Here is a 57,479-nt window from a genome sequence, read left to right as displayed (position 1 = left end):
CGGTGTCCGAGCTGAGCGAGCACCTGTGGCCGGGCGAGCGGCACGACCGGGCCGGTCAGCGCCTGCACCTGCACGTGCACCGGCTGCGCCAGGTGCTCGGGCACCCGGACCGGCTGTCGCGCGTGGACGACGGCTACCGCCTGCGGGTGCTGCCCGGCGAGCTGGACGCCGAACGGTTCGACTCGCTGATCCGGGAGGCGGAGGAATCGCCCGAGCGGTGCGTCGACCTGGTGGACGCCGCGCTGGCGCTGTGGCGGGGAGCGCCGTTCGGCGGCCTGGACCGCCCGGCCCTCACCGACGACGTCGCCCGCCTGGCCGAACGGAAGCTGTACGCGGTGGAGCTGCGCTACGCGGCGGAACTGCGCCGTGGCCGGCACGCTGCCGTCGTCGCCGGCCTGACCGACCTCGTCGCCCGGCACCCGCTCCGCGAGCGCCCGGCCGAGCTGCTGATGACCGCCCTGTACCGCAGCGGCAGGCAGGCGGACGCCCTGGCGGTGTTCCGTGGTACCCGGCGCGTCCTGATCGACGAGCTCGGCGTGGAGCCCGGGACGCCGCTGCGCGACCTGGAACGGCGGGTCCTGGCCGGCGAGCCGATCGAGTCCGACGGCCCGGCGCCGGCGCCGGTCCCGCCGGACCTCCCCCCGCCGGCGCAGCTCCCGCCCGACGTGGGCGCGTTCACCGGGCGCGCCCGGGAGCTGTCCGAGCTGGACGCCCTGGAACCGCCCGCCGTCGTCGTGATCAGCGGCACCGCGGGCGTCGGGAAGACCTCGCTGGCAGTGCGCTGGGGGCACCGGGCCCAGGACCGGTTCCCCGACGGCCAGCTGCACGTCGACCTCCGCGGGTACGGGCCCGACGACGCCGTGGCACCCCACGACGCGCTGGCCGGCTTCCTGCGGTCGCTGGGCGTCGAGGGCTCTGCCGTACCGACGGCCGGCGCCGAGCGGGCCGCGCTGTTCCGCACCATGGTGGCCGGCCGGCGCATGCTGGTCGTGATCGACAACGCCCGCTCCGCCGACCAGGTGCGGCCCCTGCTGCCGGGCGGCCGGTCCAGCCTGGCCCTCGTCACCAGCCGGGACGCGCTGACCGGGCTGGTGGTGCGGGAGGGCGCACGCCGCCTGCGCCTGGACCGGATGCCCGCGCCGGAGGCGGTGGCGCTGTTCCGGGAGATGGCCGGCGCGGCCGGGGACACCGACCCGGACGCGGTCACGACGGTCGTGGAGAGATGCGCGCGGCTGCCGCTGGCCCTGCGCGTCGCGGCCGAGCAGATGTCCTGCCGCCCGGGGATGGACGTCGCCGGGCTCGCGGCCGAGCTCTCCGAGGAGGACCGGCTGGACACCCTGGACCTGGACGACCCGCACACCGCCGTGCGCTCGGTGTTCTCCTGGTCCTACACGAACGCCGACCCGGCGGCGGCCCGCCTGTTCCGGCTGTACGGCCTGCACCCCGGGCACAACCTGAGCCCGCCCGCGATGGCCGCCATGGCCGGCGCGGACGTCCCCGCGACCCGCCGCGTGATCGGGGCGCTGGTCCGTGCCGGCATGGTCGAGCAGGACTCGGACGACCGCCTGTCCCCGCACGACCTGATGCGCGAGTACGCGCGGGAACGCGCGCTCGCCGACGAGCCGCCGCACGAGCGGGAAGCGGCCCTCCACCGGCTGGACACCTGGTACCTGCACACGGCCGCCGCAGCCCGCGGCGTCGTGGACCCGCGCCTCTGGCCCGTCGACCTGCCGGGCCCGCCGCCGCCCCAGGTGCCGTCGTTCGCGGACCGGGGCGCGGCGCTGCGGTGGTTCGAGGTGGAGCGGCCGAACCTGGTCGCGGTGGTCCGGCACGCGACCGGCGCCGAACCGGACCTCGCCTGGCGGCTCGCGGGAGCGCTGCTGGCCTACTTCTACCTGAGCAAGCACTGGGACGACTGGCTGGCGACCCACCGGCTCGGCCTGGCGGCGGCCCGCGCCTGCGACGACCCGCTCGGCAGCGCCCGCATGCTCAACGGGCTCGGCGTCGCCTACAGCGACCTCGGCCGGTTCGACGACGCCGTCGCCGCGCACGAGGAGGCGGACGCCCTGCACCGCGTGGCCGACGACTCGCCCGGCATGGCCTGGAACCTGAACAACCTGGGCGTCGTCTACGACCAGATGGGCCGGTTCGCCGAGGCGCTGGATCGCTACGAGCGGGCGCTCGGGCTGTTCGCCGCGCAGGGCGACGACCGGGGACGGGGCCTCGCCCTGTACAACATCGGCGACCTCCACCTCTCCGCCGGGGATCCCGGCCGCGCGGCGGGCCTGATCCGCCAGGCCCTGCTCATCCAGGAGCGGGCCGGCGACCTGGAGGGTCAGCGGTTCGCGCTCCGCGGCCTGGGCGACCTCGCCAGTCGCGCCGGCCGCCATGCCGAGGCCCGCGCCAGCTATCGCCGCGCCCTGGGCATCAGCCGCGAGCTGGGTGACCGGCTCCGCACGGCCGAGCTGCTCGACCGGCTCGCGCGGGCCGAGGACGCCCTCGGCAACCACCACGCCGCGGCCGCCCACGCCGACGAGGCGGACGGGGTCGCAGCCGCGCTCGCCCTCCCGTCCCGCAGGCCGGAGGAGGGCAGCCCGAGGCCGGAGTACGGCGGCCCGACGCCGCAGGACGGCAGCCCGGGGCCGGACGGCAGCCCGAGCAGCCGGACACCGGAGGAGGGCAGCCGGGCGCCGGAGGGTGACAGCCCGACGCCGGACGGCGGGAGCGCCGGGCGGTTCGCCCCGAGACTGCGGCTCGTCGCCGGGGCGGCGCCCGACGAACGCAACGGCTCGCGCCCGCGCCGCCACGACCGCCGTCGTCGGCCGGGATAGCATCGCGGGGTGACCGACCTCTCCCTCTCCAGCAAGAATCCGATCGCCGTGCGTGCGGACGCCCTCGTCGTCGCCACGGCCAAGACGTCCGACGGCGTCGCGATCGTCGCCGACCACCTCCCGGCGGAACTCGTGACCGAGATCGAGGCCATCGCCCCGCAGCTCGGCATCACCGGCGCGCGCGACGAGGTCCGCAAGGTCCCGGCCGGGCCGCGGCTCAAGGCCGACGTGCTCGTGCTGACAGGCCTCGGCGAGCGCACCGACGACGGCACCTTCGACCCCGAGATCCTGCGCCGTGCCGCGGGCGCCGCCACGCGCGAGCTGTCGGGTGTCGCCTCGGCCGCCATGTCGCTCCCGGCGACGGACGACGCCGAGCTGGCCGCCGTCGTCGAGGGCGCGCTGCTGGGCGCCTACCGCTTCGACAGGTACCGGTCGAACGGCGACGACGGGTCCCAGGAACCGGTCGGCTCCGTCGAGGTCCTCACCACCCTGGCGCGCGGGGCGAAGGCGAAGCTCGCGGTCGAGCGCGCCGCGGTCGTGGCCGACGCCGTGCACGCCGCGCGCGACCTGGTCAACGCCGCGCCGAACGAGCTGTACCCGGCCACGTTCGCCGACGCCGCGAAGGCCGCCGCCAAGGACGTGAAGGGCCTCAAGGTCACCGTCCTGGACGACAAGCAGCTCAGCGCGGGCGGGTACGGCGGCCTGACCGCGGTGGGGCAGGGCTCCGCGCGCGGGCCGCGCCTGGTGAAGATCGCCTACGCGCCCGCCAAGGCGAAGAGCGCGGAGAAGATCGCCCTCGTGGGCAAGGGCATCACGTTCGACACCGGCGGCATCTCGCTCAAGCCGTCGGCCAGCATGGAGACGATGAAGTCGGACATGGCGGGCGCGGCGGCGGTGCTCGGGACGATGGTCGCCGTCGCGCAGCTGGGCCTGCCGGTCGCCGTGACCGCCTACCTCTGCCTCGCGGAGAACATGCCGAGCGGCACGGCGCAGCGGCCGTCGGACGTCATCACGATCTACGGCGGCAAGACCGTCGAGGTGCTCAACACGGACGCCGAGGGCCGGGTCGTCATGGCCGACGGGCTCGCCTCGGCGGTCGAGGACGGGCACGACGTCATCGTCGACATCGCGACCCTGACGGGCGCCCAGATGGTCGCGCTCGGCCCGTACACGGCCGGCGTGATGGGCACCGAGTCGGTGCGTGACGAGGTCAAGGCCGCCGCCGACGCGGCGGGCGAGCTGTTCTGGCCGATGCCGCTGCCGGAGGAGCTGCGCCCCAACATCAAGTCCAAGGTCGCCGACGTCGCGAACTCCGGCCCGCGCTGGGGCGGGATGCTCAACGCCGGGCTGTTCCTGCGCACGTTCGTGGGCGACACGCCGTGGGCGCACCTGGACATCGCCGGGCCGTCGTTCAACGAGAAGGGCGCGCACGGCTACACGGCGCCCGGTGGTACGGGCGTGGGCGTGCGGACCCTGCTGACCTTCCTGGAAGGCCGGGCCGCTAGGTAGGGGCCGGGGACAGCTGGTCGGGGGTTCGGCGTGTGGTCGTTCAAGTGATTGACCGACCACACGCCGAACCCCCGACCACGCAGGCGGCTCCGGCCGCCGGCGCGGGCGTTCTACTTGCGGCGCTGCGCCGACGTCCAGTCGCGCATGCGCTGGGGGTAGCCGATGAAGCGCACGTTGTAGACCGGGACGCCGAGCTCGCCGGCCAGGTCGAAGGCGGTCTTCTCGTCGGGGACGCGGCGCCGGGTCCACTCCCCCGTCGTGGCCACGAGCAGGATCGTCGCGGGGATCTGGGCGGTGGGCGGTTCCACGTAGGCCTCGACGCCCTGCCGGGAGTCGATGAAGTCGCGCAGGTGTCTCATGGTCTGTCGGCGGGCGTCGCCGCCGGACGGCGCACCGCCCGCGTCCGGACCGCCACGGGTGCGGCGACGAAACAGGCTCGCGAGCGAGAAGCGTGGGGATCTGGACATGCGGGGAAGACTACCGGTCCCGCCTGGGGAGTTACCTGAGAAAAGTCCAGGTCCCACCTGAACGAGCGCGGGAGGCCGCACGAGGGGACCCGCGACCGTCCGGAAGGGACCTGGACGGTCGCGAGAGGCCGCCCGACCTACCCGCGACCGACCCGCGTGGCCTCCGGACGTGCCGGGAATGTCTCCAGCGTCACACCACGAATCGACCCCACAAATTGGGGGGTAGCGTTCAAGGTGACAAGATGTCAGGCGGTGCGTCCGGCGCCCACAAGGCACCCGCGCACGCGATGACCGCTGGAGCGAGGAGCAACGCAGTGCCATCCACGGCAACGACCGCCGGCAACCCCGGCATCTTCGACCTCGTCGTGCTCGGCGGCGGCAGCGGTGGGTACTCCACCGCGCTGCGCGCGGCACAGCTCGGACTGAGCGTCGCCCTGATCGAGGAGAGCAAGCTCGGGGGCACGTGCCTGCACAACGGGTGCATCCCGACCAAGGCCTTCCTGCACGCCGCGGAGGTGGCCGACGTCGCCCGCGAGGGACACCGTTTCGGAGTCCGGACGTCGTGGGACGGAATCGACATCGCCGATGTCCACGTCTACAAGGACTCCGTCGTGGCGGGCCTCTACAAGGGGCTGCAGGGCCTGATCGCCTCGCGCGAGGTCACCTTCGTGTCCGGGCACGGGACGCTCGTGGCGCCGGGGGCGGTCGATGTCGACGGCGTCCGGTACGCCGGGCGGCACGTCGTGCTCGCCACCGGCTCGTACGCGCACACGCTGCCCGGCCTGGAGATCGGCGGCCGCGTCATCACCTCCGACCAGGCCCTGTCCCTCGACCACGTGCCGAGTTCGGTCGTGGTGCTCGGCGGCGGCGTGATCGGCGTCGAGTTCGCCAGCGTGTGGCGGTCCTTCGGCGCCGAGGTGCAGATCGTCGAGGCTCTCGACCATCTCGTCCCGTCCGAGGACGTCGCCCTGTCCACGGCGCTCGAGCGGGCGTTCCGCAAGCGCGGCATCGGGTTCACGCTCGGCGACCGCTTCGCGGAGGTCAAGCGGTCCGACGACGGCGTGCAGGTGACCCTCGAGTCCGGCACGACTCTCGACGCCGACCTGCTGCTCGTCGCCGTCGGGCGCGGACCGCGCACCGCGGACCTCGGGTTCGAGGCGGCCGGCGTGCGACTCCAGCGGGGCTTCGTGGTCACCGACGAGCGCCTGCGCACCGGCGTGACGACGCCCGACGGCGGCCACGTCTGGGCGGTGGGCGACATCGTGCCCGGGCTGCAACTCGCGCACCGCGGGTTCGCGCAGGGCATCTTCGTCGCCGAGTCGATCGCGGCGGCGAGCGGTGTGTCGCCGGGCGGCACCGCGTCCGCCACGGGCCTGGGAGAGCCGATGCCCGTGGACGAGGCCACGATCCCCCGGATCACCTACTGCGAGCCGGAGGTCGCGTCGGTCGGCGTGACGCAGGCTCGCGCCGAGGAGCTGTACGGCGCCGACGCCGTCGAGATCCTCGAGTACAACCTGGCCGGCAACGGCAAGAGCCGCATCCTGGGCACCACCGGCTTCGCGAAGCTGGTGCGCCGCAAGGACGGCCCTGTCGTCGGCATGCACCTGATCGGCTCGCGCGTGGGCGAACTGATCGGGGAAGGCCAGCTCATCGTGGGCTGGGAGGCGTTCCCCGAGGACGTCGCCTCTCTCGTCCACGCACATCCCACCCAGAACGAGGCACTCGGAGAGGCACACTTGGCTCTGGCCGGCAAGCCTCTGCACGCCCACAACTGACCCAGTTAACGACGAAGGAGACCACACCGGTCATGTCTGAGAACGTGCAGCTGCCGGCCCTCGGCGAGTCCGTCACCGAGGGCACTGTCACCCGCTGGCTCAAGAGCGTCGGCGACACCGTCGCCGTCGACGAGCCTCTGCTCGAGGTGTCGACCGACAAGGTCGACACCGAGATTCCCTCGCCCGTCGCGGGAACCCTGGAGCAGATCCTCGTGGAGGAGGACGAGACCGTCGAGGTCGGCGCCACCCTGGCCGTGATCGGCGACGGGTCCGGCGCCGGGGCGGCTCCCGCCGCGCCCGCGGAGGCCGAGCAGGCGGCGGAGGCTCCGGCGGAGGCCGCTCCGGCACCGGCGGAGTCCACCGAGGCACCCGCGGCAGAGGCACCGGCGGCCGAGGCGTCCGCCGAGGCTCCGGCGGCGCCTGCCGCCGCTCCGGCCGGCGAGGGCACCGAGGTGAAGCTCCCGGCGCTGGGCGAGTCGGTCACCGAGGGCACCGTCACCCGCTGGCTCAAGGAGGTCGGTGACGAGGTTGCCGTCGACGAGCCGCTGCTCGAGGTCTCCACCGACAAGGTCGACACCGAGATCCCGTCCCCGGTCGCCGGGACGGTCCAGCAGATCCTGGCGGAGGAGGACGACACCGTCGAGGTCGGCGCCACCCTGGCGATCGTCGGCAGCGGCGCCGCCGCTCCGGCCGCGCCCGCGGAGGCTCCCGCCGCCGAGGCGCCCGCGCCCGAGCCGGCACCTGAGCCCGCTCCGGCTCCCGCGCCCGAGCCTGCTCCGGCGCCCGAGCCCGCAGCTGCGGCCCCCGCCCCGGCACCCGCTGCACCGGCTCCGGCCGCCGCGGCTCCTGCCCCCGCCAAGCCTGCCGCCCCCGCGACGTCGCCCGCCACGCGGTCGACCGGCTCCTACCTGACGCCGCTCGTGCGCAAGCTCGCGGCCGAGAAGGGTGTGGACGTCGCGACGATCACCGGCACCGGCGTCGGCGGCCGTATCCGCAAGGAGGACGTCCTCGCGGCGGCCGAGGCGAGGTCCGCGGCCGGTGCGCCCGCCGCGGCAGCGCCGTCGTCCCCGGCGGCTCCGTCGACCGTGCTCGAGGTGTCGCCGCTGCGCGGTACCACCGAGAAGATGTCGCGGCTGCGCAAGGTCGTCGCCCAGCGGATGCTCGAGGCGGTACAGACCCAGGCGCAGCTCACGACGGTCATGGAGGTGGACGTCACGCGGGTGGCGCGCCTGCGGGCCCGCGCGAAGGAGGCGTTCCTCGCGCGTGAGGGCGCCAAGCTGACGTTCCTGCCGTTCTTCACGCTCGCCGCGGTCGAGGCGCTGAAGGCGTACCCGAAGGTCAACGCCACCATCGACACCGAGGCCGGCACGATCACCTACCACCCGGCCGAGAACGTCGGCATCGCGGTGGACACCGACCGCGGCCTGGTGGTCCCGGTGATCAAGAACGCGGGCGACCTGAACCTGGCCGGCATCGCCCGCCAGATCCAGGACCTGGGCGCGCGCACCCGGGAGAACAAGGTCACGCCGGACGAGCTGTCGGGCGGCACGTTCAACATCACGAACACGGGCTCGGGCGGGTCGCTGATCGACACGCCGATCGTGCCGGGAGGCCACGCCGCGATCCTCGGCACCGGCACGATCACGAAGAAGCCCGTCGTCGTCACGGACGCGGACGGCAACGACGCGATCGCCGTGCGCCAGATGTCGTACATCTTCCTCTCGTACGACCACCGCCTGGTCGACGGCGCCGACGCGGCCCGCTTCCTGACGGCGGTCAAGAACCGCATCGAGGAGGGCGCGTTCGAGTCGGAGCTGGGTCTCTGACGGAACCGACTCCCTCACCCTGAAGGGGCCGGACAGCCAACCGCGGCTGTCCGGCCCCTTCGCCGTCCCCGAAGGCGGCGCGAGCGGGGGGGTGGTCGCTCCGATGTCGTGTGGCCGGTCGCCCGGGGGGGCCGACCGTCCGACGTCGGGCCGACCACCCGGCAACAGGCCGGTCAGCGTGACCTGTCAGGAGACCCGGGAGACCCGCCAGCCCTCGTCCGTCCAGGTCATCTGGAGCATGGCCGAGCGGGGCTCGGACTCCGGGACCTGGACCGGGCCCGCGTCGCCGACCTGAATGTGCGCGCTGATCCGGTACTCGACACGGACGACGACGGAGTCCAGCGGGTCGCCCTTCGCCAGGTGACCCCCGCCGCTGTCCTCGCTCCCGACGACCTCCGCCGCGGTGACGTAGACCTCGGCTCCCGAGACCTGCTTGCTCCAGAAGAAGATGCGGTTCAGCAGGGCGATGTCGGCGGCGTGCGCGGGTGACCCCGCCTGGTCGATGTCGGACACCTCGACCGGCATGCCGGTCAGCAGCAGCATCCGCAGGCGCGTGAGCTCGACCGCGGCCTTCGCCGGGTTGCCCCGGTCGGAGATCGCCGCGAGGTCGGCGCCCAGCTCCTCGGCGCTCCGGGGCTTCTTGACGCTCTCCTTCTCGTCCGCGGAGGTGTCCGACGCGGAGGCGGCCCCGCCGCCCGGGAGCAGGCCCGGCACCGAGACCAGTGCCCCCGCCCCGACGCCGAACGCGATCCCCGCCACCGCCACCGCGAGCACGGCGCCGCGGCGCCCGCGCAGGCGATTCCGGCCCGTGCGCGGCGTCGTCCCCGAGTGCGGTCTGGTGACGTCGTCGCGGCGGACCACCCGTCCTCCGGCCGCCGGTCCGATGATCGAGATGGGCCCGGTGCGCGCCGCCTCGACGAGTTCGTCCGGCGGTGGCATGTGCACTCGCACCGGGGGTACGACGTCGTACACGCGGGCGGCGAACGTGCCGGCCTCGGGGCGCTCCCGGGGGTCGGCGGCGCACGCCCCGGCGAGCTCGGCCCGCAGGGCCAGGTCCGCTCCGCTGAGGGGCGCGGGCCTGCCGTCCGGGTCCACGAGCCCGGTCCGCAGCACCGACTGCGCGAGCCGGGCCAGCGACGGGACGTCCGCGACCGGCTCCTCGCCCGTGGCCGCGGCGGGCAGGGCGAGACGCGGCCGGAGCAGGGCCATCCCCTCGGGCGTGAACAGCACGTCGGTGGGCTCCACGGGTCCGTGCACGAGCCCCTCGCTGTGCAGCGCCGCGAGCGCCTGCGCGATGGTGACCACCATGCCCGACGCCTCGGCGGCCGTGAAGGGTCCCCGGGAGGCGAGGACCGTGGGGAGGTCCGCGGCGTCGGGCCGGTCGAGTCGCACGTCGATGCGGTCGCCGCCCGACGGCGAGATGGTCACCAGCCGTACGAGGCTCGGGTGATCGATGTCCGCCAGCGTGTCGAGCCGCCGGACCAGCAGGTCCCGGGCTAGTCCTGCGGCCGGTACCGTGACAGGAACGAGTTCCGTGGCGTCGATGAGATGCACGTATTCATACCTACGCCCGCTGCGTGACGCTCGCCCGCTGTCCACTGATATGCGCGACCCGCGCCGGGGTGGTAAAAGATCGCGGTGCCGATGTCCCGGCGGTCACACGTCGACGATGCGCCCCTCCCGGGCGGCGACGCGTGCGGCGTCGAGCACCTCGGCGGTGCGCACGGCGTCGGCGGGGTCGACGGGGGCGACGGCGTCGTCGTCGCCGGTCAGCCAGGCGTCGACGGCGCGGTAGAAGTCGGCGTGGCCGCCGGCCGCGGCGGGTACGGGCGTGCGTTCCCGGCCGTGGGTGAGCCAGCCGATGGTGCCTTCGGGGGCGCCGTCGTCGAGGACCTCGAACGGTGACGCGTCCTGCTCGAACGTGGTGACCACGAACGCGCCGCCGGTGCCGAGCACCCGTGTGCGCGGTCCGGGCGCCCCGACGAGGGATCCCGCCCACAGGCGTGAGACGACGTGGTCGGCGTGGTGCAGCACGAGGAACACGTCGTCCTCGACGGGTGTGGTCAGGGCGCGCATCTCCGCGTACACGGCCTCGACGCGGCCGAACAGCTGTGTGGCGGAGTCCACCAGGTGCGGCCCGAGGTCGAGCAGGAGTCCCCCGCCCTTGGGGTCGCGTTCCTTCCACCGCTGCCGCGGCACGGGCCGCCAGCGCTCCCACCGGCGTTCGAAGGTGTGCACGTCGCCGAGATCGCCGCGCCGGATGAGGGCCTGGATGGTGAGCTGCTCGGGGTCCCAGCGCCGGTTGTGGAACACGGTGAAGGGGGTGCCGGCGGAGGTGGCGGCGTCGACGACGCGGCGTGCCTCGTCCGCGTCGATGCCGATCGGCTTGTCCAGCACGAACGGGACGCCGGCGCCTGCGACGGCGGCGGCGTGCTCGGCGTGCATGGCGGTCGGGCTCGCGATGACGACCGCGTCGTACGCGCCGCGGTCGTCGAGCATGCTCGCGAGGTCGTCGTGCAGCTTGGCGCCGGGCCAGTCGCCCGCGGCCTGCACGCGCCGTCCTGGATCACGGGTGAGGACGGCGGTCACCGTCAGCCCTGCCTCGCGTGCGAGTTTCGCGTGGATCTGTCGTCCTGCTCCGCCGTATCCGACGATTGCGAGCCGTAGTGCCATACGCCCATCGTGCCTGAGCGGCCCGGCCGGTGCGCGGGCTGTCCGGCCTGCGGCGAAAGTTGTCCTGCCGTTCCACGGCCGGCGACGGCGGACGCCAGGCGGGGCGGTGATCCTCGCGTTGGTGTTCGGCTGGTATATATACGTAGTAGGACTTTATATCGCGCTAACACGCACTAACACGGTATTGGAGCAACGTGGCCGCCGCATCCGATTCGAAGAAGTCGCTGCTCGAGCGCCTGAGCAAGCGCAAGACCCTCCAGGTGACGCTGGTCGTGATCGCGGCACTCGTGCTCGCGGGCAACTTCCTCTTCAAGTCGCTCGGCGACGGCGCGACGCCCGCCGAGGGCGCCGAGGGGTCCGCCCTGGAGGCGCTGGACAGCCTGGAGATCGCCGAGTGGGAGGACGAGGACGGGTACGACCGTGACGCGTTCGGCAGCGCGTGGAAGGACGTCGACGGGAACTCGTGCGACACCCGCAACGACATCCTCGCCCGTGACCTGGAGGATCTGGAGTACAGCGAGGGTGAGTCGTGCGAGATCGCGTCCGGCACGCTGGACGACCCGTACACGGGCGAGGAGATCGACTTCGAGCGTGGCCCGAACTCCGCTGACGTGCAGATCGACCACATCGTCGCGCTGAAGAACGCCTGGATGACGGGCGCGTACGCGTGGGACAAGGAGCAGCGCGAGCAGATCGCGAACGACCCGCTGAACCTCGTGGCGTCCGACGGCCCCGCCAACATGGGCAAGGGCGCGGACGACACCGCCGAGTGGCTTCCCGACAACGGCTCCTACCGGTGCGAGTACGTCGCCGCGCAGGTCGCGGTCAAGGTCAAGTACGAGCTGTGGGTCACCCCGGACGAGCACGACGCCATGGCGGACGTGCTGACGTCGTGCCCGTCGGAACCGCTCCCGACCGGCGGCCTCTGACCGGATGGGCGAATGTCGGATGATCGGTCGCTTGTCGGGTCGTCGGTCGCTTGTCGGATGGTCGGTCGCTCGGGAGACCGATCATCCGACATTCAGCCGACCACGCGGGCTCTGAGCGGCGCGCCGTCACGTTGGCCGCGTCGCGGTGGCGATCTCGCGGGTGCGGCGGACCAGGAAGGCCGTGCGGGCCACCGCCTCCGGGGTGAGCGCCGACAGGCCGGCGTCGGGGGCGACGGCGCTGCGCAGGGCGGCGACGGCGCTGCGCAGGCCGCCGTCGTCGGGCGCGAGGTCCGTGACCGCGCGTTCGAGGGTGCTCAGCCCCAGGTCACGCGCCAGCGTCCGGGCGAGGTCGAGGTCGGAGCGCTGACGCGGCGTGAGCCGGTAGCGGCCCGTGGCGGCCACGGCGACGAGGACGTCCCAGGCGAGGCCGCACGCACGGACCGCCGGAGGATCGGGCTCTGCGGCCTCGGTCACCGCTCGCGCCCGCGAGCGCAGACCGGCCACCCGCGACAGCCGCTTGCGCCACGTCTCCCACTGGTGCCGGCTCCAGCGCGACTCACGGCCGATCCGGTACTGGTCCGTGAGGGACGGGCTGACCAGCCGGACGACGCCGTCGGCCCCGCGCAGGAAGATCCCGACGGGCTCGGTCCGGTCCGCGTGCCGCTCGACCGTCACCCCGATCACCGTCCACCGACCCGCCAGGACGTGCAGGATCACGTCGGCGGTGCGCCGGTCCTCGACGGGGACGCGCAGCAGGTGTTCCTGCCCGGTGGAGTCGGTGACGGTCCACGTCAGGTCCTGGCGGACCTCGTCGACGCCGACGTCGCCCGTGTCGCGCACGAACAGCAGGCGCAGGTGTGACGGGCGCCGCCCGAATCCGACGGTGTCCCGGGCGGGGCTCGTCGCGCCGGTGCGCTCGGCGGCGTCGCGCAGCTCGTCCAGGTCGAAGGCACCTTGCGGCTCGAGCCTCGGGCTGCCGCCGGCTCCGAGCGTGCCGTCGGGGCGGGCGCGAACGGCCGACAGGGCGAACGGCCCGTCGCTGAGCCGCGCGGGCGACGCGCCCCACAGCAGGGACGCCTCCCAGTCCCGCCGGAACGACGGGTCCGACCCGGCGGGCCGTCCCGTCACCGCCGTCCGGACGCGGCCCTCGCCGGGATCCCACGCCGCGAACACCAGCCCGCGGGACCCGCTCGGCGCGGTCCACCACCGGACCCCGAGCGGCACCAGCCGTGCGACGTCGATCTCGTCCTCCTCCCGCCCGGAGCGGTTCCCGGCGGCCTTCTTCCGGCCCCGCGCCGGAGCGGGTCCCTCGGGCCCCTTTTCTGGTCCGGGCTGTCCGCCCGGGCCAGCGTGCTCGTGGGCCTCGCACAGCGCCCAGATCTCCGTGAGCGTCGACAGGACGTCGGACTCGTCGGTGCCGTCGGCATGGGCGGCCAGGTCGGCGGCCTGCCCGGCGGCCGTGCGCAGCAGCGCGTCGAGACGCAGCCCGTGCACGGGCTCGAACCCGGCGACGCGGGCGCGTCCCGCGAGCTCGCGGAGCGACTCCGGCACGTCGTCGCGCAGGTGCGCCAGCCCGCCGTCGAGCAGGTGGACGACGGCGTCCCGCACCTCGGCGACCGCCACGGCCCGCCGCTTCGCCTCCGCGGACTCCCTCGCGGAGGCCCGCCTCGTCGCGGCAGCGGACCGTCCTGCCGTGGTACGGCGCCCCGGCTTCGCCGGGCCGGAGCTCTCCGGGGCCGGTTCGGCACCGCACCCGGTGCCCGGCGCCGCGTCCCCGGACCACGCCGGGGCGGGCGGCCGCACGCCGAGTTCGGCGGCCCGGTCCCGGGCCCAGCGCCAGGCCACGACCACGTGCACGCAGACGCCGCCGGTCGGGCACTCGCAGGTCGCGGCGCCGGGACCGCGCCCGTCGACGCGGACCGCGTGCCCGCCGATCGACAGGTCCGCGCCCTTGGCGTCCGAGCCCGCCTCGGCGACGTCGTCGGACAGCTTCCGCGCGCGGCGCAGCAGTCCGGTGCTCGCGAGGCCGGTGAGCTCCTCGTCCGTCAGTGCGGCATACGCTTCCAGGTACGTCATGTCAGGACCTCCCCCAGCCACTCGGCGAATCTTTCCGGCGTCAGCGCCGCGATCTCCATGCCTGCCTCGGCGAGGTGCCGGGCCGTGCCCTGGTCGTAGACGGGCTCGGCGGACTCGTCGAGCGCGGCCAGCCCGAGCAGCGTCGCGCCCGACGACCGCAGCCGCCGCACGGCGGCCAGCAGCTCGGAGAGGGAGCCGCCCTCGTAGAAGTCGCTGACCAGCGCCACCACCGTCCGGGACGGGTCACGCAGCTGCCCCTCCGCGAACCGCACGGCGCGCGCGATGTCGGTGCCGCCCCCCAGTTGCGCCGTGAGCAGCACGGACACCGGGTCGTGCGCGAGGTGCGACATGTCGACCACGCTCGTGTCGAACAGCACCAGCCGTACATCGATCCCGGGCAGCCCCGACAGGATCCCCGCGCACACCGCCGAGTACAGCAGCGAGGACGCCATCGACCCGGACTGGTCCACCAGCACGACGACGTCCCAAGTGAGCGCCCGCTTCTGCCGCGCGTTGAACCGCACGTCCTGCACCAGCATCCGGCCGTCGCCGTCGACCCGCCCCAGGTTCGCGCGCAGCGTCCGCCTCCAGTCGAAGTTGCGCGCCACCCGGTGCATCGAGCGCCGCGACCGGTCCACGCGACCGCCCACCGCCGTGAGGAACCGCGGCCGCAGGCGTCGCACCACGTCCTCCACCACGCGCTCGATCACCCGCCGCACGCCGTCGGCCACGGAGGGGTCGAGCTTGCCCCGCACCTGCAGCAGTGCGGTGGCGAGCTCGCGCGACGGTTCCATCGCCTCGACCGTCTCGCGGTCGCCGAGCAGCTCGGTCAGCCCGTAGCGCCCCACGGCCTCGACCTGCATGCGCTCGAAGGTCTCGCGCGGGAACAGCGAGCGCGCCTCGCCGAGCCAGCCGAGCGCCGAGAAGTCGACACCGTGCGGCGCCGAGCCGTCGAGCGTCCCCGCGCCACCGCCGGTACCGCGCCTTCCGGCCGCGTGTCCGCGGGCCGTGTACTCGCGGTCGTAGAGGTAGCCGAGCGTGTTCTCCAGCCCCTGGTCGCCGGCCGGCACGTCGAGGCGTTCGGCGGCGTACCGGCCGAGCACGAGCCGCCAGCGCCGCGCCGCCTCCCGATCGGAGACCGTGTCCGACGGCGGTGCCGCGGTTCCCGAGTCCGGCTCGCTACGGCCCGCGCCCTGGTCCGTCCCGGTCATGAGTGTCCTCCGCTCCAGTGCGCCAGCCCGTCGCGGGCCAGCAGGGCGGCGAGCTCGCGTTCGACCGCGAGGCCCGCCGCCAGGTCGTTCTCGTCGATGCGCACCCGCACGTCGACGTCGGCCGCGCGCGAGCCCGTGCGCTCCGCGACGCGCTCGGCCAGCCGATGGGTCTCGGTGGGGCGCAGCCAGGTGAAGCCGCGACGCAGGTCGGGCAGGACCGCCAGGAAGGCGTCCGGCGTGAGGTCGCGGATCGCCCCGTCGACCGCGTCGAACAGCTCCGGCGTGTGCAGCAGCAGGTCGGGCGCGGCACGCAGGACACCGCCGAGGAACCGCACGGCGAGCGCGGGGTCCGCGCCCGGCCGGAGCGCACCGCGCACGCGGGCCACCAGCACGTCGTCGGGCACGTCGCCGTCCACCGAACCGACCGCCAGCAGCGCGCCGCGCACGGCGGGCGCGGCATCCTCGTCGTCGCGCAGCCGCGCGAGCTCGCGCGCCACGGCCGACGCCGGTTCCTCTCCGGCGGCGGCACCGAGCGTGCCGTTCCGGACGGAGACGCGTGTGCCGGGTGACGCCCCAGCGACGGGTTCCGGCGGACCGTCTCCGTCACCGGAAACGGCCGCGACCTGGCGGACCCCGGAGTCCGCACGGTCCGCGTCGGCCTCGGCCCAGGCCCGGCGTGTGTCCCGCACCAGCGCGCGCAGTTCGAGGACGGAGGCGACGGCGGCCTCCTCGTCGTCCGGGCCGGCGCGGCCGGCGTCGGGCACGAGGTACGCCGCCGTGGCGAGCGCCTGCGCGACCAGCGCCAGCAGCTCGTCGGCCGCGCTGCGGCCCTCGCCGGCGTCCCCTCCTCGCGCGGCGTCGCCGGGATCGGCGGGCCGCGGGACGAGGTCCAGCTCCACCCGCGAGCGCCACAACCCGAGCAGCCGCCGCGCGCCCGCCACGACCGACCCCAGGTCCCGGTCCGTGTCGAGGGTGCGTGCGAGCAGGCCGACGAGCCGCGGCAGGTGCTCGGTCAGGCCGACCACCGCCGCGCGCGCCACGAGCGTGGCCACCCCGTCGGCGGCGGCCGGCGCGCCGTCCGCCCGCAGCCGCTCCTCCGCCTGCCGCAGCAGCGTCACGGCGGCGGCGTCGACGGTCGCACCGAGGTGCGACAGCTCCACCAGCCGCGCCTCGACGACCGGTGTCCAGCAGTACTCCCACTCCTCGCCGATCAGCCCGAGTCCCCGCCCGGCGACGTGGTCCGGGCCCGACATCTGCCGGCCGAACCCGCAGTCGAGCAGGTCCAGCAGCGCGAACACCTGGCGGCGCGCGCGGTGTGCGGGCGTGCGCCGGGCGTCGAGGCGGGCGGTGCGCGGGACGGTCGTCTCGATGTCGAGCCCGACGGCGCGCACCCGCTCCCGGGCGTCCCGCACGAGCGGCGGGACGGCCGCGCCGGGCGGGACGCTCCCGACCTCGCGGCCTCCGAAGACCTCGGCGACGGCGAGGCCGAGGGGGCGTTCCGGACCGATCCCGCCGTCGTCGGTCACGAAGCAGGAGGTGATCGCGTCCAGGACGTCTGTCCGGCCGGGAAACGGCCGCATCCGCAGGTCGGCGAGCCGCGCGGCGGCGACGGCGGCCGCGGCGACCTGGGGCGTGGAGACCTGGTGCCCGCGCTCGGCCGCGGCCCGCGCGACGTCCACCAGCACCTGGGTCGCGATGCCGGGCACGTTCCTCGCGGCGCCGGCCCGCTCCTCGTCGCGCGAGCCGTCGTGCTGGTGGGCGACGTGCTGGTGGGCGACGTGCTGGTGGGCGGCGTGGAGTCGCTCGTAGAAGCCCGGGGAGGGCATGCCGGCGCCGTAGCCGCGCAGTCCGTCGAGCCGCTCGTGGTCGTAGCGGATCAGCCAGGCGTCGCCCGTCGCCTGCGGGCCGTATCCGCCGTCGGGCCAGCGCTCGCGCACCGGTGCGCCCTCGGGCAGTCCGGCGAGCGCCTCGGCGATGGCGAGTGTGTGAAACGCGCCGGTGACGACGAGGACGGGGCCGTCGGGTGCCGGGCCGACGGCGGGGGCGGTTCCCCCTGGAAGGCCCGCGGCCTCCGCCGTGCGGCCTGACATGCGGGCTTCCCGGTCCAGCGAGCCGTCGGCGGCGAGCACCTCGTCCTCGTAGTCGAGGCGGGACAGCGCGGCCCAGGCGAAGACGTCGTCGAACGTGGTGCGCCAGTCCGTGAGGGCGACGGGCGGCCGCGCCTCGAACAGGTGGTCCCACAGCTCGTCGTGGTCCCGGCAGCCAAGCCGCCGGGCGAGCGCGGCGACCGACGTCGAGTGGGCGAGGTACCGCTCCGACATGAGGGTCCGCGCGAACGGATCCTGCTCCGTGGGAGTCGCCGGTCCGACGGCGGTCGCCGGGTTCCGCGCATCGTCCGGCCCGACGGCGGCTGCCGGGTCCTGTGCGTCATTCGGCCCGGCCGCACCCGCCGGATCCCCCTCGCCGGGCGCGGTACCAGGAGCCAGCTCCTCGTCCGGCCCGGCGGCTTGCGCGGGGGTGGCGGGATCCGACGGGCGGGCGGCACTCACGGGTGCTTCGGGCCGGTCGCGTTCCGCGGCGGGACGGTCGCAGAATCGGGTCTCCGCACCGATCTCACATGCCGCGCGCAGCGCGGCCCACTCCGGGGAGAACGACGCGAGCGGGTAGAACGAGGCGCCGCCGGAGGTGTCGTGGCCGTCGGGCAGGCTGAGCAGCGCGACCGGTGGCCGGGTCTCCTCGTGCAGGAGTTCCGGCAGGAGGCGGGTGTACTCCTCCGGCCCCTCGATCAGCACGACCGCGGGCCGCAGCTCCTCGACGGCCCGGCGCACCGCTACCGCACAGGCGGGCGAGTGGTGCCGCACCGGGGCGAGGTACACGCCGTGCTCGCGCAGCCCCTCGATCGCGGTGGCGGCGCGGCGCAGCCGGTCGGGGGCGAGCTCCCACACCTCGCGCAGGCCGTGCGTCGGATGGGTATCGGTGCTCACCGCCACAGCACCTCGGCCGCGTCGAAGAACGCCTTCCACCCCTTGTCCTTGCGGGCGCGCTCGCGCACGACGTTGTCGACGTAGTGCCGCAGCCGGCGCGCGTCCTCCTCGTCGCCCTTCAGTGCGACGCCCGCCACCTGGCGTGCGACCTCCGCCGCGGTGACGCGCCCGTCTCCGAGGTAGCGGGCCTCCAGGGACGCCGCCACCGCCACGTTCACGGCCTCGGCCGTCGACATGACCGTCTCGGGCCGCTTGACCGGGGCGCCGTCCCGCGTGGTCCCGGACCGCAGCTCCTGGAACACCGTGACCAGGACCTCCAGCACGTCCCGGGGCACGGCGGGCCGGTCGCCGGGGGCGCCGAGCTCGGCCGCGAGCTGCCGCTCGACGAGCTCGATCTCGAAGCCGCGGTCCCGGACCGGCGCCACCGTCTCGAACGAGAAGCGGCGCTTGAGCGCCGCCGACATCTCGTGCACGCCCCGGTCCTTGAGGTTCGCCGTCGCGACGACGTTGAACCCGGGCCGGGCGGCCTCCCGCGCGTCCGGCCCGAGCTCCGGGACCATGAGCTGCTTCTCGGACAGGACCGAGACCAGCGTGTCCTGGATCTCCGGCGCGCAGCGCGTGATCTCCTCGAAGCGCACGAGCGATCCGGCGCGCATCCCCGTCATCACGGGCGACGGCACGAGGGATCGCTCGGTCGGGCCCTCGGACACGAGCAGCGCGTAGTTCCACGAGTACCGCACGTGGTCCTCGGTGGTGGCCGCCGTGCCCTGGACGGTCAGCGTGGACGTCCCGCTCACCGCCGCCGACAGCAGCTCCGACAGCATCGACTTCGCCGTGCCCGGCTCGCCCACGAGCATCAGCCCCTGCCGCCCCATGAGCGCGACGACGGCACGGTCGACCAGCGGGTCGTCGCCGTAGAATTTGCGGCTCACCCCGAGCTGCTGGTCCCCCACCACGAAGGCGCGCACCGCACGGGGACTCAGCCGCCAGCCGGGCGGCAGCTCCGCGCCGCGCTCCGCGTCCCAGGCGGCGAGCGCCGCCAGCTCGTCCGCGTAGCGCACCTCGGCGGGCGGACGCTGCTCGCTCGCCGCATCCGTGCGGGTGTCGGTCGTCTCGGTCGTCATCCTCGGTCTTTCCTCTCAGGTACAGGTGGATTCCGGGGCCGCGGGTTCACGCGGCCGGCGCGCGCGGGTCAGTACTCCGACTTCCGCTCCCAGTCCGGGTCGTACGTCCCGGCCGACGCCACGTCGAGGTAGTCGGCGTAGGTCTCCGCCAGCACCACGGGCGGGACCTCGGCGAGCGGCACGACGCCGCGGTCTCCCCACGTCCCGAGCTTGCGGAAGAGCAGGTCCTTGATCGCCGCCGGGATGTTCTCGTTCCCCATGAACGCGCCGGTGAACTCGATCTCGGCGACCAGCCCCATCGACGGGTACTCCTTCGTGTACTCGTAGAACCAGCCGGCGTCCTGCACGTCACCGTTCTTGTATCCCTGGGCGAGCAGCTTGCCCCGCACCGTGTACGAGTCGGTGAGCCAGCCGCGGCGGTCTGTCACGCGCAGCGCGCCGTCGGACAGGTCGGGCATCGCCGTCCTGAACTGCTCGAACAGGGGCTCCACCTCGTAGTCGGCCAGGTGCTCGCGCCAGGCCTCGGGGGTGTCGGCGCCGCCGTTCCCACCGGCGAGGGTCACCGTGTGCGCGATGCCGACAGTGCCGCCGCTCCCGAGCGTCACGTCCTCGTCGTCGACGGCGACGAATGCGCCGTCGTCGGGCCGGAACGCCCGCTGTTCCGGCGTGCCCGGGTCGGCGAGCCACACCACGCGCGCGGCCAGGCGTGACATCACCGGGTGCTCCGCGATGAACTCGCGCCACTCGGCTGCGCTCCAGGTACGGCCCTGGATCATCGCATCGCGCAGCCTCCGGGTCTGCAGCTCCACGACGGCCTTGAGCTCCTTCTTGCCGGCCGTGAGCTGCGCGCGGGCCTCCTTGTAGGCGGCGCGGGTGTCGTCGTCGGCGCCCTGCGGGGTGCTGGGCGGTGTCCTGACGACCTTGCCCTTGTCATTGCGCAGCTCGATCGTGAAGGCATCGGTGATGCGGCCGGTGTACTCGCGCTCGCCGAAGGACAGGCGGAGCACGCCGTCGGCGTCGAACCCGGCGGTCTGCACCGTGCGATCGGCGAGCTGGTCCGCGCTCCAGCCGCGCGCCTCGGCGAGCTGCCCGGCGAGCTCCTGCGCCAGCTCGCGCACCGTGCGGAGCTTGAACTGGCGGGACACCGCGAGCAGGAGCTGCACGGCCGGGCGGTCGCCGTTGGCCGCCAGCGCCCGCACGAGCGAGTCGGCCTGGGAGCGGCGCTGCGGGTGGGCCTTGAAGTAGTGCTGCGCCGCCTCGGCCAGCTGGCTGCCCGGCATCCCGATGGTGAGCGCCAGGAGGCCCTTGTCCTTGGTGGCGGAGCCCAGGTAGCTGGCCTGGTGCGCCTTGAAGGCGCGACGGTAGTGCTCCTCGAGCGGAACGGCGGCGTTCTCCTGCGCCCAGGAGGAGCCCGGGTCCCGGGACAGCCACTGCTGCGCCCACATGTGCTGCTGCTGGGCCGCCTGCTCGGCGTGCTCGCGGGACTCGGCGGCGGACGGACCCCGGGTGTCCTGGGCGATCCAGGCGCGCAGCACGTACGAACCCAGCGCCGCGCGCGACGACTCGTCGAGCAGCGAGACGTAGCGGGCCGGCAGTCCCTCCCCGCTCGGCTCCTTGAGCCGCACCGCGAGCACGACCCACCAGCGCACGATCTCGCGCGGCACCGCGGTGCCGTCCGTCCAGCGCAGGTCCGGGAGCGCGTCGAGCGGGAACCACGCCATGCTGACGGGTGCCTTCTTTTTCAGCCCCCTGGCGGCCTCGGCGGCCAGCTTCGCCGGCGACAGGTGCTCGGCGATGTCGTCGCCCAGCGCCTCCAGTGCCGTGAGGAGCGCCGCCCGCACGTCCTCGCGGCGTTCGCTGCCCAGCGCCGCGCGCAAGGCCGGCAGTGCCTCCTTGTCGCCGAGGTTCGCCAGCCATCCAGCGGCCGACGCTCGCACCGCCGACTTGCCGTCCGTCAGCCCCTGCTCGGCGAGCGCGCGCACGCGCGGGTGCCGGGCGAGGACCCTCTGGGCCTCCAGCCGGTGCATCTTGCCGGAGCTCATCGCGAACGCGGTGAGCCGGGGCAGCAGCGCGGCGGGCACCACCGGGAAGTGATCGAGGATGTCCAGCACCACGGCCGGTGCCCGGTGCGCGTCGTAGCCGTCCCGTGGGGTCAGGTGATGCTCCAGCACGTCGACGTGCTCCGCGAAGTACGGCCACATGCGCTCGGCGGGGAGCGCCTCACTATCCCACCAGCGGTGGAACACCAGGTCGATGATCGCCTCGTCCGGGTCCGGGTATCCGGCTCGGACGAGGGCATCGTGCAGCATGCGCAGGTCCGGGACCTGGTCGAGGCGGCCCCGCATCGACCACCATATCTGGCTGCCTGCATTGGGCAGGACATGGGTGGCGCGCGCGACATGCAGTGGCGACGCCTCGGGGATCACGGTGCTCAGGTTGTCGATGAGCCACGATGCGGTGGCCACGAAGCCGTTCCCGTCCCGCGGGGACGACGACGCCGACTTCCGGCCGGACATGATGTCGACCAGCCGCGTCAGGCGGCCGGTCGTGAACTGCTCCAGCGTCGCGACACCTTGCTCGGCCCCCTGGATGTGCCAGTCGGTCTGGCCCTTCGACCCGGCAGCAGCCTTGTGCTCCTTCAGTACCAGCCGCAGGTTCTCGCGCGCCGCTACCAGTTGCTCGTCCCGGTAGGCCACGACGGCCGTGACGGTCTCCTGCCCGAACTCGATCTCGGGCAGTGGCTCGAAGGGCGGGATCCGGATCTCCGGCTCCGCGGCGGAGTCCAGCGTCCGCGTGCGCTCCACCGCCTTGGTCAGCACCCCGATCCGCGCATCCCGTGCTCGGCCCGGCTGCCTGCGCGTTCTCGTGTTCGATCCCAGTGCGCCGGCGGCTTCCAGCACCCCTTCGATCGCGGCCACTCCGCCCTCGGCGCCGACAATCCTCGTCACGACGTCCTCGATCGCGCTCATGGGTGCTGACTCCAGCAGTGGAGCGAGGAGGCGCACCTGCTCGGCGTCGGACAGCGTGACGATGACGTCGTCGGCTGCCCGCCGCACACCCTTGGCGGTGTCGGCGCACAGCGCCGCGAGCACGGCGCGTAGCGGCTCCGGAACCTGACGCGCCGCCATGAAGTCGCAGAACGCCTCCTTCCCCGGGACCGTGAGCCGCCGCACCCCTGCTTCGACGGCCTCCGTCCTGGCGGCGAGATACCGGGCGGCCTCCGGCGACTGGAGGAGGCGGGCCAGATCGCCTCGGGCCGAGTAGTAGGGCCGGCGCGGCCGCGCCAGGAGGATCTGGACGACCGCCGCGGTGGCCCCGTCGGCCAGACCGCCCGCTCGCGCGACGGCCTCCATCTGCTCCGGCGTCCAGACCGCCCCGTTCCTCTCCTGGCCGCCCACCTGCGTGAGCACGACGTCCTGCGCGAGCACGCCGAACCAGTCCGGGACCTCGGCGTACACCTCGGTGTCGATCGTGATCGCAGCGAGTAGACGGCCCATCCGTGACAGCTGCTCGGGTGTGACCCCGCCGTGCGTGTAGACCCTGCCGCGCGCCCGAGCAGCTTTCTCGATCGTGAGGCCCGACGTCGCGCTCTTGACGCGTCCCTCGACGGCGTCCGTCATCCACGCCCAGCTGAGACGTCCGGGGCTGCTCAGCGCGGCGTCGAGGTCCCTCGTGTCCCGGTCCTGCAGCTCCAGGACGAGTCCGGGCGACGCCCCCTCCAGCACGTAGCGGACCGCACGCTCGTACAACAACTCGCCCTCGATCAGCAGCACCTGCAACGCGACCGACACGACGCCCGCTTCGTCCTTGCGCCGGACCTTCTCCCGCACAGCCTGAAACATCTGAACCCTGTCCCCTCGTCACCGTCGTGAAAGTTGTCTCCACAGCTCAGGGCGCACGTCTCCCAGGGAGACCCAGCGCCGTGCCGGGATGACGCACAACGTAGCGGGGGTCACTGACACGGGGATGCCGACCGCCGTACCCGGGTGTCGTGGCTCAAGGGGCGGGCGAGGTGATCGGCCCGGTCAGGTCAGGTGTCCCCGTCCGACGGCGGTCGCGGGGTGCCTCGACGCGGGGTGCCCCGGCACCGTCGTCGGACGGACCGTCAGAACGGATACGTCGCGACCTGCGACCGGACGGTGACCCACTGGGTCTCGGTGAAGGCCTCGATGTTGGCCTCGTGTCCGCCGAAGCGGGCGCCCGTGCCGGAGGCGCCGACCCCGCCGAACGGTGCCTGCGCCTCGTCGTCGACCGTCTGGTCGTTGACGTGCACGATCCCGCTGGGGATGCGGTCGGCGAGCTCGTAGCCGGCGAACGGGTCGCGGGTGAGCACGCCCGCCGACAGGCCGTACTCGGAGGCCGAGACGAGTTCGATCGCCTCGTCGAGCGTCTCGAACCGGACGACGGGCGCGACCGGCCCGAAGATCTCCTCGGTGAACACCGGGTTGTCCGCCGTCACGCCGGACAGCACCGTGGGCTCGTAGAACAGCCCCTCGTGCTTGCCGCCCGTCTCGATCGTGGCGCCCGCCTCGACCGCGGCCAGGACGAGCGCGTGAACCTTGCCGCACTGTGCGGCGTCGATGATCGGCCCGAGCGGCACGCCCGTGGCCGGGTCCCCCACGGGGATGATCCGCGCCTTGTCGGCCAGCGCGGCGACGTACCGGTCGTAGATCTCCGCGTGCACGAGGTGGCGGCCGGTCGTCATGCATATCTGCCCCTGGTGCAGGAACGAACCCCAGGCACCGGCGGACGCGGCGGCGACCGGGTCGACGTCGGGCAGCACGATCAGCGCGTTGTTCCCGCCCAGCTCCAGGTGGGCGCGCTTGAGCAGGGCGCCGGCCCGCGCGCCGATGGTGCGCCCGGCCGCCGTCGATCCCGTGAACGAGATCACCGGCACCCCGGGGTGCTCGACGACGGCCGCTCCCGCCTGCGCGCCACCCGGCACCACGGAGAACAACCCGGCGGGCAGGCCCGCCTCCTCCAGCAGCGCCGCGAGGAAGAGCCCGCCCGCCACGGACGTGCGCGGGTCCGGCTTGAGCACGACGGCGTTGCCGACCGCGAGCGCCGGGAACACCGAGCGGGCTGCGAGGATCGCGGGGAAGTTGAACGGCGAGATCACGCCGACCACGCCCACGGGGCGGCGCCGGGCCAGGCTGAGTCGTGGCTGTCCGGTCTGCAGCAACTGCCCGTACGGCATCATCGCGGTGGCGGCGGCCTGGTGGAGTTCGGCGGAGACGAGCCCGGTCTCGAACGCCGCCTTGCCCTGGCCGGATCCGGCTTCGCGGACGAGCCAGTCGGCCAGGACGTGGCCGTGCTCGTCCAGCAGCGCGGCCGCGCGGCGCATGATCCCGGCGCGTTCCTCCGCGGGCCGTGCGGCCCAGTCGGCCTGGGAGGCCAGGCCGAGGAAGACGGCCTGGTCGACGTCGGCCGCGGTTCCGGAGGCCACGGCCGCTATGCGTGTGCCGGTGGCCGGTGCCGTGACCGCGGCGACGGCGTCGAGCGACACCCAGCCGCCCACGTAGGCCTTGCCTTCCCAGAGTTCCTGCGCGAAGAACGTCATCGTCCTGCCTCTCGTCGTCGGGTCCTGCCCCGCCGCGGGACCGGTCGGGCGGCCCCCGCGGCGGGCGCACCCGCCAGGGGTGCCTGGCAGCGAACGTAGGGGGCGGGCGGGGCGGATGAACCGACGATCCGTGCACGATGCGCCCGCATGTTCGCTGGGCGTTGCTCATGGCGCGGCCGGGGGCCTAGCATTCGCGGTGCACCACGTCGCAGAAGGCCGCGCGTGAGGAGCGAGCACATGGGGAACTCCGGAGTTCTCGAAGCAGGCAGCGCCGACGCCTGGGCGTCGATCGTCAGCAACTGCTTCGTGCCGCTGTCCTGCATCGGGTTCGAGGACAGCTTCGCCGGGCGCATGGAGCACACCGCTCTCGGCGCCGGCCTGTCCGTCTCCCTGGTCACGACCTCGGGGACGAGCGCCGAGCACACCGAGCGGCTCGCTCGCGGCGCCGCGAGCGACGACCTGCACCTGTCGCTGCAGCGTTCCTCACGCGGGGTGGTGTCCTCGGGCGGGCACGCGGTGGCGGTGCGGGCCGGGTCGGTGTCGGTGTACCCGGTGCACGAGCCCTACTACCTCGACTACTCCCCGCCGGACCAGCAGCAGCTCATCGTGCAGGTGTCGCGGGCGTCGCTGGGACTGCCCGCCGGGATGCTCGACGCGGCATCCCTCCGGATCGCGCTGCCGGGCGGTGCCCGGCGGCCGGCCGCGGCGAACCTCTTCTCGTACGTGGCGGGCCCGGGCAGAGGCGGGACGTCCGACGACGACGACGACGGCGAGCCGGACGAGCTCGCCGCGGTGACGCGCGACCTGGCGGCGGTGATGATCCAGTCGTCGTTCACGAGCGCACCCGTCACGCCGCACACCGCGGGCGGGCTGCGGCACTCGGCGCAGGAACACCTGCGCCGCCACGCCGCCGACCGGCACCTGAGCCTGGACGACGTCGCCCACCGCCACGGCGTCTCGCGCCGCAAGCTCTACCAGGTCTTCGAGCCCAGCGGGACGACGCCGGCGGCGTTCCTGCGCCGGACGCGGCTGCGCACGGCGGCGGTGCTGCTGTCGACGACGGCCCGGTCGGTGACGGAGATCGCCTACGCCTCCGGCTTCGACACCCCGGAGACGTTCACCCGCGCCTTCCGCCGCGAGCACGGCACGACGCCGCGCGACTGGCGGTTCCGCGGGTAGATGTGGTCGGTCGGACGCCAAGCGGTCGGTCGGATGTCAATGCGGTCGGCGCCTCAGGGGGCCGACCGCATCGACATGGAGCCGACCGCGCGACGTCGGACCCGGCCGTGACCAACGAGATAGTCGCGTTCGGTGAAGTGCGGCGTAGCCTGAACCGGTGGAGAACCCCATCGACATCCAGCGCCTCACCGGTCACGTCGACTACCACGAGGGCTGGGACCAGCAGCGCCGCACGCACGCACAGATCCGCACCGGCGATGCGCCGGACACCCTCTTCCTGCTGGAGCACGCGTCGGTGTACACCGCCGGCCGGCGCACCAACAGGTCCGAGTACCCCACGGACGGCACCGAGGTGATCGACGTCGATCGCGGCGGCAAGATCACGTGGCACGGACCCGGCCAGATCGTGGCGTACCCGATCGTGAAGCTCGCGCAGGCGTTCGACGTCGTCGGCTACATCCGCACGCTCGAGGCCGCCGTCATCGACGTGTGCGCGCAGCTCGGCGTCGAGACCATCCGCGTCGAGGGACGCTCGGGCGTGTGGGTCGCCGCCGACGATCCCGCCACTCTTCCCGAGGGCGCGGTGCCCCGCCGCGAGCGCAAGGTGTGCGCGATCGGCGCGCGGGTGGCGAAGGGCATCACCATGCACGGCCTCGCGCTGAACTGCGACCCGGACCTGGCCGCGTTCGACCTGATCGTGCCGTGCGGCATCGAGGACGCCGACGTGACGTCGCTCTCGGCGGAGCTCGGCCGCGACGTCACCGTCCCCGAGGTGCTGCCCCTCCTCAAGGAGGCGCTGGTCCGCCGGCTGACGCCGCTGCTCGCCGCCGGGCGGGCCGAGACCACGGGCGCCCCCGCACCCACCGGGAACACGGCACCCGCCGAACCGGTTGCCGCCCGATAGACGGACGATGCGCTCGGCAGCTCGCGCCCTGACCGGCGCCACGGTCGCGCCACGGTCGGCAGCTTGTCGTGGAATCGGCAGTTCGAGCTGCCGATTCCACGACAAGCTGCCGACCGTGGCGCGGCCCAGGCGTCGGCCGGGGCTGGTGCCGAAGGTGTCAGGTATCTGCGGGTGATCAAGCCCACGCACGCGCGGGCCGTCACCACGACCGCCGTCGTACACGAACGCCGTAGGCTGGCCAGGAGAACCCTGACCTGGGAGGGGAAGACAGCGTGACCATCGCACCCGAGGGCCGTCGCATGCTCCGCGTCGAAGCGCGCAACGCGGCGACCCCCATCGAGAAGAAGCCCGAGTGGATCAAGACCCGGGCGACGATGGGACCCGAGTACCGCGACATGAAGGGCCTGGTCAAGGGCGAGGGCCTGCACACGGTGTGCGAGGAGGCGGGCTGTCCCAACATCTTCGAGTGCTGGGAGGACCGGGAGGCGACGTTCCTCATCGGCGGTGACCAGTGCACCCGCCGCTGCGACTTCTGCCAGATCGACACGGGCAAGCCGGCGGAGTTCGACCGGGACGAGCCGCGGCGCGTGGCGGAGTCGGTCCGGACGATGGGGCTGAAGTACTCGACGGTGACGGGCGTGGCCCGTGACGACCTGCCCGACGGCGGCGCCTGGCTCTACGCCGAGACCGTGCGCCAGATCCACGCGCTGAACCCGGGCACGGGCGTCGAGCTGCTCATCCCCGACTTCAACGCGATTCCCGAGCTGCTGGACGAGGTCAACGAGTCCCGCCCGGAGGTGCTCGCGCACAACGTGGAGACGGTGCCGCGGATCTTCAAGCAGATCCGCCCGGCCTTCCGCTACGAGCGGTCGCTGTCCGTGCTGACGCGGGCGCGCGAGGCGGGGCTGGTGACGAAGTCGAACCTGATCCTCGGGATGGGCGAGACCATCGACGAGATCAAGCAGGCCCTCGTGGACCTGCACGACGCGGGCTGCGACCTCATCACGATCACGCAGTACCTGCGCCCGTCCGTGCGGCACCACCCGGTGGACCGCTGGGTGCGGCCGGAGGAGTTCGTGGAGCTCAGCGAGTTCGCGGAGGAGACCGGGTTCCTGGGCGTGATGGCGGGGCCGCTGGTGCGGTCCTCGTACCGCGCGGGCCGGCTGTGGGGCCAGGCCATGACGAAGAAGGGGCGCGAGATCCCCGACGCGCTGCAGCACCTGGGCGAGCCGATGACGGCCCGTCAGGAGGCGTCGAGCCTGCTGGCTCCGCGCTGAGCGGACGTCCCCGGGATCACTTTCCTCGAACGGCGGACGCGGACCTCGGTCCGCGTCCGCCGTTCTGCACCCCCAGCCGTCCGCCCGCCCGCGGCAACGCAAGTAGAATCGGATTTCATGGCCCGATCGAACTCTCCAGACAGCACGCGCGCAGGCGAGGGCGGCACCAAGAAGCCCAAGAAGCAGCGCTGGTACCACCAGGTGTGGGCCGTCTACAAGATGACCCACAAGCAGGATCCGTCGGTGACGTGGATCATGGCGGGCGTCTTCGTGGCGATCGTGCTCCTGGCCGAGGTGATCGGCCTGCTCTGGGGCCACCCGATCTACATGCTGATCGTGGGCATCCCGTTCGGCCTGCTCGGCGCGATGTTCGTGCTGTCGCGCAGGGCGGAGAAGGCCGCCTACACGCAGATCCAGGGCCAGCCGGGTGCCGCCCGGGCCGCGCTCGGGACGGTGCGCGGCGGCTGGACGTTCGAGGACGAGCCCGTCGCCGTCGACCCCCGCAACCAGGACTTCGTGTTCCGCGGCGTCGGCCGTGCCGGGGTGGTGCTGGTGTCCGAGGGGCCCTCGCACCGCGCGCGGAAGCTGCTCGACAAGGAGAGCAAGCGCACCGCCCGCGTGCTGCCCAACGTGCCGGTCACGACGATCCAGTGCGGTGACGAGGAGGGGCAGGTCCCGCTGACCAAGCTCACCCGCTCCGTGACGAAGCTGAAGAAGACGCTCACGAAGTCCGAGGTGACCGAGGTCGGCAAGCGCCTCAAGGCGCTCGGCGGCGCCAGGCTGCCGATCCCGAAGGGTATCGACCCGACGCGCATGCGCCCCGACCGCAAGGCGATGCGCGGCCGCTGATCCGATTCCTGCTCCGTTGAACATCCGTCCAGCGGACAGCGATGGGGCCCGGACGCCGGTTCTGGCAATGTGTGAGCCGCTGACGAGGGCCGGACTTACCCTTCTCCCGGGAGTTACACACCCGAGAGCCGGGCGTAACGTGGCGGCAACAATCAGTAACCCGAGAGAAACCGCGGAACCATAGGTTCGGGTGGATCCGTGCGCGGTCAACCGGACGGTCACTCTCCCGAACGTCATCCAGCGAGCCAAGGAGCGCAGATGTTCAGCAACGCCGAGGAGGCAATCGCCTTCACCCGCACCGAGGGGGTGGAGTTCGTCGACGTCCGGTTCATCGACCTGCCGGGCGTGATGCAGCACTTCAACATCCCCGTCGACCAGTTCAGCGAGGACTCGTTCACCGAGGGCCTCATGTTCGACGGTTCGTCGATCCGCGGGTTCCAGGCGATCCACGAGTCCGACATGAAGCTCGTGCCGGACGTGGGCACGGCGTTCGTCGACCCGTTCCGCAAGGCCAAGACGCTGGTCATGAACTTCTCGATCGTGGACCCGTTCACGAACGAGCCGTACGCCCGCGACCCGCGCAACATCGCGGCCAAGGCCGAGGCGTACCTCCGCTCCACGGGCATCGCGGACACCGCGTTCTTCGCGCCCGAGGCGGAGTTCTACATCTTCGACGACGTGAAGTTCGGTACGTCGCAGTCCGAGAGCTTCTACTCGATCGACTCCGAAGAGGCCTGGTGGAACACCGGTCGCGAGGAGGAGGGCGGCAACCTCGGGTACAAGACCCGTTACAAGGGTGGCTACTTCCCCACCTCGCCGAGCGACCGTTTCGCGGACCTCCGCGACGACATGGTCAAGACCCTCGGCCAGGTCGGCCTCTCCGTCGAGCGGGCTCACCACGAGGTGGGCACGGCCGGCCAGCAGGAGATCAACTACAAGTTCAACACCCTGCTGCACGCCGCCGACGACCTGATGAAGTTCAAGTACGTCATCAAGAACGTGGCCTTCGAGGCCGGTAAGTCGGCGACGTTCATGCCGAAGCCGATCTTCGGTGACAACGGCTCCGGCATGCACTCCCACCAGTCCCTGTGGCTGGGCGGCGAGCCGCTGTTCTACGACGAGAAGGGCTACGGCGGCCTGTCCGACACGGCCCGCTGGTACCTCGGCGGCATCCTCAAGCACGCGCCGTCGCTGCTGGCCTTCACGAACCCCTCGATGAACTCGTACCACCGTCTGGTGCCGGGCTTCGAGGCCCCCGTGAACCTGGTCTACTCGGCCCGTAACCGCTCCGCCTCGATCCGTATCCCGATCACGGGCTCCTCGCCCAAGGCGAAGCGCATCGAGTTCCGCGCGCCGGACCCGTCGTCGAACCCGTACCTCGCGTTCTCGGCGATGCTGCTCGCCGGCATCGACGGCATCAAGAACAAGATCGAGCCGCCGGCGCCGGTCGACAAGGACCTGTACGAGCTGCCCCCGGAGGAGCACGCGCTCATCCCGCAGGTCCCGACGTCGCTCCCCGAGGTGCTCGACGCCCTCGAGGCCGACCACGAGTTCCTCACCGCCGGTGACGTCTTCTCCGAGGACCTCATCTCGACGTGGATCGACTACAAGCGCGAGAACGAGGTGGACCCGATCCGCCTGCGCCCGCACCCGCACGAGTTCGAGCTGTACTACGACATCTGATCGGCTGCCCGCATAGGGCCTGGTCGGAACGCTGAAACGGCGGTTGACCTGCATCGATGCCTCTCGGCACTGTGCAGCGTCTGCCGCCGTTTCTCGTGCTGCCGTGTCAGTGCCCCCGGCCCGGAGATCCGAGTTACTGCTCACGCCAGAGCCTGTCGATGGGCATGACGTGGAGGCGGTCCTCGTACGTGTAGGAGCGGGCTCCGGTGTATAGGGCAACGCCCGCGACGAAGGCGTCCCCGAGGAGATCTCGAAGCTTGGCCAGTCCGCGGAGGTCATTCCCGGAGACACGGGCGGCTGCCTTGATCTCGAAGGCGATGACACGACCGTCATCAATCTCCAAGACCAGATCGGCTTCGTCGTTGTCCTTGGTGCGCCACTGTCCGGCGTCGGCGATCTCCTCGGTCCAGCTCGCCTCCTTAAGAATCTCCTGCACGACGAATGTCTCCAGCGGGTGCCCGAACTCGGCCAGCGCTGCCGGATCCCGCCGGGCGAGCTTTTCGGCTGTGAGCCGCAGAAGGCGGGTCGAGACACCGGTGTCGACCATGTGGGCCTTCGGGCGCGCCGTGGTGCGCTTGGTCAGTGTTCTGTCCCAGGCGGGCAGAAGCTGGACGAGGAACACCGCTTCGAGGAGGCGCACGTAGTCGCGGGCGGTCGAGGCGTCAATCCCGACGCCGTGCGCGAGTTGGGCACCATTGAGGAGCTGAGCGGTCTGCCCGGCAAGGCGTTCGAGGACGGCAGGCAGCGTGTGGGCCTGACGCACACGTGAGATCTCCTGCACATCGCGTTCGAGCGTGAGGCGGACGTAGTTGTCGAACCATCGCCAGCGAGCCCGATCGGTCCCGGCTGTCATGGCGATGGGGAAACCGCCACGGGTGATGCGCGCGATGTACTCCTCGCGCGTGGTGGACGACGGCGCCGCGAGCACAAACTTCTCAGGGTCAGTCAGGAGCCGGCTCAACATGTCGGGACGGGTTCCCTCGACCTCGGCCTGGGAAAACGGCAGGACCTGCAACCGGTCGAGCCGACCGGTCAGTGCCTGCGCGGCCCGCGGCAGCGACTCGTGCCGCGCGGAGCCCGTGAGGACGAACTGACCAGGTCGACTTGAGGTATTCAGGCGCGCCTTGATCGCGTCGAGAACGACCGGCGCGTGCTGGTACTCGTCGATCAGCACTGGACCCGGACCGTCGATCATCGTCGCGGGGTCCTGCGCGACGGCGGTCCGCGTGTCGAGGTCATCCAGGTCCAGCACACGGCCGCCGAGCCTGTCCGCCAGCGCGTGAAGCAAGGTCGACTTGCCTACGGTCCGAGGCCCTTCAAGCAGGACGACAGGACTCTCCGTGGCGTGCGTGAGAGCGACGTCCAGGATCCTGCGTTCGATCAGCCCAGAGGCATGTTCCATGAACCGACACGATAGTTGAATCCCGTAACGGCCGCACCTCGAATCCCGTAACGGTCGGGATGCAAGTCCCCGAACGGTCGGCGCTCGAGTCCCGTAACGGTCGCACTTCGAATCCCCGAACGGTCGGCCTCAGGGTGGCCGCGCCGTGAAGCCGCGTCTCCCGCACTCACTGACCAGCCTCGACGTATACATCAGATGTCCTGGTCATTGGATCTTCGATCGCAGCGAAGCAGATGGCATGTTCGTGCAGATCGGCTCTCACACCCTGGACAAAGGGGCGGATCCAGGCTAACAATACATCTGATGTTCAGAGGCGACGCCTCGCCCGATCCGTGCTCGCCCACCGTCCGTGCCGTTTCGCGAACAGGAAGCTTCCGCCCGCAGTTCCCCTTCCTCCTCAAGGAGTCGCACAATGTCGTTCGCTCCCCTCACCAGACGTTCCCTCATGAAGGCCGCCGCCCTTGCCGGCGGCGTCGCGACGTTCGGCCTGCCGCAGGTCATGTGGTCCGCCACCGCCGAGGCGTACACGGTCCCCGCCAAACTGGACTGGTGGTACCAGGCCCGGCTGGGCATGTTCATCCACTTCGGGTCCTACTCCTACCTCGGCCGGGGCGAGTGGGTGATGCACAGCGACGACTGGAGCAAGGCCGACTACCAGACCCAGGTCAGCAAGGCCTTCAACCCCACCGCGTTCAGCGCCGCCGACATCGCCGAGCTCGCCGAGAGCGCCGGCATGAAGTACCTCGTGATCACCGCCAAGCATCACGAGGGCTTCGCGATGTGGGACTCGGACGTCGCGAGCTTCACCGACACCACCGGCACCCAGCAGTACGACCTCCACGACTACGCCGGGCACGAGGGCGATCTGCTGGCGGCACTCAAGACCGAGTGCGAGAGCCGTGGCATCAAGTTCTGCCTGTACTACTCGATTCTCGACTGGAACCACCCCTCGCAGACCCGCCGGCAGGGCGGCGTCACCACGATGTCCTCGCAGGCCGCGCGCGCCGCCTACATCACCGACATGAAGGCCCAACTGCAGGAGCTGCTGGACCGCTACGACCCGGCACTGCTGTGGTTCGACGGCGACTGGTTCGCCGAACCCAGCAGCCCCACACCGGAGGACTGGTGGCTGGAGTCGGACGGCGTCGACCTCTACAACTGGCTGATCGCACGCAAGCCCGACCTCATCGTCAACGAACGGGTCAAGCGTGACCTCGGTCTCGGCGACTACGCAGTCGCGGAGTTCGGCGTACCTGCCGTCGCAATGGAACGGCCGTGGGAGCGGTGCGTCACGATGAACGGCGCCTGGGGCTACAACTCCTCGAGGGAAAACTCCTACCGGTCCGTCGAGGACGTCGTGCAGGAACTCGTCACGGTCGTCTCCCGGGACGGAAACCTGCTGCTGAACATCGGCCCCAAGGGTGACGGCTCGATCACCGACGGGTCCGTGACCATCCTCAACGGCCTGGGCTCCTGGATGTCGACGTACGGCGACAGCGTCTACGGCACGAGCGGCAGCCCGTTCGCCGCCGAGCCGAGCTGGGGCAGGGTCACCAAGAAGAACGGAAAGCTCTTCGCCCACGTCTTTACCTGGCCCGCGAACGGCGTGCTCCAGATCCCGGCGATCGACAACACGATCAGTCGCGTCTATCTCATGGACAACCCGTCGGCCTCGCTCAGCTACACCGTCAGCGGCAGCTACATCGACGTCGCGGTGCCGGCCACCTCGCCCGACGCCAGCGTCCCGGTGGTCTGCGTCGAGGTCGACGGGATGCCCACAGCGCCCACGACGACCTCCGTGACGGTGTTTCAGCATGTCGCCTATTCCGGATCCAGCGCCGAGCTGCCCCTGGGCAGCTACACGTCCTCCCAGCTGTCGGCCGCCGGAGTGGCGCCCGCCAGCATCTCCTCGATGCTGGTGCCCGACGGCTACCAGGTGACGGGCTACTCCGGTGACAACCTCACGGGCACGGCCTGGACGTTCACCGCGAACAACTCCGACCTTCGCGCGACCGGCAACAACGATGCCATCAACTCGCTGAAGGTGTCGTTCGACCCGGCCGCCCACTTCCGCCTGATCAACGTCACGAACCACCTGGCCCTCGACAGCGGCGGCAACGTCGCCAGCGGCTCGAACCTGAAGCAGTGGACGCCGGTCACCAGCACCAATCTGCAGTGGCAGGCGATCGACCTCGGCAACGACTACTACAGGCTCGTGAACCGCACCAACGGCATGGTCGCCGACGGCTGGGGCTCCACCACCAAGGGCGACCCAGTGCGGCAGGCAGCCTGGAACGGCGGCACCAACCAGCAGTGGAGGATCACCGACCGTGGCGACGGCCGGTACTCGATCGCCAACCGCACCACGGGGCTGGTCCTCGACGGCGGCGGAGCGGTCCCGTCCGGTTCAGTGACCAAGCAGTGGACATGGTTCCAGCACAACAACCTGCTGTGGACATTCGACGGAGTCGTCTGACCGCAGCGGCACATCCGCGCTCCCCGCCGACGACGGGCGAGGTGGTGGAGAGCCACTCGGCCGCCCGCACAGAGGCGGGTCGGAGCACTGGAACGGCGGCTGGCCTGCACTCTTGCCACGTGGTAAGAGTGCAGGCCAGCCGCCGTTCGTCACGTCAGGACCGGTCCGGCGCGTGCATGTCGCTGACGTCGACGTGCACGGCTTCGACGTCGAGCTCGAGGAGGTTCTCGACGGCCTCGATCACGTCGGTGCGGATCTTCGTGGCCACCGCCTTGATGGAGTCCAGCCGTCTCCTGCCGCTCACACCCATCTGAGGCCTTCGGCGGTTGTGTCGGGGGACCTTCGGCACTGATTCGAACCTCGGACGGCGCCTAGCGTGGTCATCGTCCGATTGCCGAGGGAGGCGCGATGGACCGCAGACTCATGACCCTGCTGGGACTGCTGCGCCGTAGCGGTGGTGACCTCGCAGGCGATGATCTTCTCGTCGTGGAGCGATGCCAAGGCCGGCACCGCGGCGAACCTCATTCTTCTCGTGGCCGTCATCCATGGGTATGCCTCGTGGGGACCGGCGAGCTACCGCGCTGAGTACCACCGCCGGGCCAGGTCGGCCCTCGCCGACCTGGCCACCAAGATGCGCTCAGCGGCTGGGATGGTGACCGACGCAGATCTCGCACACCTCCCAGCGCCCGTCGCCGCCTATGTCCGGCAATCCGGCGCCGTCGGGCAGCCCCGGGTAGCCAGTTTCCGTGCCCGTATCCACGGCAGGATCCGAGGTGCCCCGGACAAGCCTTGGATGAAGTTCACCAGCTACAACCCCCACTCGTCACTCGCCCAGGAGGCAGAGATGAACGCCGTGCAGCCGTACCCCTCCGTTGACGACGCGGGCGGCTTCCCCCGCGATGGCACCGAGGAGCAGATCTGGCAGTTCCTGCTGCGCTATGCCGTCCGCGCACCCTCGGGGCACAACACCCAGCCCTGGCGGTTCCACATCGCCGAGCGCCGCCTTCGCCTGTACGCCGACCGCAGCCGGGCATTGGCCGTGGTCGATCCCGAGGACCGGGAGCTGGTGATGAGCTGCGGTGCCGCCCTGGCTCACCTCATCGTGGCGTTGCGGCACTTCGGGTACGCCGGCGACGTGTCGGAGTTCCCCGACCGCGACGACCGCGATCTGCTCGCCACCGTGGGCCTCGGTCAGGCACACACGCCGCGACCGGGCGACCATCAGCTGTTCGAGGCCATCGACAAGTGGCACGCGCACTGCTCCGTCTTCGAGGCCCGGCCCGTCGCCCAAGAGGTCCTGGCGCAGCTCGGGCGCGACATCCACCATGCCGGAGCCAATCTGCATGTGCTCACCGGCGACGGCCCCAGAGCGGCCATCGCCGCGCTCGTCGGCGAGGGCGACCGCAGCCAGTTCGACGATGCAGGCTTCCGTCATGAGCTTGCCGCCTGGATCCACCCCAACCGCACCCGCCGTCCCGACGGGATGCCCGGCTACGCGTTCGGCATCTCCGACCTGGTCGTCCTCGGTCTGCAGCGGCGCGGCCCGGTACCGGCCGTCAGGAGTGCTGCTGGAGAAACCGTACGATCGCGTGGTTCACGCTGTCGGGTTCCTGCTCGGCCGGGTAGTGGCCGGACTCTTCGAGGACGAGCCGGGTGACGTCGGTTGCCAGGGTGGCCATTCCCTGTGCGACAGCTGCCCCCATCGCGTAGCGGCCTCCGATCGCCAGGACAGGCGTGGAGATCGACTGGGGGGCGAGCGCCTGGATGTCGCCGATGTCCTTGGACCGAGTGCGGTAGTAAGCAAGCCCGGCGTCCAGAACGCCAGGAGTGCTGTAGGCCTCGAGGTAGACCTGAAGGATGTCCGGATCGAGGCCGCTTGGTCCGGCGCTCTGTTCCAGGAACGTGCCGTAGTACGCCGCCTCCCCTCCGGGCACGAGCTTCTCCGCAAGGCCGGGTACCCGATTGAAGGGGCCGTGCCAGTCCGGATAGAAGTCGCGGCCGGGCGTGGGGACCTCGATATCGACACCGGGAAGGATCTCTTCCTCGACCATGAGCGCACTGACCGACTCGGGCGCGGCGGCGGCGATGAAGTATCCGACCGTCGCACCCCAGTCGTGACCGACGATGGCGAAGCGGGTAACACCCTCCTGTGCCAGCCGTGCCCGGACCCAGTCGGCGAGTGCCGCTTTGCCGAAGTCAGTCACGTCGGAGGCCGGAACGGCTCCAAGTCCAGGAAGCGTGACCGGGATCGCTGTGATGCCGACGCCTTCAAGTGCTGGAATCAGGTATCGCCAGTGCTCAGTCGTGACTGGCCAGCCATGCAGCAGCACCGCCGTCGGGGTTTGGTTCTCTTTCATCGCCCCATGATGCCCGGCCTCCGGATCCCCTGAGGACAGGGGGTGTACTCCAACAGAAGACCACGATCCTCATCGCACGACCTCCACCGGCGCGCCCGCGGCCGACGTCGCGGACGCTCCAGGCGCCTCCGACGCCCCCACGAAAAGTCCACGCGAGCCGCAAGCGCCTTCCCGGTGGCGGCACGCGTGGACTCCTCCGAGTCGGGCGGGCTATGCGAACACGACGAGGAGTCCACGGCAGGGCTGCCGATCGCATGGGCGTTTCGCTCATGGAGTTCCTCGACGGTGAGCCGGAGGATCTGACCGGCGGGTACACGCACGGCGATGCGGAACAAGATATCGATCGGAGGTTTCGACCAGGGCCGGACAATGTCTCCGCTGAAGTCGTCATTGCGGTCGAAGCGATTGGAGTCGTCCTGCACGACGAGCAGATGATAGTGCTCGTGGGCATGACCTCGGCCTCCATGCAGCGCGCCCTCAGGGCTGCTGATGTCGCCGGAACGGCGGCTGAACCGCACCATGGCACGTAGCAGTGTCAGCCGCCGTTCCTCGGGTCAGGACGGGTCAGGCGTGTGCATGTCGCTGACGTTGACGTGCACGGCCTCGACGTCGAGCTCGAGGAGGTTCTCGACGGTGTCGATCACGTCGGTGCGGATCTTCGTGGCCACCGCCTTGATGGGGCTCCCGTACTCGGCGACGAACGAGACCGTGATCGTCGCGACGTCGTCGGCGACCTCGACCCCGGCGCCGTCGAGGGCGTACACGCCCTCGACCTTGGCCGCCACTGCGTTGACGAGCTTCGCCACGACCCCGTCGCTCACGGTGGTGTTGCCGCGGACGTCCGCCGCCGGTCGCACGTTCGCCGCGTCGGCCTCGGCGTCGGGGGCGTCGGTCGCCTGGTCGTCGCTTGCGGAGTCGGAGGTGTCGGCGGCCTGCTCGGCGTCGGTCTCGTCCACCTCGTCGTCCGTGTCTGCAGCGTCGTCGCCTGCTGCGTCCTCGTCCGCAGCGTCCTCGCCCGCCGCGCCGTCACCCGCAGCGTCCGCTGCCGCGCTGTCCTCACCGGTACCGTCCTCGCCCGCGTCGGCATCGCCGTCGGCATCGGATGCCTCGGCTCCGTCCTCGGGGGCGGCGAGCGGTGCGTCGTCCTGCACGGCGTCGGTCGCGTCGTCGTCGACCACCGCTGCCTCACCCTCGGTCACCGGGTCGCCGGACGTCTCCTGAGCCTCGTCGGTTGTGTCGGCTTCACCCTCGGCGACGGCATCGCCTCCGGGGACGGACTCACCCTCCGTAGCGGCTTCACCCTCGGGAACGGCATCGCCGTCGACGGCGTCGGTCTCCCCCTCGGCTTCTTCCGCAGGGGCGTCCGGGGTGCTCTCGTCGGCGTTCGACGCGACGTCGTCCGCGGTCTCGCGCTGTTCCGTCGGGTCGACGGCGGCCGCGTCGGCGCCCTCGCCGGCGGGGACGTCGACGGCGACGTCACCATCAGCGGGCACGCTGCCGTCCGCGGTGTCGGCGACGGCCCCGCGGACCACGAACGGGTTGCTGCTCTGCTCGGCGGTGTCGGTCACGGCCGCCTGGGGCGCGATGGCCGCGTTCGCCTCGGTCTCCGATGCGGCCGCGGCGTCGTTGCCGCTGGTCGTGGTGTCGGAGGACTCGTTGGGTCGGTGGAAGATGTTGTTGATGAACTCGGACATGCGGACGAGTCTCCTTCGACTGGGGATGCGGTTGGGTACGCGGGAGCGGGCGCCGTCCAGGGGATGCGATCAGTGACGCTCGTCACGTGTCCTGTGTTCATACATCCCGTGACCCGACGGTGACAAGACCGAGAAGACGCCGTCGCCAGTTCTTCCCGGGAGATTCGCCCGCGGTTCAACGGGCGCAGGCCCGTCGCGTCAGGTCCGCGGCGGCCGGGGCACGCCGGACGCGCCGGGACGATCGCCGCCTCTGGCAGGGCCCTCGCCCGTCCGGCCTCGCCTGTCCGGCCGGCGCGTGATCGGAGTTTGCGGCCGGCACCGCGCTCCCGCCTCACGGCAGGTTGCGGTGCCGGCCGTTGTTTCTCGCGTCAGGACAGGTCAGGCGTGTGCAGGTCGCTGACGTTGACGTGCACGGCTTCGACGTCGAGCTCGAGGAGGCCCTCGGCGGCCTCGATCACGCCGGTGCGGACCTGGGTGGCCACGGCCTTGACAGGGCTCCCGTAGTCGGCGACGAACGAAACCGTGACCGTCGCGACGTCGTCGACGACCTCGACCCCGGCACCATCGAGGGCGTACACGCCCTCGACCTTGGCCGCCACCGCATTGACGAGCTTCGCCACGACGCCGTCGCTCACTGTGGTGTCACCTCGCAGGTGCGCCGGCGGACGCGAGTCCGCCGCGTCTGTCTCGGCGCCGGCTTCCTCGGCGGCCGCCGCGGCGACCTCCTCCGCAGCGCTGTCCTGGTCGCCGCCTACGGCGTCGGCGATGTTACGCCCGGCCGGTTCGGTACCGTCCATCGGAGCCTCCTCGCCCGCGTCGTCCTGGCCTGCTCCATCCTGGTTCGCATCGTCCCGGCTCGCATCGGCAGGCTCGCCTTCCTCGGAGTCCTGGGGACCCTCGGCCCCCTCATCGGCCACGCCGGGCGTGGGGCCGTCCTCTTCCGTGCCAGCCTCTGGCGCAGTGCTCTCGGCGACCACAGCCTCGCCGTCGGCCACCGGGTCGGCGACCATCTCCTGGACCACGTCCGGCACTTCAGCCTCGCTCCGGGCGGCGTCGTCCGCGCTGACTCCCTCGGCAGCGCCCGCATCGGCAGTGCCCGCATCAGAGAATCCCGCGGCCACTTCCGCGGGCACCTCCGAGGAGGTGTCTTCGTCCTCGGTAGCAGTGCCGCTGTCCGTGGTGTCCGCCGGGAGCGTGTCGGCCGGCCCTGCGACACCAACCGCCTCGGTGGTCTCGATGGCGGAGGCGTCCGCGGCAGCCTCACCATCGCCGGACTCGCCTGCGTCTACTTCCGCGGCGTCCACGACGTCGTCGACGGCGGTCTTCCGGACCGCAGGCGCGCCCGCGCCCCGTTCGACGGTGTCGCTCGCGGCCACCTGGATCGCGATCGCCAGGGGCGTCTCGGGACCCGATGCGGGCGCGTCGTCGTCGCCGCTGTTCGCGGGCCGGGGGGACGCGCTGGGGCGGTGGAAGACGTTGTTGCTGATTTCGGCCATGCGGACGGGTCTCCTTCGGTGAGGATGCGGCGGGTTCCTGCGAACGGCGTCGTGCTGGGGATCCGACCGATGCCGCAGGTCACGGGTCCTGTGTTCATACATGCCGCACCCCACCGGTGACAAGGCCGAGCCGACGTCGTCGCCGGTTCTTTCCGGGAGGTTCGCCTGCGGTTCAACAGTTCCACGACGGGAACGAGAGCCCGCGGACGCTCGAGGGTCGGTGCCCGTGTTCACCGGTGGGCCCGGGGGCGGGGCACGGATGAGACCGGCCGCGTCACGCCCGCTGTGGCCGGATCGTGCCCGACGAGCCGGTGACGATCGCCGTCTCCGGCAGCACGAAACAGCGGCGGCACAACGCCTCGTAGGTGAACGTGCCGTCGTCGGGCAGCGGTTCGGAGGCGCCCAGAGGATCGAGGAACGGCAGGCCGTCGCGGAGGACCTGGGTGAACGCGGCGTGCAGGTCCTGGCAGCGGTCGCACACGGCCCGCCGGTAGCGCACGTCGGTCGGCCCCAGCTCGAGCAGCCCCCGGATGGTCGCGAACAGCTCGCCGCGGTGGTCGAGGTCGATGCCGCAGGCCAGCACGCGGGTGCCGCGCAACACCAGTTCCTCGACGACCCGGACGTCGGCGGGCGTGAACATGTGAACCTCGTCGATGGCAACGACGTCCTCGGTGGTGTGCAGCAGCGGCTCGAGGGTTTCGAGCTTGATCGTCGGCACCGAAGCGCCTGTCCGGGAGACGATGCGCGCGTCCCGCACGTGCCGTGCCGACTGTACGACGGCGCAGCTCAGCCTCGAGTACGCCAGCGGCGCCATCTGCGCGATGAGGTCGAGCGACTTCCCGGACTTCATCGGGCCGAGTACCAGCGACAGCTCCACCGACGCACCTCCCCGCCGTCCAGGGCAGGCCGGTCCCTGCCGGACAGAACCTTAACGCCCGGGCGGGGCGACGTCGGCAGGAACCGCGACGCACCGGACGACGTCGGCGTCCGCCACCGCTGACAGATTACGTCCGCCACCGGACATTGTCTGTCATGGCGGGTGGCCGCTTCCTCAGTATCGAGGAGACGGCAAACGCCCTCGGGGTATCCACGCGGCACGCGCGCCGCTTGGCCGATTCCGGGGCAATCACCCGAGTGGCGCGCGGCCTGATCGACAACGCGGTTCATCCGTGGCACCACCACCGTTGATCTGGTCGTCGGCTCCGCCGAGGATCAAGTCGATGTCCTGATCGCCGATCATCCGGGCGTTGCCCGGCGAACACCGGAGGCAGGCACAACTGACGTTGAAGATCCTCGCGAGCGCCGATGTGGCGCCAGGGTGAGCGAATGCGATGGCTTCAGCAGATCCCCGCTGATCCCGGCCCGCGGTGACGTGTATCCTCGCTCCAGCGTCGCGTGCCGGTGGCAGACCGTGTCAGGCATGGAGGCGCCGGACCGAGAGGATCACGACGTGTACGTCGCCCTTTCGACCCCCGCCACGTGAGCGGGGGCGACACGACCAGGCTCGTCGCCTGGGCACACGAGATGCGCCGGGTGCACGGCCGTCTGCGCGAGGCGCTGGAGGTCACGCGTACCACGGTGTCCGACGGCGCCCGGGCGCAGCCCGCGGCACGGGAGCTGCTCCTGTTCTGCCACGGTTTCTGCACGGCCCTGACCGGCCACCACGAGGGCGAGGACCGCGACCTGTTCCCGGCGATCACCGCGCAGCACCCGGAGCTCGCCGAGACGGTGCGGAACCTGAGACAGGATCACTCGATGATCGCGCACCTGCTCACCGCCCTGCAGGCCGCCGTCGACCGCGCGGCGCCGCCGGAGGAACTGGACCGGCACTTGGAGGGCATCGCCGCGATCATGGAGTCGCATTTCCGCTACGAGGAACGCACCCTCCTGTCTGTACTGGACACCCTCGACCTCGAAGCCGACCCGCGTGCCGTCCTCGGCCCTCTCTGACCCGAGCCCCGGCCGGCCCCGGCGGGGCCGATCGCCACCGAGGCGCCGGGCAGGCCCGGCCGGGCCGGGTCACCAGATCTGCTCGGCCCACTCCGGGTGGTCGATGAACGGGTTCCGGTTTCCCTGCCAGTCGGAGTAGATGATCTCGTTGCGGCGGCGCTCGGTGTCGGAGACCGGGTCGGACGCGTGCCAGTCGAGCAGCTCGGAGATCCGCCCGTGCCACGGCACCGCGCCGTTGCTCACGGAGTCGTTCAGCTCGAGGTCCGGGGCGTCGCTGCCGTCGTACCGCACGGCCATGTAGAAGAGCATCCGGGCGACGTCGCCCTTGACCCGGTCCGGCGGCTCGAACGAGTTCGAGTCGGTGTAGCAGCCGCTGCAGTTCGTGACCGACGATCCGCCTTCGTCGAAGTCCTTGTTGCCGCGGGTGGAGTTCACCTGCACGTCGCTGGGGCGCAGGTGGTGCAGGTCGGTGCCGGGCCCGGCCGACGTGCCGAAGTCTCCGTGGCTCTTGGCCCAGGTGTGCTCCCGGTTCCAGTCGCCGACGTTGCCGCCGTTGTCGTACTTCGAGATCGAACGGCCGGTGTACAGCTGGATGACGTTGTTCGAGTCGGCCGGGTCCTCGTCGGTCTCGCGCAGCGCGGTCCAGACGGTGGAGTAGCTCACCTCGGTGTGGTCGTCGATGATCCCGTGAAGCGCGGACTTGAGGGCGTTCCCGGTCAGGCCGTCCGCGGCGGCGTAGTACCCGGCCGGCTCGTCCCCGCCCGGATCGCTGCCGCCGCCGTCACCGCCGTCGTCTCCCCCGCCGTCTCCGCCGACGACGGCGAACTGGGTGCCGCTCTTGAGCCCCGGCCGCGAGAAGTACGCGGTCAGCGTCCCGGTCACGTCCAGGAGCTGACCCATCCGGCCCGGGTTGGACGCCAGGCCGAAGTCGGCGCGGAAGCCGCTCGGGATCTGAACGTAGAGCATGTCGCCCGTGTCGGTCTCGCCGGGGGCGTCGGCCAGGGCAAGGGCGTAGTCCGTGGGGAAGTCGCTGGTGACCACGGTGTCGGACGAGACAGGCTGCCCGACGACGTACCCCCGCACCGTGGCGGTCGAGCCGTCCTGGCCGGCGCGCGCCTCGGCGACGCCGATCGGCGTGGCGGCGGTGCTCGGCGGCGCCACGCCGAGTGGTGCCAGCCCCGCGATCATCAGGGAGAAGGAGAGTGCCAGGACCGTGGTCAGGGCTGAGCGCCCTCGCATCTGCCGCATGTTTCTTACTTTAGCGAGAATCAGTAGATCAGTGATGACGTTTCCGTTAACTCTTCTTTGCGATGGGGCGCCGATCTGACAATCCCCGAGCAACCCTGCACGGCACCAACGCCTCCCTCCGCTCCCGCCATGGCCCGCCGCTCCCGTGGTCGGCCGGGTCGCCGGCCGTCGCCGGCACCGACACCCCTACAGTGGCGACATGAGGCTCGACAGCCCGACCTGCCGCGAGCGCCTGAGCACCGCCCGGTCCGCCTACCTGGCGACGACCGGGAGCGACCTTGCGCCGCGCATCGTCCCGATCGTGTTCGCCCTCCTCGGCGACGCAATCGTGACCGCCGTCGACCAGGAGCCGAAGACCACGACCGCCCTCCGGCGCCTGCGGAACATCGCGGAGAACCCGAGGGTCGCCGTCCTCTGCGACCACTACTCCGACGACTGGGACCGCTTGTGGTGGGTCCGCGCCGACGGCACGGCCGACGTGGTCGACGACGGACCCGCCTGGCCGGAGGGCGTTGCGGCCCTGGCCGCCCGCTACCCCCAGTATCGCGAGAACCTGCCGCACGGCCCGGTGATCCACATCGCCATCACCCGCTGGACCGGCTGGTCCCACGCCACCTGAGCCCCCCAATGCCGGCCCGCCTACCTCAGCACGCTATTGGGTGGCGGTTCATCAGGGTCGCGCAGACCTTTCGAGCCGCCTTAAATGGATTCGAAACCCTACTGAACCGATCTCAGTCACGTCCGGAGTCCAGTCATGGGCCAGGCGGGTGGGCCGGCCCGCCGGCCACGGTGGACCAGGCGGCGCGATCTCACAGTTCGACGTCGCCCGCCGGAACGATGCCGCCAGGCCGCCATCCGAGATCTCGCAGTCGGCCGGCCACGAGCCTCCCGATCCCGCCTGGCCGGTCGTTGTCCGCCGGCCTGAATCTCAGCAGCACGACCTTCCCGTCCCCGACCAGGCCGTTCTGCCTCGGGGCGTCCCGGACCAGAGCCTCGCGTGACGAGTGCGGCGTCACCCCGTCGATCTCGACCACGAGCCAGCGGCCGCCCGGTAGGTACCAGGCGAAGTCGCACCGAGCCACCACCCGGCCCCGCCGCCGGAACGTCACTTGCACCCGGTCCGGACCGACGCCCTCATCGACGAGAGAAACACGGGCGAAGCTCTCAGCAGGGGATTCGTCAAGAGCACTCGCCAGACCGACCGCCTCCAACGCAGCTACGGAACCTCGCCGCCGCCGCAGACCGCCACGGATCTCGTCAACGTCCCACTCATGGATCAGCCGCTGATGGAGCGCGTCGCTGAGCGCTGCGACCGCGTTGTCCCGCGGCAGCCCGGGCAGCGCCTGGACGAACGCGTCCGCAGGACCCGCCACGACGCATCCCGACCCGGTTCTACCGATCAGCCGGAAGGTGGGAAACCTGCCGTACTGGCGCACGACGACGCCTCCGCGTCCCACCGTGTGCCGTGCGCCTCTCAGCGATACCTCCGGCACGATCTGCCGAGGCAGTCCGCCGACTCGGTGAAGCACCAGAGCCGTCTGCCCGACACCGATCGCGTCCGGGTACGCGAGGAGCGCCGTCCACGCGGTTCGTCGTCGGACATGGTCATGGAAGTCGTCGCGGTGGCGAGACATCACCGGCGTCGGATCAGTGTCGAAGACCCCGCGCGTCACGCGACCCCACGCCTCGCGTGCCACCAGCCGGTGGACCCACTTCTGGTCCATGCCCTCCGCCCGGCACTGCGTCCAGCTGAGGAGGCCCTCCTGGGCACGGGCGACTTCGAGACACTCCTGGGGAATCGGATCGGGACGACGCACCGACCGATCAGACCACCATCTCGACCCCGCCTTCCTGGCCCCTCCGGCCCGCCTGTCGACAACTCCGGAGTCCACAGCCCACGGGTCGGTCTCCGCCCGAGCCCATGGCTCCATGGCTCCATGGCTCACCACTATTGATGCCCCGTTCATCAGGGCCCTGCAGACCTTTCGAGCCCCCTTAAATGGATTCGAAGCCCTACTGAACCCATCTCAGCCACGCAGAGGCACCTTGGTGGCGGAGTCGCGGCGAGCCTGGGCCGGCGAGCCTGGGCCGAGGAGTCCGGGCCTGGGAATCCAGGCCCCAGAGGTCGGGCCCAGGAGTCCAGGCCCCAGAGGTCGGGCCCAGGAGTCCAGGCCCCAGAGGTCGGGCCCAGGAGTCCAGGCCCGGGAGTCGGGCCCGGGAGAGCTGGCCCGGGAGTCGGGCCAAGGAGCCTGCCCAGGAGTCCAGGCCCAGGAGCTGAGAGCCAGAGGCCGGGGACTCGCTGCCCCGGGGGTAGGAGCCAGTGCTCGAGAGTCGGGGCCGGGCCCGGCCAGGCCGGATCGCCTGCCGCCCGGCCCCCGCCCACCCGGCCTCACTCCCCGCCGTAGAACAGCCGCTCCATCACCGCCCGGGCCCGGCGGGCGGTGCGGAGGTACAGCTCCTCCAGCTCCGGGCCGGTGCCCACGTCGCCCAGCAGGCGTGCCACGCCGGACAGGTCCTGGGTTCCGTGCGGCAGCCGGTCCACCTGCGCCCCCGTGGTCTTCCCGGACCACAGCACGATCGCGGACCGCAGCCGCGAGGCCAGGAACCACGCCTCCCGCAGCTCCGCCGCGTCCTGCTCCGACACCAGTCCCGCGTCCCGCGCCGCGTACAGCGCCGGGATCGTCCCCGTGGTGCGGAGCCCGGCCACCTCGTGGGCGTGCTGCAGCTGCAGGAGCTGGACGGTCCACTCGACGTCGGACACTCCCCCGCGGCCCAGCTTCAGGTGCCGGGCCGGGTCCGCCCCCCGGGGCAGCCGCTCGGCCTCGACGCGCGCCTTGATGCGCCGCACCTCGCGGACGACGTCGTCCCCCAGCCCTCCGGCGGGGTACCGCAGCGGGTCGATCAGCCCGGTGAACCGGTCGGCGAGCCAGGCCTCCGGCCCGCTCGCGCCCCCGGCGGGCGCCCACTTCCCCAGCGGCCGGGCGCGCAGCAGCGCCTGCGCCTCCCACGGGGACGACCATCGCTCGTAGTACTCCTGGTACGACGCGAACGACCGTACCAGCGGCCCGTTGCGTCCTTCCGGCCGCAGGTCGGCGTCCACCGGCAGCGGCGGTTCCGACCCGACGGCGCTCAGCAGCTGCCGCAGCTCCCGCGCCACCGCCAGGGCGAACTCGCCCGCCTCGCGCTCTCCGGCGCCGGTCGCCGGGGTGTGTACGAACATCACGTCGGCATCGGACCCGTAGCCCATCTCCTGCCCGCCGAGCCGCCCCATCGCAACGACGACGAGGATCGCGGGCTCCGCGCCCTTCGAGATCCCCGCGGCCTCCCGAGCCGAGGCGCGCGCCACGCGCAGCGCGCCCCCGAGCACGACGTCGGCCGCGTCCGAGATCGCCCGCGCCGCGCTCACCGGACCGAGCTCGCCCAGGACCTCGGCGACCCCGGTCCGCGCCAGCTCCCGGCGCCGCAGCGCCCGCAGCGCCTGGGCCGCGGGTGCGGGCTCCTCGGCCCGCCCCATGACGGCGTCCATCTCGGCGGCCAGCCGTTCGGCCCCGAGCGGCTCGAGCGCCTCGGGCTTGCCGAGCCACTTCACGGACTCCGGCGACCGCGCCAGCGCGTCCGCGAGATAGGAGGAGCTGGACAGCACCTGCGCCAGGCGTTCGGCGGCCACCTCCGAGTCCCGCAGCAGCCGCAGGTACCAGTGCGTGGAGCCGAGCACGTCGGACACCTTCCGGAACGCGAGCAGCCCCGCGTCCGGGTCGGCGCCGTCGGCGAACCAGCCGAGCAGCACCGGCAGCAGCTGCCGCTGGATCGCCGCGCGGCGCGACACCCCCTCGGTCAGCGCCTCCACGTGCCGCATCGCGCCCGCCGGGTTGCGGTAGCCGATCGCCGCGAACCGCGCCATGGCCGCCTCCGGCGCGAGCGAGATCTCGTCCTCGCTCAGGCCCGCGGTGGCCGGCAGCAGCGGCCGGTAGAACAGCGCCTCGTGCAGGTCCCGCACCTCACGGCGGACCGCCTTCCACCGCTGCGTCAGCTCCTCCGCCCCGGGCATGCCGAGCCCGCGGGCGAGCCGGCGCAGGTCGGCGTCGTCGGTGGGCATGAGGTGGGTGCGGCGCAGCCGGAACATCTGGATGCGGTGCTCCAGGGCGCGCAGGAACGCGTAGCACTCGGCCATCTGCCCGGTCTCCGCCCGGCCCACGTACCCGCCCGCGGCCAGCGCGGCGAGCGCGGTGAGCGTCGTGGCCGACCGGATCGACTCGTCGGTGCGCCCGTGCACGAGCTGCAGGAGCTGCACGGTGAACTCGACGTCGCGCAGGCCGCCGCGACCGAGCTTGATCTGCCGTTGCGCCTCGGCCGCGGGCACGTTGTCCTCGACCCGCTTGCGCATCGCGCGCGCGTCCTCGACGAAGTTCTCCCGCGACGCCGCCTGCCACACCATCGGCGACAGCGCCGCGACGTACTGGTCGCCCAGCGCGCGGTCCCCCGCCACCGGCCGAGCCTTGAGCAGCGCCTGGAACTCCCAGGTGGACGCCCAGCGCTCGTAGTAGGCGACGTGGCTGGCCAGGGTCCGCACCAGGGGGCCCTGCTTCCCCTCGGGCCGCAGGGCCGCGTCCACCTCCCACAGCCGCGGCTCGTCCGACGTGCCGGAGCACACGCGCGCCAGCGCCGTCGCGAGGCGGGTACCCACCCGGAGCGCGTCGTCCTCGCCCGCCGGCCGGCCGTCGGGCCCGGTCGCGGGCTCGGCCACGTAGATCACGTCGACGTCCGAGACGTAGTTCAGCTCCCGCCCGCCCGTCTTGCCCATCCCGATCACGGTGAACCGCACCGCCTCGTGGCCGGGGGTCTCGGACCGCGCCACGGCCAGCGCCGCCTCGAGCGCCGCGCCGGCCAGGTCCGCGAGCGCCGCCGCGACCGCCGGCATCACGGCCGTCGCAACCGGGGCGGTGACGTCGGTGGCGACGATCCGCAGCAGCCGCGCCCGGTAGGCGCGCCGCAGCAGGTCGGTGTACGACGACGGTCCTGGGTGCGGTCCGGGCCGCCTGTGGCCGATGACGGGCGTGCCCGCACCAGAGGCGCCCACACCGGGCGTGCCCGTCCCGGACGCGTCGGAGCCGGGAGTGCCGCTCGCCTCACCCGAGCCTGCCTCACCCGGGCCGCCCGGCCCTGACGTGCCGGTCGCGGTCTCGCCCGCGACCGGCACGGCGGCGGCCGGGTCGGCGTCGACGGCGCGCAGGAGCTCGGCGCGCACCGTCTCCGGCGGCACCCGGGTCCCGGGTGCGAGGTCGGTGATCACGTCGAGCAGGCCGGGCCGGCGCACCAGCTCGTCGCCGAGTGCCGACGACGCTCCCAGCACCCGCAGCAGTCGTCGCGCCGGGGTGGGGTCGGCGGGCGCGCCGAGGTCCGTGAGGTCACCCGGGCCGCCGTCGTACCTGTCCGACAGCCCGTCGGGCTCCGCTCCGGGCGAGGATCGCGTTCCGCGGGCCTCACCGTCCGCCCGTCCGGGGTCGCCGTCACCGGAGAGGACCGTGCGCAGCGGGCCGGGTGCCGTGCCGGCGAGGCGCGTGAGCTGGAGCAGTGCGAGGTCGGGGTCGGCGGTGTCGCCGAGGAGTGCGAGGAGCGCACCGGCGCGGTCGCTGAGGAGGACGGCACGGCCGTCGGGCCCGACGGGGGGTGACTCGTCGGCCCGCCCGTCGCGGACGGCCACCAGGTCGGGGTCGTTCCACAGCGTCGCGGACCTGGTGAGGTCGGCGAAGCCCGCCCGGATGAGGTGGGTGGTCAGCGTCTGGGGACGGCGGCTCGTCACGGTCCGAGGTTAGAGGATCGGGCGGATCCCCCCCGGGGTCGCGTCGGCGGCTGCCGTCGCGATCCCGCGGGAGGGCGGGGCGTGCGGATCACAGCACCTGCAGGAACCGTTCGAGCTCGAACGGGGTCACCTGCGCGCTGTAGGCGTCCCACTCCTGGCGCTTGTTGCTCAGCACGTACTGGAAGACGTGCTCGCCGAGGGTCGCGGCGACGAGCTCGGACTGCTCCATCGCCTCGATCGCCTCGGACAGGTTGCGCGGGAGCGGCTTGATCCCGAGGGACCGGCGCTCGGCCGAGGTGAGGTCCCAGACCGCGTCCTCGGTGTGCTCGATGAGGTCGTAGCCCTCCTCGATGCCCTTCATGCCTGCCGCGAGGAGGACGGCGAACGCGAGGTAGGGGTTCGTGGCGGAGTCGAGCGCGCGGTACTCCACGCGCGACGAGTTGCCCTTGCCCGGCTTGTACATCGGCACGCGCACGAGCGCGGACCGGTTGTTGTGCCCCCAGGAGATGTACGACGGCGCCTCCTGGCCGCCCCACAACCGCTTGTACGAGTTCACGTGCTGGTTGGTGATCGCCGTGATCTCACCGGCGTGCACCATCAGGCCGGAGATGAACTGGCGTGCCGTCTTGGACAGCTCGAACTGGGCGCCGGGATCGTGGAAGGCGTTGCGGTCGTCCTCGAACAGCGACATGTGGGTGTGCATCCCGCTGCCGGGGTGCGTCGCGAGCGGCTTGGGCATGAACGACGCGTACACGCCCTGCTCCAGCGCGACCTCCTTGACCACGGTGCGGAACGTCATGAGGTTGTCCGCGGTGGTCAGCGCGTCGGCGTAACGCAGGTCGATCTCGTTCTGCCCGGGACCGGCCTCGTGGTGGGAGAACTCCACCGAGATGCCCATGGACTCCAGCATGGTGATCGCGGCGCGGCGGAAGTCGTGCGTGGAGCCGCGCGCGAGGTGGTCGAAGTAGCCGCCGTCGTCGACGGGGACGAGCGGTTCACCGGCCGCCTTCGGCTGGTTGAACAGATAGAACTCCACCTCGGGGTGGGTGTAGAAGGTGAAGCCCTCCTCGGCGGACCGGGCGAGCTGACGCTTGAGCACGTTCCGGGAGTCGGCGAGCGACGGTTCGCCGTCGGGCGTGAGGATGTCGCAGAACATCCTGCCCGTGCCGTGCCGCTCACCCCGCCAGGGCAGCACCTGGAACGTGGTGGGGTCGGGGCGCGCGACCATGTCGGCCTCGTAGACCCGCGTGAGGCCCTCGATGGCCGACCCGTCGAACCCGATCCCCTCGGAAAATGCCGACTCCAGCTCCGCCGGGGCCACGGCCACCGACTTGAGCACGCCGAGCACGTCCGTGAACCAGAGCCGGATGAACCGGATGTCACGCTCCTCGACCGTGCGGAGTACGAACTCTTGCTGCCTGTCCATGGGGGCCATCTTGCCTCATCCGTGTTACTGGTGCGTGTACGGTCAAGGCATGTCAGCCCACACCCAGCCGACGCCCGCGTCGGCCAAGAAGGTGCGCGTGCACCACCTCGCCGCCGCGAAGGAGCGCGGCGAGAAGATCACGATGCTCACGGCGTACGACGCCGTCACCGCCACACTGCTGGACGCCTCCGGTGTCGACCTGCTGCTCGTGGGCGACTCGATCGGCAACGTGATGCACGGACACACCACGACCCTGCCGGTCACGGTGGACGACATGATCCCGCCGGCCCGCGCCGTGGCGTCCGCCGCGAAGCGCTCGCTGGTCGTGGTGGACCTGCCGTTCGGGTCGTACGAGGCCGGCGCCACCCAGGCGCTCGCGACCGGGGTGCGGATGATGAAGGAGACCGGCGTCGCCGCCGTGAAGCTGGAGGGTGGCACCCGGGTGGCCGCGCAGATCCGCGCGCTGACCGACGCCGGCATCCCCGTGGTGGCGCACCTCGGGTTCACGCCGCAGTCGGAGCACGCCCTCGGCGGGCACCGTGTGCAGGGCCGCGGCGACGAGGCCGCCGAGGCGCTCGCCGACGACGCCCTGGCCGTCCAGGAGGCGGGCGCGATCGCCGTCGTGCTCGAGATGGTCCCGGTCGACGTCGCCGCACGGATCACGGAGATCCTGCGCATCCCCACGATCGGTATCGGCGCGGGAGCACAGTGCGACGGGCAGGTCCTCGTGTGGACCGACATGGCCGGGATGGCCGACTGGACCCCGCGCTTCGCCAAGCGTTACGCCGAACTGGGCCGGGAACTGCGACAGGCCGCGGAGGAATACGTCGCGGATGTGAAGAAGGGCACATTCCCGGACGAGGCCCACTCGTTCCTCGAGTAGCGATGTTTTCCGGAGCCGCCGGGCTCAGCCGTCCTCGGCTCGTACCTCGCCTGCGGGCGGCTTCGCTACGCTCCGCATCCGGCGGCCCGGGACCGGTGACGTCTCCCGCAGAGGCTCAGCCACGCCCTGACCGATCGCGCAGGTAGGTGCCGGCACGAGGTTTCCAACCCAGGCAGGAGCTTTCCGCGCATCGCCCGAGAAGGGTCGTCCGAAAGCTCGTGCCCAGGCCGGAAACCTCGTGCCGAGCGCCGGCCCTCGCGGTCGCTTATCCCTTGTCGCGCCAGGCCGCGTCGTCGTCCTCCCACGAGTCGTTGCGGGACCGGGCGCGCGACAGCGCGTGCTCGGCCTCCTCACGCGTCTCGTACGGGCCCATCAGGTGCGTCCAGGACGAACGGTGCCCCGTCTCGACCTCGCCCGTCTTCGTGTTGTACCAGTACTTCTCCTCACCACCCATGAGACGATCCTGGCACAGCGACGTCCCGAAGAAGCGCCAGGAGCCCGCACAGTCATGAGCAAGAAGATCGCGTTCGGCATCGACATCGGCGGTTCGGGCATCAAGGGCGCCCCCGTCGATCTCGCCATCGGCGAGTTCGCCGAGGAACGCACCCGGATCCCGACCCCGGAACCCTCCACCCCCGAGGCCGTCGCCGAGGTGCTGCACGAACTCGTCGACACCTACGACCTGCCCGACGACGCACCCATCGGCATCGCCTTCCCCGGCCCGATCCACCACGGCACGGTGCGGTTCATCGCCAACCTCGACGAGTCCTGGACCGGCGTCGACCTCCCCGCCCTCGTGCACCGCGTCACCGGACGGTCCGCCGTCGCCGTGAACGACGCCGACGCCGCCGGCATCGGCGAACTGCGCTACGGCGCCGCCCGCGAGGCCGACGGCGTCGTACTCGTCAGCACCCTCGGCACCGGCATCGGGTCAGCACTCTTCGTCAACGGCGTGCTCGCACCCAACACCGAACTCGGCCACCTCGAGATCGACGGGCACGACGCCGAGAAGCACGCCGCCGACTCCGCCCGCGAACGCCACGACCTCTCGTGGGACGAATGGGCCGAACGACTCCAGCGCTACTTCGGCGTCGTCGAGGACCTGCTCTCCCCCGACCTGATCGTCATCGGCGGCGGCGTCAGCAAGAAGCACGACAAGTTCCTGCCCAAGCTCCACCTCCGCGCACCCGTCGTCGCCGCCCAGCTGCGCAACGCGGCCGGGATCGTCGGAGCCGCGGCGCTCGCGGCGGACAGCACCGGCGACTGAATCCTCCGGCCTGCGGAGTCCGCGGGCGCGCCGTGGTGGATACCGGCGTGGTGAGCACCTCCGCCGGCCCGGCCGCGCCCGTGGCGTCCCGTCCGGCGCGCGTGGCCGTCGGACGGCGGCCGCGACACCACGCGGGCCGGCCGCCCTCGGCGGGCCGCCCGCCCGACGTCAGATGCCGGGCGCGGACCCGGCGGCAGCGGGCTGCTTCGGCGTGTCACGGAACATCGCGTCCACGCCGAGCATCTCGAGGAGGTTGCGCACCACCATCGACTGCTCCGCGAGGCTGACGCAGATCCCGTCCTCGGAGCCGAACATCCGCAGCTGCGCCAGGAAAGCAGCCCCGGTCGAGTCCATGAACGTCACGCCGGATGTATCGACGACGACAGGGCGGGACCGGTCAAGTACCTGCCGTAGTGCCGCGCCGGTCTGACTCCGCAACGAGATATCGATCTCGCCGGACATCTTGACGACAGTAGCCTCGGTCATTTCCTCGACAAGGATCGACCCGGCTCCCGATAGCTGGTTCAGATCTTTCACTTGCACATCGCCCCTGTTCACGCGCATGTCGGAGTCGCACCGACATTCCGTGGCCGACCGACCCCCCGGCCGACCCTGGATCCCGCCACATCAGCGTGGCGATATTCGGCATCATACGCGGCGTGCTTTGCGAACGGAACAGGTGAAGACAATTTTCTTCGATGGAAATGACGACGCTTTACCTGAGTTGAGTTCAATAGTGATTCCGACACCGCCCGAACGAACTATTGATCACTGGACCGCTTCGCCCCTGACGTCTCCTTCTCCCACGCGTCGAGCTGCATGGTCAGGGCCTTCGCCAGCTCGAAGACCTGCTGAGGCGGAATCCGCACGCGGGACGCGACCTTCCCCGGGACGACGACATTGCGCACCTCACCCGTGTCCGGGTCGTTCTGGGGGCTCGGCGGCTGCTTGACCGCGATGAAGTCCAGCACGAACGACGTCGGCGTGTGCCACACCGACGCGAAGTCGGCCGGGACACCGGTCTCCATCTCGTCCGGCACGTCGATCTGGAACTCCTGCGGCAGTTCGTCGGACACGTCGACTCCTCGGTCAGGGCGGATGAGCGGCAGTCCGGCGACGCGCGGGCGCGCGGGTTCCGGGCTCCAGACGCTACAGCGTGTTCACCCCGGAGCGCCACGGCCAATGTGTCATCCCGCGGAACGGCGCCGTCCTCGCAGGCAGCTCCTTTTCCCGCGGGCCGCGCCGCTCCCCGCCTCCCCGGAGCCGTGCGGGCTCGGCCGGGTCAGGTCCGGCTGCGGTAGATCCGCATCGCGATCGGACCCAGCACCGCGGTGAGGACGACCGACGCGACGAGGACCCAGACGATCTCGGTCGCGTCGGGGCTGCCGGCCATGAGACTGCGCACCGAGGTGACCAGATGGCTGACCGGGTTGACGTCCACGAAGGCGCGCAGGCCCGACGGCATCGTGGCCGGGTCCACGAAGACGTTCGAGGCGAACGTCAGCGGCATCAGCACGATCATCGAGACCCCCATCACGGCGTTGGGCGACCGCACCAGCAGGCCGAGGATGATGAAGGTCCAGCTCAGGGCAAAGGCGAACACCAGCAGGAGCAGCACTCCGAGCAGCACGCCACCGACGCCGCCGTCGGGCCGGAAGCCGAGGATCAGGCCCAGCGTGATCGTGATGACCGAGGCGACCGTGTACCGCACCGTGTCACCCAGCAGGGCACCCACCACCGGCGACGGCCGCCAGATCGGCAGCGAGCGGAAGCGGTCGAACACGCCCTTGGTGATGTCGCTGTTGAGGGTGTAGCCGGTGTAGATGGTCACGAACAGGATGGTCTGCACCAGGATCCCGGGGAGCAGGAACTGGATGTACGCCTGCGTGGAGCCGGCGAGCGCGCCGCCGAACAGGTAGGTGAACATCAGCGTGAAGATGATGGGCGTGGCGAGCACGTCGAAGAGCTGCTCGGGCACGTGCTTGATCTTCAGGAGTGCGCGCCATCCGAACGTGAGCGTGGTCGACACGGGCGACGGGCGGGACGGGCGGTCGGTCAGGGCGACGGCGTCGCGCAGGGTCGTCGTCATCGGGGAACCTCCGATGTCTCGCGCCGGTCCGGTCCGGCGGACGTGCCGTCCGTGCCCGGCTCGTCGTCGTCGGGCAGGGGCTGGCCCGTCAGGGCGAGGAAGACCTCGTCGAGACTGGGCTGGCCGAGGCTGAACTCCGGGACCGCGATCCCGGCGTCGGTGAGGGCGGGCAGGAGACCTGCCACGGCGTCGGTGCCGTCGTCGGGGACGCGGGCCGACAGGGCGTGCGGGTCGGAGCCGAGCGTGACGTCGGCGCCGAGCAGGCGCTCGGTGATCTCGGCGGCCTTGGTGCGGTCGGTCACCTCGGCGACCCGCAGGTGCACCGCGCCCTCGCCGACCGACCGCTTGAGCTCGCTCGCGGTTCCCTCGGCGATGGTGCGGCCGTGGTCGATGACGGCGATGCGGTCCGCGAGCTGATCCGCCTCGTCGAGGTACTGGGTGGTCAGGAGCACGGTCGCGCCGTCGTCCACGAGGACGCGGACGATGTCCCACACCTGGTTGCGGCTGCGCGGGTCGAGGCCGGTGGTCGGCTCGTCCAGGAACAGCACGCGCGGGGCGAGGACGAGGGAGGCGGCGAGGTCGATGCGCCGGCGCATGCCGCCCGAGTAGGTCTTGACCTGCCGGGATCCGGCGTCGGCCAGGTCGAACGCCTCCAGCAGGCCTTGTATGCGACGGCGTGCGGCGGCGGGCGTGAACCCGTAGAGCCGGGCGAGCATGAGCAGGTTCTCGGTACCGGTCAGGTCCTCGTCCACCGACGCGTACTGCCCGGTGAGCCCGACGGCGGAGCGCACGGCGTCGGCGTCGTGGACGACGTCGTGCCCGAGCACGCGCGCGGTGCCGGCGTCGGGCCGCAGCAGCGTGGCGAGCATGCGCACCACGGTGGTCTTGCCGGCGCCGTTGGGGCCGAGGAGGCCGAAGACGCTGCCCTCGGCGATCGAGAGGTCGATCCCGTCGACCGCCTTGGTGACGGCCTTGCGGCGGGTGAAGTGCTTGACGAGACCCTGGGCCTCGACGGCGAGAGAGTCGGACATGTGTACACCTCCGGTGCCACTGTTGCACCATCCGGGCCGGGCCTCAATCCGTTTCGGGAGGCGCCGGCAGGGTGGGTGTCAGTCACCCCTCGTAGTGTGTGATCGACCCCGGATCGTGCCGGGTCGGTCACTTGAGATTGGGGCACAGTCATGGACATCCTGCTGATCGGAGGGCTCTGGCTCGACGCGTCCGCGTGGGACGCCGTCGTACCCGAGCTGGAGGCGCTGGGGCACCGACCCGTCCCGGTCGCGCTGCCCGGGCAGGGCGACGGGTCGACGTCGGCCACCCTCGACGACCAGGTCGCCGCCGTGCTGGCCGCGGTGGACGCGGCGGACGAGCCTCTGGTCGTCGCCCATTCCGCCGCCTGCACGCTGGCGTGGCTCGCCGCGGACGCGCGTCCCGACGCCGTCAGGGGCATGGTCCTGATCGGCGGCATGCCCGGGAACGACGGCGAGACGTACGCGGACTTCTTCGAACCCGAGGACGGCGTCATGCCGTTCCCCGGCTGGGGCGCGTTCGAAGGGCCGGACTCCGCCGACCTCGACGAGGAGGCCAGGAAGTCGTTCGCCGCGCGGGCCGTCCCCGTTCCCGTGGGAGTGTCCCGGGGCGTGGTCCGCCTCGCGGACGAGCGCCGGTTCGACGTCCCGGTCACGCTCGTGTGCCCCGAGTTCACGCCCGCCCAGGCCACCGACTGGCTCGAGGCCGGCCACATGCCCGAGCTCGCGAAGGCGCGGCAGCTCGACTACGTCGACATCGACTCCGGCCACTGGCCGATGTTCACGAGGCCCGCCGAACTCGCCGGGATCTTGGCGCGCACGGCGGACGGTGTATGACCGGCCTTCCGGAAGGTGTTATGCGCCCGCGTCGCCGACCTGACGCTTGATGACCAGGGGAGCCAGGTCATTCGGCACGGCGGCGGCGCCCGGGCCGCCTGCTATGAGCCAGGAGCGCAGGGTGGCGGTCTGCTCGTCACCGGCGAGCCGCTCGAACCACACCGGCCGGCCCGCCGACGCGCGACCGGCGGCGCTCGGGCGTGCGACGACCACATCGCCACGCTCGCACTCGTCCAGGCACTCCGAGAGTGTCAATCGGGCGACGCCCTCGGCCTCCAGCCGCTCGAGCCGCGCGCGCTGGCCACCTGGTGCGGGATCGCGCCTGCCGAGGGTGTCGCCGGCGCACAGGCTGCACGCCGTCAGCCCCGGAGTGCTCGTGATGGACTGTTCTGTCGGGGAACCGGGCACGGGGCGATCATACCCCCTAGCGGTATATCGCCCGTGCGTCTGGCGCGGTGACGATGCTCCTCTGAGATCCGCCCCTCACGGCCAGGACTCCTCACTCGGTTCCGGCCTCACCGGGACTCCCCCGGGCCACGGCGAAGGGCCTTCGAGGCCGGGACCAATGCCCCTACCTCCCCGGGATGCCGGACGCCAGACTGGCGTCGCCCTATCTGCCAGGCTTTCGTGAGACCCCGGTCTTCGTGAGTTCGTAGGCTGGGGGCAGGA

Annotated in this window: 44 protein-coding genes (1 of these 44 running past the window's edge); 19 read left to right on the top strand and 25 right to left on the bottom strand. The window is 72.0% G+C overall.

Annotated elements, in window-relative coordinates; all coding sequences use genetic code 11:
- Together ACYVK5_RS16850 and ACYVK5_RS16845 are read left to right on the top strand one after the other, a co-directional pair.
- Positions 1–2,831, top strand: the 3' portion of a protein-coding gene (locus ACYVK5_RS16850; protein ID WP_460707082.1) for an AfsR/SARP family transcriptional regulator. It extends 112 nt beyond the left edge of the window; 2,831 of the gene's 2,943 nt are visible here — the last part of the coding sequence; its start codon lies off the left edge, out of view; it ends in the stop codon at positions 2,829–2,831.
- 9 nt (positions 2,832–2,840) lie between these two features.
- Positions 2,841–4,340: a leucyl aminopeptidase gene (locus ACYVK5_RS16845; RefSeq protein WP_460707080.1), complete on the top strand. Its 1,500-nt coding sequence runs from the start codon at positions 2,841–2,843 to the stop codon at positions 4,338–4,340.
- A 110-nt stretch (positions 4,341–4,450) separates the two neighbouring features.
- Here the strand turns inward: ACYVK5_RS16845 and ACYVK5_RS16840 are convergent, their stop codons facing one another.
- The gene (locus tag ACYVK5_RS16840; RefSeq protein ID WP_460707078.1) at positions 4,451–4,807 is read right to left on the bottom strand and encodes an oxidoreductase; all 357 of its coding nucleotides are present in this window, start codon (positions 4,805–4,807) and stop codon (positions 4,451–4,453) included.
- A 287-nt stretch (positions 4,808–5,094) separates the two neighbouring features.
- Between ACYVK5_RS16840 and lpdA the strand changes: the two genes are divergently transcribed.
- The gene (gene lpdA / locus ACYVK5_RS16835) at positions 5,095–6,582 is read left to right on the top strand and encodes a dihydrolipoyl dehydrogenase (RefSeq protein WP_460707214.1); all 1,488 of its coding nucleotides are present in this window, start codon (positions 5,095–5,097) and stop codon (positions 6,580–6,582) included.
- A 32-nt stretch (positions 6,583–6,614) separates the two neighbouring features.
- On the top strand, positions 6,615–8,408 hold the full coding sequence (gene sucB, locus ACYVK5_RS16830; protein ID WP_460707076.1) for a 2-oxoglutarate dehydrogenase, E2 component, dihydrolipoamide succinyltransferase: 1,794 nt from the start codon (positions 6,615–6,617) through the stop codon (positions 8,406–8,408).
- Between the two features lie 186 nt (positions 8,409–8,594).
- Here sucB and ACYVK5_RS16825 read toward each other — a convergent pair whose 3' ends face one another.
- Both ACYVK5_RS16825 and ACYVK5_RS16820 read right to left on the bottom strand, forming a co-directional pair.
- Positions 8,595–9,962, bottom strand: a complete 1,368-nt coding sequence (locus ACYVK5_RS16825) for a serine/threonine-protein kinase (RefSeq protein ID WP_460707075.1) — start codon at positions 9,960–9,962, stop codon at positions 8,595–8,597.
- 102 nt (positions 9,963–10,064) lie between these two features.
- Positions 10,065–11,081 (bottom strand): Gfo/Idh/MocA family protein, encoded by a 1,017-nt coding sequence (locus ACYVK5_RS16820; protein ID WP_460707074.1) that lies wholly within the window; start codon positions 11,079–11,081, stop codon positions 10,065–10,067.
- 194 nt (positions 11,082–11,275) lie between these two features.
- On the opposite strand from ACYVK5_RS16820, the gene ACYVK5_RS16815 reads away from it, so the two are divergent.
- Positions 11,276–12,010 carry an HNH endonuclease family protein gene (locus tag ACYVK5_RS16815; RefSeq protein ID WP_460707072.1) on the top strand — a complete coding sequence of 245 codons (735 nt, stop codon included), beginning with the start codon at positions 11,276–11,278 and terminating at the stop codon, positions 12,008–12,010.
- A gap of 126 nt (positions 12,011–12,136) precedes the next feature.
- Here the strand turns inward: ACYVK5_RS16815 and ACYVK5_RS16810 are convergent, their stop codons facing one another.
- The 6 genes from ACYVK5_RS16810 to ACYVK5_RS16785 form a co-directional block, all read right to left on the bottom strand.
- A complete protein-coding gene (locus ACYVK5_RS16810) occupies positions 12,137–14,086 on the bottom strand; it encodes a hypothetical protein (RefSeq protein ID WP_460707070.1) in 1,950 nt (649 codons plus the stop codon).
- Positions 14,083–15,297 carry a VWA domain-containing protein gene (locus ACYVK5_RS16805; protein WP_460707068.1) on the bottom strand — a complete coding sequence of 405 codons (1,215 nt, stop codon included), beginning with the start codon at positions 15,295–15,297 and terminating at the stop codon, positions 14,083–14,085. The genes ACYVK5_RS16810 and ACYVK5_RS16805 overlap by 4 nt, the downstream gene beginning before the upstream one ends.
- A complete protein-coding gene (locus tag ACYVK5_RS16800) occupies positions 15,294–18,281 on the bottom strand; it encodes a DUF5682 family protein (protein ID WP_460707066.1) in 2,988 nt (995 codons plus the stop codon). The genes ACYVK5_RS16805 and ACYVK5_RS16800 overlap by 4 nt, the downstream gene beginning before the upstream one ends.
- On the bottom strand, positions 18,278–19,405 hold the full coding sequence (locus tag ACYVK5_RS16795) for an ATP-binding protein (RefSeq protein ID WP_460707064.1): 1,128 nt from the start codon (positions 19,403–19,405) through the stop codon (positions 18,278–18,280). Before ACYVK5_RS16795 ends, ACYVK5_RS16800 begins: the two co-directional genes overlap by 4 nt.
- A gap of 68 nt (positions 19,406–19,473) precedes the next feature.
- Positions 19,474–23,247 (bottom strand): DUF4132 domain-containing protein, encoded by a 3,774-nt coding sequence (locus ACYVK5_RS16790; RefSeq protein WP_460707062.1) that lies wholly within the window; start codon positions 23,245–23,247, stop codon positions 19,474–19,476.
- A gap of 263 nt (positions 23,248–23,510) precedes the next feature.
- On the bottom strand, positions 23,511–24,965 hold the full coding sequence (locus ACYVK5_RS16785; protein WP_460707060.1) for an aldehyde dehydrogenase family protein: 1,455 nt from the start codon (positions 24,963–24,965) through the stop codon (positions 23,511–23,513).
- A gap of 237 nt (positions 24,966–25,202) precedes the next feature.
- Here ACYVK5_RS16785 and ACYVK5_RS16780 point away from each other — a divergent pair, with 237 nt between their 5' ends.
- The 5 genes from ACYVK5_RS16780 to glnA (ACYVK5_RS16760) all read left to right on the top strand — a co-directional run bounded on the left by ACYVK5_RS16780 (position 25,203) and on the right by glnA (ACYVK5_RS16760) (position 30,857).
- Positions 25,203–26,144 (top strand): AraC family transcriptional regulator, encoded by a 942-nt coding sequence (locus ACYVK5_RS16780; protein WP_460707058.1) that lies wholly within the window; start codon positions 25,203–25,205, stop codon positions 26,142–26,144.
- 157 nt (positions 26,145–26,301) lie between these two features.
- A complete protein-coding gene (gene lipB, locus ACYVK5_RS16775) occupies positions 26,302–27,048 on the top strand; it encodes a lipoyl(octanoyl) transferase LipB (RefSeq protein WP_460707056.1) in 747 nt (248 codons plus the stop codon).
- A gap of 272 nt (positions 27,049–27,320) precedes the next feature.
- Entirely contained in the window at positions 27,321–28,325 is a 1,005-nt protein-coding gene (gene lipA / locus ACYVK5_RS16770) for a lipoyl synthase (RefSeq protein WP_460707054.1), read from the top strand.
- A gap of 117 nt (positions 28,326–28,442) precedes the next feature.
- On the top strand, positions 28,443–29,174 hold the full coding sequence (locus ACYVK5_RS16765) for a DUF4191 domain-containing protein (protein ID WP_460707052.1): 732 nt from the start codon (positions 28,443–28,445) through the stop codon (positions 29,172–29,174).
- Positions 29,175–29,432: 258 nt separating this feature from the next.
- Positions 29,433–30,857 carry a type I glutamate--ammonia ligase gene (glnA, locus tag ACYVK5_RS16760; RefSeq protein WP_460707050.1) on the top strand — a complete coding sequence of 475 codons (1,425 nt, stop codon included), beginning with the start codon at positions 29,433–29,435 and terminating at the stop codon, positions 30,855–30,857.
- 133 nt (positions 30,858–30,990) lie between these two features.
- On the opposite strand, the gene ACYVK5_RS16755 is transcribed toward glnA (ACYVK5_RS16760), so the two are convergent.
- Positions 30,991–32,259, bottom strand: coding sequence for an ATP-binding protein (locus tag ACYVK5_RS16755; RefSeq protein ID WP_460707048.1), 1,269 nt, complete (start codon positions 32,257–32,259; stop codon positions 30,991–30,993).
- 412 nt (positions 32,260–32,671) lie between these two features.
- Here ACYVK5_RS16755 and ACYVK5_RS16750 point away from each other — a divergent pair, with 412 nt between their 5' ends.
- The gene (locus ACYVK5_RS16750) at positions 32,672–34,735 is read left to right on the top strand and encodes an alpha-L-fucosidase (RefSeq protein WP_460707046.1); all 2,064 of its coding nucleotides are present in this window, start codon (positions 32,672–32,674) and stop codon (positions 34,733–34,735) included.
- 154 nt (positions 34,736–34,889) lie between these two features.
- Here ACYVK5_RS16750 and ACYVK5_RS16745 read toward each other — a convergent pair whose 3' ends face one another.
- Positions 34,890–35,039, bottom strand: coding sequence for a hypothetical protein (locus ACYVK5_RS16745; protein WP_460707044.1), 150 nt, complete (start codon positions 35,037–35,039; stop codon positions 34,890–34,892).
- Positions 35,040–35,192: 153 nt separating this feature from the next.
- On the opposite strand from ACYVK5_RS16745, the gene ACYVK5_RS16740 reads away from it, so the two are divergent.
- Positions 35,193–36,392 (top strand): Acg family FMN-binding oxidoreductase, encoded by a 1,200-nt coding sequence (locus ACYVK5_RS16740; protein WP_460707042.1) that lies wholly within the window; start codon positions 35,193–35,195, stop codon positions 36,390–36,392.
- Here the strand turns inward: ACYVK5_RS16740 and ACYVK5_RS16735 are convergent.
- A complete protein-coding gene (locus ACYVK5_RS16735; protein ID WP_460707040.1) occupies positions 36,292–37,092 on the bottom strand; it encodes an alpha/beta fold hydrolase in 801 nt (266 codons plus the stop codon). The genes ACYVK5_RS16740 and ACYVK5_RS16735 overlap by 101 nt on opposite strands.
- A 269-nt stretch (positions 37,093–37,361) precedes the next feature.
- On the opposite strand from ACYVK5_RS16735, the gene ACYVK5_RS16730 reads away from it, so the two are divergent.
- Positions 37,362–37,622, top strand: coding sequence for a hypothetical protein (locus ACYVK5_RS16730; protein ID WP_460707038.1), 261 nt, complete (start codon positions 37,362–37,364; stop codon positions 37,620–37,622).
- 24 nt (positions 37,623–37,646) lie between these two features.
- Here ACYVK5_RS16730 and ACYVK5_RS16725 read toward each other — a convergent pair whose 3' ends face one another.
- The 3 genes from ACYVK5_RS16725 to ACYVK5_RS16715 all read right to left on the bottom strand — a co-directional run bounded on the left by ACYVK5_RS16725 (position 37,647) and on the right by ACYVK5_RS16715 (position 41,159).
- Positions 37,647–38,786 (bottom strand): Asp23/Gls24 family envelope stress response protein, encoded by a 1,140-nt coding sequence (locus ACYVK5_RS16725; protein ID WP_460707036.1) that lies wholly within the window; start codon positions 38,784–38,786, stop codon positions 37,647–37,649.
- 368 nt (positions 38,787–39,154) lie between these two features.
- Positions 39,155–40,282: an Asp23/Gls24 family envelope stress response protein gene (locus tag ACYVK5_RS16720; RefSeq protein ID WP_460707033.1), complete on the bottom strand. Its 1,128-nt coding sequence runs from the start codon at positions 40,280–40,282 to the stop codon at positions 39,155–39,157.
- 274 nt (positions 40,283–40,556) lie between these two features.
- Positions 40,557–41,159, bottom strand: a complete 603-nt coding sequence (locus ACYVK5_RS16715) for a thymidine kinase (RefSeq protein WP_460707031.1) — start codon at positions 41,157–41,159, stop codon at positions 40,557–40,559.
- 155 nt (positions 41,160–41,314) lie between these two features.
- On the opposite strand from ACYVK5_RS16715, the gene ACYVK5_RS16710 reads away from it, so the two are divergent.
- Together ACYVK5_RS16710 and ACYVK5_RS16705 are read left to right on the top strand one after the other, a co-directional pair.
- Positions 41,315–41,470 (top strand): type IV toxin-antitoxin system AbiEi family antitoxin domain-containing protein, encoded by a 156-nt coding sequence (locus ACYVK5_RS16710; RefSeq protein WP_460707029.1) that lies wholly within the window; start codon positions 41,315–41,317, stop codon positions 41,468–41,470.
- Positions 41,471–41,761: 291 nt separating this feature from the next.
- Positions 41,762–42,232: a hemerythrin domain-containing protein gene (locus tag ACYVK5_RS16705; RefSeq protein ID WP_460707027.1), complete on the top strand. Its 471-nt coding sequence runs from the start codon at positions 41,762–41,764 to the stop codon at positions 42,230–42,232.
- Between the two features lie 69 nt (positions 42,233–42,301).
- On the opposite strand, the gene ACYVK5_RS16700 is transcribed toward ACYVK5_RS16705, so the two are convergent.
- The gene (locus tag ACYVK5_RS16700) at positions 42,302–43,480 is read right to left on the bottom strand and encodes an endonuclease (protein ID WP_460707025.1); all 1,179 of its coding nucleotides are present in this window, start codon (positions 43,478–43,480) and stop codon (positions 42,302–42,304) included.
- A gap of 199 nt (positions 43,481–43,679) precedes the next feature.
- Here ACYVK5_RS16700 and ACYVK5_RS16695 point away from each other — a divergent pair, with 199 nt between their 5' ends.
- Positions 43,680–44,099 (top strand): TIGR03668 family PPOX class F420-dependent oxidoreductase, encoded by a 420-nt coding sequence (locus ACYVK5_RS16695; protein ID WP_460707023.1) that lies wholly within the window; start codon positions 43,680–43,682, stop codon positions 44,097–44,099.
- Between the two features lie 190 nt (positions 44,100–44,289).
- Here the strand turns inward: ACYVK5_RS16695 and ACYVK5_RS16690 are convergent, their stop codons facing one another.
- The 3 genes from ACYVK5_RS16690 to glnA (ACYVK5_RS16680) all read right to left on the bottom strand — a co-directional run bounded on the left by ACYVK5_RS16690 (position 44,290) and on the right by glnA (ACYVK5_RS16680) (position 50,706).
- Complete coding sequence (locus tag ACYVK5_RS16690; protein ID WP_460707021.1) at positions 44,290–45,204, bottom strand: hypothetical protein; 915 nt, start codon at positions 45,202–45,204, stop codon at positions 44,290–44,292.
- Positions 45,205–45,869: 665 nt separating this feature from the next.
- Positions 45,870–49,280, bottom strand: a complete 3,411-nt coding sequence (locus ACYVK5_RS16685; RefSeq protein WP_460707019.1) for a bifunctional [glutamine synthetase] adenylyltransferase/[glutamine synthetase]-adenylyl-L-tyrosine phosphorylase — start codon at positions 49,278–49,280, stop codon at positions 45,870–45,872.
- A gap of 88 nt (positions 49,281–49,368) precedes the next feature.
- Complete coding sequence (glnA, locus tag ACYVK5_RS16680) at positions 49,369–50,706, bottom strand: type I glutamate--ammonia ligase (RefSeq protein ID WP_460707017.1); 1,338 nt, start codon at positions 50,704–50,706, stop codon at positions 49,369–49,371.
- Between the two features lie 49 nt (positions 50,707–50,755).
- Between glnA (ACYVK5_RS16680) and panB the strand changes: the two genes are divergently transcribed.
- Complete coding sequence (panB, locus tag ACYVK5_RS16675; RefSeq protein WP_460707015.1) at positions 50,756–51,589, top strand: 3-methyl-2-oxobutanoate hydroxymethyltransferase; 834 nt, start codon at positions 50,756–50,758, stop codon at positions 51,587–51,589.
- A gap of 265 nt (positions 51,590–51,854) precedes the next feature.
- On the opposite strand, the gene ACYVK5_RS16670 is transcribed toward panB, so the two are convergent.
- Positions 51,855–52,043, bottom strand: a complete 189-nt coding sequence (locus ACYVK5_RS16670) for an SPOR domain-containing protein (protein WP_460707013.1) — start codon at positions 52,041–52,043, stop codon at positions 51,855–51,857.
- Positions 52,044–52,097: 54 nt separating this feature from the next.
- On the opposite strand from ACYVK5_RS16670, the gene ppgK reads away from it, so the two are divergent.
- Positions 52,098–52,856 carry a polyphosphate--glucose phosphotransferase gene (ppgK, locus tag ACYVK5_RS16665; RefSeq protein WP_460707011.1) on the top strand — a complete coding sequence of 253 codons (759 nt, stop codon included), beginning with the start codon at positions 52,098–52,100 and terminating at the stop codon, positions 52,854–52,856.
- 168 nt (positions 52,857–53,024) lie between these two features.
- On the opposite strand, the gene ACYVK5_RS16660 is transcribed toward ppgK, so the two are convergent.
- The 4 genes from ACYVK5_RS16660 to ACYVK5_RS16645 form a co-directional block, all read right to left on the bottom strand.
- Entirely contained in the window at positions 53,025–53,342 is a 318-nt protein-coding gene (locus ACYVK5_RS16660; protein WP_460707009.1) for an STAS domain-containing protein, read from the bottom strand.
- Positions 53,343–53,617: 275 nt separating this feature from the next.
- On the bottom strand, positions 53,618–53,932 hold the full coding sequence (locus tag ACYVK5_RS16655; RefSeq protein ID WP_460707007.1) for a DUF3467 domain-containing protein: 315 nt from the start codon (positions 53,930–53,932) through the stop codon (positions 53,618–53,620).
- Positions 53,933–54,138: 206 nt separating this feature from the next.
- Complete coding sequence (locus ACYVK5_RS16650; protein WP_460707004.1) at positions 54,139–54,945, bottom strand: ABC transporter permease; 807 nt, start codon at positions 54,943–54,945, stop codon at positions 54,139–54,141.
- Positions 54,942–55,976 (bottom strand): ATP-binding cassette domain-containing protein, encoded by a 1,035-nt coding sequence (locus ACYVK5_RS16645; protein ID WP_460707002.1) that lies wholly within the window; start codon positions 55,974–55,976, stop codon positions 54,942–54,944. The genes ACYVK5_RS16650 and ACYVK5_RS16645 overlap by 4 nt, the downstream gene beginning before the upstream one ends.
- 150 nt (positions 55,977–56,126) lie before the next feature.
- Between ACYVK5_RS16645 and ACYVK5_RS16640 the strand changes: the two genes are divergently transcribed.
- Entirely contained in the window at positions 56,127–56,810 is a 684-nt protein-coding gene (locus ACYVK5_RS16640) for an alpha/beta fold hydrolase (RefSeq protein ID WP_460707000.1), read from the top strand.
- Positions 56,811–56,828: 18 nt separating this feature from the next.
- On the opposite strand, the gene ACYVK5_RS16635 is transcribed toward ACYVK5_RS16640, so the two are convergent.
- Entirely contained in the window at positions 56,829–57,218 is a 390-nt protein-coding gene (locus ACYVK5_RS16635) for a hypothetical protein (protein ID WP_460706998.1), read from the bottom strand.
- Between the last annotated feature and the right edge of the window lie 261 nt (positions 57,219–57,479).

The organism is Myceligenerans halotolerans (assembly GCF_054782975.1).
This window is presented reverse-complemented; position numbering and strand designations above follow the sequence as displayed.

What these genes read in the sequence shown, in the direction of transcription:
- ACYVK5_RS16840 (WP_460707078.1), bottom strand. Translation starts at nt 4,807, where the DNA reads ATGTCCAGATCCCCACGCTTCTCGCTCGCGAGCCTGTTTCGTCGCCGC.
- lpdA (WP_460707214.1), top strand. Translation starts at nt 5,095, where the DNA reads ATGACCGCTGGAGCGAGGAGCAACGCAGTGCCATCCACGGCAACGACC.
- sucB (WP_460707076.1), top strand. Translation starts at nt 6,615, where the DNA reads ATGTCTGAGAACGTGCAGCTGCCGGCCCTCGGCGAGTCCGTCACCGAG.
- ACYVK5_RS16820 (WP_460707074.1), bottom strand. Translation starts at nt 11,081, where the DNA reads ATGGCACTACGGCTCGCAATCGTCGGATACGGCGGAGCAGGACGACAG.
- ACYVK5_RS16810 (WP_460707070.1), bottom strand. Translation starts at nt 14,086, where the DNA reads ATGACGTACCTGGAAGCGTATGCCGCACTGACGGACGAGGAGCTCACC.
- ACYVK5_RS16805 (WP_460707068.1), bottom strand. Translation starts at nt 15,297, where the DNA reads ATGACCGGGACGGACCAGGGCGCGGGCCGTAGCGAGCCGGACTCGGGA.
- ACYVK5_RS16795 (WP_460707064.1), bottom strand. Translation starts at nt 19,405, where the DNA reads ATGACGACCGAGACGACCGACACCCGCACGGATGCGGCGAGCGAGCAG.
- ACYVK5_RS16790 (WP_460707062.1), bottom strand. Translation starts at nt 23,247, where the DNA reads ATGTTTCAGGCTGTGCGGGAGAAGGTCCGGCGCAAGGACGAAGCGGGC.
- ACYVK5_RS16785 (WP_460707060.1), bottom strand. Translation starts at nt 24,965, where the DNA reads ATGACGTTCTTCGCGCAGGAACTCTGGGAAGGCAAGGCCTACGTGGGC.
- ACYVK5_RS16780 (WP_460707058.1), top strand. Translation starts at nt 25,203, where the DNA reads ATGGGGAACTCCGGAGTTCTCGAAGCAGGCAGCGCCGACGCCTGGGCG.
- ACYVK5_RS16765 (WP_460707052.1), top strand. Translation starts at nt 28,443, where the DNA reads ATGGCCCGATCGAACTCTCCAGACAGCACGCGCGCAGGCGAGGGCGGC.
- glnA (WP_460707050.1), top strand. Translation starts at nt 29,433, where the DNA reads ATGTTCAGCAACGCCGAGGAGGCAATCGCCTTCACCCGCACCGAGGGG.
- ACYVK5_RS16755 (WP_460707048.1), bottom strand. Translation starts at nt 32,259, where the DNA reads ATGGAACATGCCTCTGGGCTGATCGAACGCAGGATCCTGGACGTCGCT.
- ACYVK5_RS16750 (WP_460707046.1), top strand. Translation starts at nt 32,672, where the DNA reads ATGTCGTTCGCTCCCCTCACCAGACGTTCCCTCATGAAGGCCGCCGCC.
- ACYVK5_RS16735 (WP_460707040.1), bottom strand. Translation starts at nt 37,092, where the DNA reads ATGAAAGAGAACCAAACCCCGACGGCGGTGCTGCTGCATGGCTGGCCA.
- ACYVK5_RS16730 (WP_460707038.1), top strand. Translation starts at nt 37,362, where the DNA reads ATGGAGTTCCTCGACGGTGAGCCGGAGGATCTGACCGGCGGGTACACG.
- ACYVK5_RS16725 (WP_460707036.1), bottom strand. Translation starts at nt 38,786, where the DNA reads ATGTCCGAGTTCATCAACAACATCTTCCACCGACCCAACGAGTCCTCC.
- ACYVK5_RS16720 (WP_460707033.1), bottom strand. Translation starts at nt 40,282, where the DNA reads ATGGCCGAAATCAGCAACAACGTCTTCCACCGCCCCAGCGCGTCCCCC.
- ACYVK5_RS16710 (WP_460707029.1), top strand. Translation starts at nt 41,315, where the DNA reads ATGGCGGGTGGCCGCTTCCTCAGTATCGAGGAGACGGCAAACGCCCTC.
- ACYVK5_RS16700 (WP_460707025.1), bottom strand. Translation starts at nt 43,480, where the DNA reads ATGCGGCAGATGCGAGGGCGCTCAGCCCTGACCACGGTCCTGGCACTC.
- ACYVK5_RS16695 (WP_460707023.1), top strand. Translation starts at nt 43,680, where the DNA reads ATGAGGCTCGACAGCCCGACCTGCCGCGAGCGCCTGAGCACCGCCCGG.
- ACYVK5_RS16690 (WP_460707021.1), bottom strand. Translation starts at nt 45,204, where the DNA reads ATGGACCAGAAGTGGGTCCACCGGCTGGTGGCACGCGAGGCGTGGGGT.
- glnA (WP_460707017.1), bottom strand. Translation starts at nt 50,706, where the DNA reads ATGGACAGGCAGCAAGAGTTCGTACTCCGCACGGTCGAGGAGCGTGAC.
- panB (WP_460707015.1), top strand. Translation starts at nt 50,756, where the DNA reads ATGTCAGCCCACACCCAGCCGACGCCCGCGTCGGCCAAGAAGGTGCGC.
- ACYVK5_RS16670 (WP_460707013.1), bottom strand. Translation starts at nt 52,043, where the DNA reads ATGGGTGGTGAGGAGAAGTACTGGTACAACACGAAGACGGGCGAGGTC.
- ppgK (WP_460707011.1), top strand. Translation starts at nt 52,098, where the DNA reads ATGAGCAAGAAGATCGCGTTCGGCATCGACATCGGCGGTTCGGGCATC.
- ACYVK5_RS16660 (WP_460707009.1), bottom strand. Translation starts at nt 53,342, where the DNA reads ATGACCGAGGCTACTGTCGTCAAGATGTCCGGCGAGATCGATATCTCG.
- ACYVK5_RS16650 (WP_460707004.1), bottom strand. Translation starts at nt 54,945, where the DNA reads ATGACGACGACCCTGCGCGACGCCGTCGCCCTGACCGACCGCCCGTCC.
- ACYVK5_RS16645 (WP_460707002.1), bottom strand. Translation starts at nt 55,976, where the DNA reads ATGTCCGACTCTCTCGCCGTCGAGGCCCAGGGTCTCGTCAAGCACTTC.
- ACYVK5_RS16640 (WP_460707000.1), top strand. Translation starts at nt 56,127, where the DNA reads ATGGACATCCTGCTGATCGGAGGGCTCTGGCTCGACGCGTCCGCGTGG.